Origin of the sequence: Cytobacillus dafuensis (genome assembly GCF_007995155.1) — a bacterium.
Lineage (GTDB): Bacteria > Bacillota > Bacilli > Bacillales > Cytobacillaceae > Cytobacillus > Cytobacillus dafuensis.
The window spans coordinates 1611979-1669649 of sequence record NZ_CP042593.1 but is presented as its reverse complement, the minus strand read 5'-3'; the positions used below and the strand labels follow the sequence as shown (position 1 = coordinate 1669649).

The window sequence follows — 57671 nt, the reverse complement described above, 5'->3', positions numbered from 1 at the left end:
TCCATTGTGAAAACACTTGTATTAACAAAACGCAGTGACATTGAATATAGAATCCCAGCAATCCCCGCCATAACACCAGAAATGACACTCGCAACCACCTTATAATGAAGAATGCTATACCCAAGAGATTCTGTTCTCTGTTCATTTTCACGAATCGCTTGCAGAACTCTTCCTAAAGGAGAGCTTGTAAACCTTCTTAAAATTGCAAACACGACTATCATCGTTACAAGACAAATAAGATAAAAATCAGTACGATCTTTAAAAAGATCAGGAATTCGAAATGTAAAACCATCATTCCCATACGTTACAGTTCGCCACTTCTCAGCTAAAACAAGAAATAGACCTGAGAAAGCAAGTGTTAACATTGCATAAAAATGACTCTTAAGCCGTAATGTTAATAATCCGAGAGCAAAGCTTACGACCGCAGATAATACAATTGTTACCAAGACCGCTAGAAGAAAGTACGGAATAGTTGGATCAAATCGCTTCATAAACACACCGATTGTGTATGCACCTATACCAAAAAACATCGCATGCCCAAATGAAACAATTCCGGTATAGCCAAGCAGAATGTCATAGCTCATGGCAAAAATGGCGAATATAAATACCTGTGTTAATAAAATTAGAAGTGTTCTAGATTCATATATAAATGGCAAGACGAGGAGAAAGACCGCTGTTATCACGTACAAAATGTTCATTCTATTGTTCATTGATATTCTCATCTCCTCACCCCTTCAATCCAAACAAGCCTTGTGGTCTAAAAATCAATACGACTGCCATTAAAAGCATATTCACTGCTAAAGAAAGTGACGGAACATAATATGCCATAAAGGAGCCAGATACACCTACTAAAATGGCTGCTAAAATAGAGCCTGGAAAGCTGCCCATTCCTCCAATTACAACAACGATGAAGGCCAGGATTGCAAATTCTAGGCCCATTTCTGCATAGATAACTCCTGAATAAGGTCCAAGCATAGCGCCGCCAAGTGCTGCCATCCCTGCTCCAATCATAAAGACAAGCATAAATACCTTCTGAATATTAATACCGAGAGCCTGAACCATTTCTTTGTCCATAACCCCCGCTCTTACAATCAACCCTATTTTTGTGTTTTTCAAAATGTATTGAACTATGCCAAACACGAGAATACCAACTGCAATAATAAATACTCTATACTTGATAATAATGACATTGCCAAGCTCCCAGCTTCCTGCTAAATAACTCGGAGGTGAGGCGGATATCTGATTAGGACCCCAGACCACTTTAAGTAGCTCTGACAAAACAAGCATTAATCCGAGAGTGATTAAGATTTGCTGAACATGATTTCCATAGACTGGTTTTATTATCCATCGTTCTGTAAGCAATCCAAGGATAAGCCCTGTCAAAATAGCTCCAGCAATTGCAATCAAAAAGCTTCCTGTTGTCGCATATATCCATGTCCCGCTATATGCTCCCCATGCAAAAAGCCCTCCATGAGCAAAATTTAGAACATCCATTAAACCAAAGATTAGTGTTAACCCTGCTGCAAGAAGAAAGATTAGCATTCCAGTCGCAAGGCCGTTCAATGACAAATTGATTAATACATCCATGACTTCTCCTCCTTTCCTTACGCAATCCCTAAATATTTTCTCCTCATTTCTTCATCTTCTTTTAAAAGGTTCATTGATCCTTCGCTTACTGTTTTTCCATCATCAATAATATAAAACTTGTCTCCAATTGTGCTTGCCATCATGAAATTCTGTTCCACGAGAACGATTGTTGTCTTTTCCTTCATTTGCAATATTGTTTCCATTACCTTTTCAACGACAATTGGAGCCAGCCCCTTACTTGGTTCATCAATTAATAAAAGATCATTTTCATTTATATATGCCCTTGCAATGGACAGCATTTGTTTTTGCCCTCCACTTAAGAGGCCTCCTTGTTTTTTCCAGAATTTTTTTAAATCTGGAAATAGCTCTAGTATCCAATCTAATCTTTCCTTTGTTGCATCATCATTATTTTTCATAGCTACTTTCATATTTTCTTCAACTGTTAAACCTGAAAAAATCCCCTGATCTTCTGGAACATAGCCGATGCCTTTCTGTGCGACCGTGTATGTCGGTAAGCCTTGTATGGCTTCCCCCTTATAAATGACCTCTCCCTTTGATGGAGGATTCAGCCCCATAATCGTGCGAAGAGTTGTTGTCTTTCCAGCTCCATTTCTGCCAAGCAGGACTGTTACATCACCTTCTCGCACTTCAAAAGAAACCCCCTGCAAAATATGATACTGTCCTATATACGTTTCAACTTCACTAAGCTTTAACTGAGTTGACATCGTACAACCCTCCTAAATACGCGGACTGAACAGTCTCATTTTTCATGATTTCATTTGGTGTTCCATCAGCAAGCAATTTGCCATTGAATAAAACCATGACGGAGTCTGATAAATCCATAATCATATCCATTTTGTGTTCAATTAATAAAATCGTTCGATCGTTTCCACGCTTGATTTTTCTAATAACATCCAAAATTGCTGGCACTTCTTCTACTGACATTCCTGCTGTCGGTTCATCAAGAAGGAGAACCTCCGTATTTAGTGCTAAGAGCATAGCAATTTCTAGCTTTCTTTTCTCACCATGTGCTAGATTTCTTGCTACAATCTCCTTCTTATTGTCAAGAAACACGAGTTCTAACCATTCTGCAGCCTTTTCTTCATATATTCGATATTTCTTATAATGGGCAAGCATTTGAAATCGGGTACCTGCTTGGGATTGGACCGCTAGCCTAACGTTTTCCAATACTGTTAAGTTTGGGAAAACATTTGTAATTTGAAAGGAGCGACCTAGCCCAAGACGTGTTCTTTCTGTTGGTGACATTTTTGTAATCTCTTTATTTCTGAAAAAAATTTGCCCTTTTGTCGGTAATAATTGACCACTTAGTAAATTAAAAAAGGTCGTTTTTCCGGCACCATTAGGACCAATAATTGATTTAAAGTGATTTTTTGGTACTGATATATTGACACCATCTACGGCTGTATGACCACCGAAAGTAATGGATAGTCCTTTTGTTTCAATGATAGGTTCCACTATCTTCACCACCTACTACTATTCAAAAATTTATTAATAGAAAGAATGAACTTCGGTAACATGACCGAAGTTCATTCTAAGGAATAATTCCGAAGACCATTAGTTTCTAATCGGCGGTTCAGTCTCTTCTGGGCTTAGTTCACGCATTAATACTGGAACAGGGTAAGGTACGCCATCCTTCTTCTCGAGCTTAATTGCATATAAGGTTTGAAGTGCCTGATGATCTTCAGGACGGAAAGTCATCTTTCCTTTAGGTGTTTCAAAGCTCATCCCTTCCATTGCTTTAATTAATGTATCTGCTTTTGCATCTCCCTCTGTTTTCTTTAATGCCTCAACAATTGCGATTGCTGCACTCATCCCTCCTGGAGTGAATAGATCTGGGACCTCCCCGTTAAAGCGTTTTTTATGCTCTTCCACTAGCCATTTGTTAACATCATTACTTGGTAAATCATGATAATAAACAGTAAACCCTTCCATGCCAATAAGCGGCTCCATTGTTGCTAAAGCAGCAATATCTGGTGCCCCTGTGGAAATTTTTATTCCTTTTTCTTGAACCTTCATATCTGCAATTTGATTCCATGGAGAGTTTGCACCAGCCCAGATGACAAATAAATAGTCAGGCTTAGTATCGATAATTTTTTGAATATTTGATGTAAAGTCCGTTGCAGCCGGATCTGCGTATTCTTCATGAACAATTTCTGCTCCAAGCTTTATTGCAGCTTCCTTAAATGCTTGAACTCCATCCCGTCCGAAGGAATAATCCGGTGCCAGGGTAGCAATCTTAACACCTTTATCTGCAATTGCAGCAGCACCAGCAACAGCATCCTGTGAAGAGTTTCGAGCTGTCCGGAAAATATATTTATTAAATTCTGATCCTGTAATCGAATCTGCTACGGCTGGTTCTACCACCATAATCTTTTCATACTCTTCAGCAAGCGGCAGTACGGCAAGCGTGTCTCCTGAGCTGGAGGAACCTACTAAGAAATCTACCTCATTTTCCTCAAGAAGCTTTGTTGCTTTCTGTACAGCGACTTCAGGCTTCGTTTCTGTATCCTCTATAAATACTTCAATCTTTCGGCCTGCTACTTCCCTCGTACCGTTTGTTGCGTAATCAAGTCCTAGTTCGAATCCTTGTAAGGTTTGCTTTCCATAGGCTTCCAACCCACCAGTCTGTGATGCAAGAACACCGATTTTGATCGGCTCACTGTTTTTTGTTTCAACCGGTTCTTTTGAATTATTCTCCTCATTTCCAGCTTTATCTGAGTTGCATGCACTAGTGAATACCATCACTAAAATCAGAAAGCATATAAAACCCATTTTACGAGACAGTGCTCTCATCCTCTTTCCCCCTAATGTTTAGTTAAATAAAAGCTTCTCAACTCTAAAACAATCATATTGAATGAGGGTTACAAATGAGTTACAAAATAGAAAAGCGCAAGCGACTTGCTCAAAAAGGAACGCAGGCTAATTACGCCACGTCCTGTGGCAACGCCTGCATGACCTGGATCCTGCAGGCCTCAAGCATAAGACGAGCCTCTCTGAAAGGTGTTCTTTACCTTTCTGGGAGGATTGGCTTATGAACTCGAGGTCGACAAAAACGCGACGTCCTGTCGCATTGTCGACACTAGTACGTCCTGTACGTCGGGGCTAGTCGCTCCTTCTAAAAGCTACCGCTTTCAGTCGTGCGATGTATAGCTGTCGAAGCTTTCCTTGTGGAGCTAGACAAAGAAAAGCGGAAGCGACTTGGTCTAGGAAGATTGCAGCCAAAATAAAAAGCAGCCTTAAAGGGCTGCTCAGAATGAGTTCAAAGTATTTCCGGCTTCTATTATCATTTCATACATATGGCGTGTCGGATCAAGTGGAGAAACTCCAAGTTCCTCTTCTAGAGTCTCACAGCATTTCTGATACCACTTTAGAGCAAATGGGCGATTGTTTTTCCTATAATAGCAATACATCATGAGTCTATAGGCTTCCTCCCATGTTCGATCCTTTTCAAGAATTTTTCCGCACCAATGTATGGCTTTATCATATTCTTCATTTCTTACATAAAGCTGTGCAAGCTTTTCTGCTGCTCTTATAAAATAGACTGCTAACCTTTCTTTTTCATTAATACACCAGTCTTCAAATCTACGTTCCGGCAAATAATCCCCCTTGTATAATTTTAGTCCCTTTTCCAAGTAATCCTTTGCCTTTTCCTGTTCATTTTCTTGTAATCCAGAGGTAATCCAATGTTCAAAGCTATGACTGTCTAACTCTAGTACTGCATATGGATTTAATCCATATGCAGTACCTTCTCTAATAATAAAAAATGGAGTACCTCTAGCCTTCCTATTTGGTTCTAGTACATTATTTAATGCATTCAAAGCTACTTTAAAGTCACGAGCAGCACTTTTTTCATCCTGGTCAATCCATAGAAGCTGGTAAATTTCATCCTTTGGAATTAATTTATCGTGATTAGTTATAAATAATTGTAGCAATTCTTTTGCTTTCCCTCGCTGCCAGTCCTTTTCTTCTACTTCCCTCTCTCCTAGCCATACTTGAAATTTACCGAGAGTATGGACTCTTAATGTGTATCCGGGATGAGAATCAAGCTTTGATAGATTCATTTCCTGAAGCAGCTTTGCTACATATCGCGTCATGATGTTCTTCTTCTCTGCCTCAATCAGCATAGGTGCAAATATTTGTAAATCCCTTGGTCCTAAAAACGTCCTTTTATTAAATATATATTCATATTCTCCTGTATGAACTTCTTTTAATAGAAGAGGGAGATATTCAAGAAATGATGAAGAATCATTTTGACAATAATAAGTGTATGTTTTCCAAAATAGACAGAGCATGTATCCATATTGGTCCCCGCACTGATTGAAAATTTTTGTTGATTTATCGATATATGCCAAACCATTTGTGAAGTGTCCGCTATAAACAGATGCTATTCCCATTGATAGCTGAATGAGAGCCGATAACCAAATGTCTTTTACCTTTTCCGTTTCAACTAGAGCTTCTTCCCCAGAAGCGATCGCTCTTTCATATTCTCCTTTATTTCCATATAGAATACATAGTCCCATTAATGGCTCTGCTTTTCCTCTTTCTATTCTTAGCCTATTCATGATTTCAAGAGCTGTATCATAACACTGTTTGGCTAAATTTTTATCATAGTCATTCACAATTTGAATGGCGTGTCCCATTCTAATCCAGCCACAAGCCTCTACATACAGTGACTTGGTGCTAATCCCATTCTGTATTCCTTCCTGTGCATAGGATTTAGCTTGAATACCATTACCACAAAAAGCCTCTATTAGTGATAGCAGAAGCTCAGTTTCCCTATGAGATTGAGGCAATACTGATTTCTCTGCAGTTACCGTTTCCTTTTTATCATGAACCAATATTTTTTTAGCTTTCTCAAATCTTCCGGTTCTTAAATATAATCTAGCCTCTAAATTGCCATTAAATTGTGGATTATTCAAAAGCTGTGCTCTTTTAATCCATTTTTCTGCCTTTAAATATTGTCCCGAGTTTAATAGATTCTCTGCCAGAAGCTGATAAAGCTTACCCGTTTCTCCCTCTGATTCAATTTCATTATTTTCTCTTATTTTAATTGCCTGATAAAGAATTCTTTCCGCTTTATTCGGCTGAGTCGTATCAAGATAAATTCTTGCCTGCCCTTCTAGTGCTCTACTTATTTCTAATAGATTATTTTTATCAGCAGCTATTTTTGCAGCTTTGCCGTAACATTCCTCCGCTTCATTGTACATAGAGCGGTAACGAAGAACCTCTCCCTGCAAAAACCAGAGGGAATAGAACTTGTTCTTATCATTATCAGAAATGGACATTAAGCGGTCATAAAGATTTTCTAGCTTTCCATTTTCTAACATCATTGGTCCCACTTCATTTAGGACAGAAGCGACAGCATCTTTTAAATTGATTTTTTCATAATGGAGCAAAGCCTCTTCCCACCGCTTTCTCCGTTCAAAATATCTCGCAGTAAGTTCATGCAATGCTCGATTGGATTCGGGATATTTTTCTTTTAATTGGCTCTCCAAAAACTCTTTGAATAAAGCATGGTACTTGAATTGTTTATCTCCAATTCGATAGATGAAAAGATTTTTTTCTACAAGTTGCATAAGTATGGCTAAAGAGCCATTCAAGCCTAATACTGAATCACAAATCTCTTCGTTTAATTCATCGAAAATACTTGTTTGTTCTAAAAACTGCTGAAGAAGTGGTGGCTGCTTCGCAAAGACCTCTAATGCTAAATATTGAAATAAATCCTGAAGGGACTGGGACGGATGTGCACATAGACCTGATAGATCTTCATGCTCAGGAAATTGTTGCGCAATCATACCAATGGCAATAACCCATCCCTCAGTTAACAAATAAATTTGTTCTAATTCTTCTTCTCTAACCTTTACATCATAATAATCACTAAGCAGGAGCTCCGCTTCTTCCATTGTCATAATAAGATCATCTTTCGTAATTTCAAGCAGCTGATTACATACCTTCATTTTTGTAAGCCTCTTCCATGCCGGGCGGCTGCGGCTTGAAATGATCAAATGTATATTGGCTGGAATATGCTCAAGGAGAAGCTCCATCCATCTATTAACTGTATAAGATTGTTCAATCTGATGGAAATCATCAAGAATAAGATATAGTTCATCTTCTATCGTAAACAGTTCATTAATAAATAGTGAAGCAAGCATACTTATTTCTTCTTCTCTTATGTATCTGTCCATATCCTTCATGATCAAAGTCAGATCCCTTCCAAACTCAGGGAAAGAAGCTTGAATCGTGTAAATTAAATAAGATAGGAAAGGTAGAATATCATCATCTGCTGCCGTTATCGAATACCAGCAGCATGTCTTTTTTTCGTCCTTTACAAATAGAGCAAGCGCTGTACTTTTTCCATAGCCAGCACTAGAATGAATAATTGTTAACGGATATTGGGAAATCGTTTTCATTTTTTTCGATAGGGCCGCTCTTCTAATAGATTCTTCCTTCACATTTGGAACAAGAAGCTTTGTTTTAATTATAGGCATGGATATATACAAGGTATTCCCTCCCCTCTGGTCATATTTTTCCGATATCAATATTTACATTAATTCTCCAATTAGTTTCCTTTTTCCTTCTAAAGAAAAAAGGACCCGATTTTTATTCGAGTCCTTGCGAAAATGGAAGTCAATTATGTTTATCGTCTAAATTAGAAGGAAATATCCATCTCATTTATCGGCCAATATCTTAAGTTAACCTTTCCGACTACTTGATCTATAGAGATGAAGCCATAGTGACGGCTATCCCAGCTTTTAGGGCGGTTATCCCCAAGGACAAACAGCTTACCTTCTGGAACAGTTTCCTCCCCAGTAGCCTCCATTAAAGTGAAGTCAGCTGTGAGCATGCTCCCAAATGCTTCTTCTTGATAGTTTTTACGATACTTATCAAGATATGGTTCATTTACTTTTTTGCCATTAATATAAAGTTCATCATTGCGATATTCAATTTTATCCCCAGGAAGTCCAATGATTCTTTTCACAAAATCTTCTTCCTCATTATGATGAAAAACAATGACATCAAATCGCTGCAGCTCTCCAATTTGATTTCCCATCTTATTGACAATTAACTTATTGCCAGTTTCGAGGGTTGGCTCCATTGATACACCTTCAACAACATAATTGGAAAAGAAAAATGTACGAATAAAAATAAAGATGATCATCCCAATCGCGAAAGCCTTTATCCACTCAATACCCTCTTTTTTAATGCTCTCTTTCAAGTTTGCTCTCCCTCCTTGTTCAGCTAGTCAGTTCTTACTTTTGAAACTTCCTTTCTCTTTCCATTTTAATATTCATTTTTATTTCTATTCTCTTTCCAACATACCAAAGAATAAAAATAATAATACCAACAATCGCAGAACGAGTCGGCTGTGTAATAAGTGATTTTATATCATATCCGACGAAGCTGATAGTAAAAATCATAACCATTTTACCTGTTAATACAGCGAGCATGTATTGGGCAATGCTAATTTTTGATAGGCCAGCTACAATATTTACAACTGCAGATGGTGTAAATGGAAAACATAATAAAATGAATAAAGGTCCAAATCCATGTTTTTCTACCCAGGCCATTAGCTTCTGAACCTTTTGATGCTTCTTAAGTACCCGCAACATCCGCTTTTGACCAAATTTCCGTACAATAAAAAAAACTAACAATGCACCGAGTATAGCTCCTATCCATGATAATAAAAAACCTAACCATAATCCAAATGCATTTGCATTTGCCATTACAAATAAAAATAGAGGTAGAAATGGCAAGAAAGCTTCAAGAAAGGGAAGCAAAATTCCCGGCAGTGGGCCAAATGATCTATACTTTTCTATTAGTTCCATTATATGATCTAGTGTTAGCCAGTCTTTAAGTACCTCGAAATCCATTCATAATCTCCTTGTTTATCAACAACTGCTTTTTATTCTTCTAATTAATGATTGTGCCTCATTACATATTTTTACCTCTTTCTATTTAATTGTACACCTATTTTGGTAAAAAGAATGCTAATTGGCTAAAAATTCATGAATTGCTTGCTTATTTTTTTCAAGATCAATCGCCAATACAGACCCTGCGCCGTTTACTCGCTGATTTGAATATGAACCATCTATCGGAATTCGTAAAGTATCTATGTTTACGTTATTTTGGGAGATAAAATCTTTTCCAATATAAAGAATATCCGTTGCATCCATATTCGTATTAACGAATGGCGTCATAACACCGACTAATTTTGGTAGTTTCGCTATCGTTTGAATGCTTTTAAATTGACTTGCAACCTCCGTAATTACCTTTTGCTGGCGTTCAACCCTACCGAAATCGCCTACTGCATCATGGCGGAAGCGAACATAGCCGAGAAGATGCTCACCATCAAGCCTTTGCAGTCCTGGTTGTAATGTAACTCCGATATTTTCGGACATTGCCTTTTCAACGTCAATTTCCACTCCCTTTGGAAAAGCTTCATCGATTAGATGGACAAAACCTTCAAAGTCGACGATTGAATAATATTGGAGATCAATACCAAAGTTTTCCTTGATCGTTTGTCTTACTAATTCGGGACCTCCAAATGCAAAAGCCGCATTAATTTTATTTTTCCCATGTCCAGGTATATCCACATACGTATCCCTCATTATAGAAACTAATTTGTATGAGTCTTTATCTGGATGATATTGCGCTATCATTATAGTATCTGAACGTGAAGTTCTCTCTCCCCGTTTATCGATTCCCAGAAGAAGAATGTTTGTTTCTCCGTTCTTGCCTTTATTCCCATGAAACTCAAATTCTTGATTAGCAACTCCTGTCTTATCTTTCGATTGTAATACTCCCTGCTTATATTGAAAATAAGAATAGCCTATTGTAGCGAAAAATAGCAGAAAAAGAATAAGAACGAATATTTTCCACTTCTTCTTTCTAGGCTTTTTATCTTTATATCTTTCTGATCTCATTTTAATTATCCTTCCTTCTATCAATAATAGAAATTTAACCTTCAAATATATATGACTATTTATCTTCTAAAAAAGTTTCTATTCTTCTGCTGGTATTTATTTACTAAAAGGAAATTTTAAGTTCATTTCGCTACGAATGTGATTACTTCGTACATCAAGGCTTGTTCAACGAATACGACGACAATTTCATTTTTACATAGAAAAAGCCCGTAGGTTCACGTTCAGAAAGTGATCCAATAGATAGATCAAAAATCTGACCGCATACCCCACAGGCATTTTCAATAATAGACATTAACAAGGCTTTACTTTAAGTAATCATTAAACCAGCCGGTAATAAAATTTAGACGGCAAATTCTTAGATTTGGTTTCCCGCTTCTTGATAATTCATGATTAGCATCTGGGAAACGAATGAGTTTTGTTTCCTTTTTACGATGCTTTAATGCAATAAATAATTGTTCTGCTTGCTCAATCGGACAGCGAAAATCCTTTTCACTGTGAAGAATGAGAAGCGGTGTTTCCATCTGATCTACATAAGCAAGAGGGGAATGCTTCCAAAGCGTTTCGATATCATGCAGACCACTCTTAATTTGCCAATCCGTAAAATAATAGCCGATATCACTTACTCCGTAAAAACTGATCCAGTTTGAAATAGAACGCTGTGTTACAGCTGCTTTGAAGCGATTTGTATGACCGACGATCCAGTTTGTCATGAATCCGCCGTAGCTTCCCCCCGTTACACCTAAACGATCCTTATCTATAAAATCATAGTTTGCCAATGCATAATCAGCAGCAGCCATAATATCCTCGTAATCTTTGCCGCCATAGTCACCTCGAACAGCATCGACAAATGCCTGACCGTATCCATGGCTTCCACGTGGATTTATAAATAGAACTGCATATCCGAGAGCCGCTAGGCATTGAAATTCATGAAAATATGAATTTGCATACATGGCATGTGGTCCACCGTGAATTTCAAGAACTAATGGATATTTCTTTCCCTCTTCGAAATGAACTGGCTTCATGATCCAGCCATGCATATCCCATTCATCAGATGTTTTAAATCGGATAGGCTCTGAATCAGCAAGAACAATCTCAGCTAAGAATTCTCCATTCACATTTGTCAGCTGCTCTAATTCACCTGTAGAGACATTTAACAGGAATAAATCCCCTGGGTATGATGGCTTGCTGATAGCGACTACAGCACGATCTACTTTTCCTCCAGTTGAAAGTCCATATACATGCTGACGATCCAATAACGCCGGATACATCACACCAGCTAAAGAACCATAGTATACAACTGTATTGCCATGATCAGTTGCAAGAAAATAAAAACTGTGATTATCTTCTCCCCATAGTATGCCAGGTGTCACTGCACCTTGCTGAAAATCCCCGATCGCATAGTCTCCAATTAATAAATCTGAATCACGAGTTAAACATTGGATTTTTTCTGTGTCCATATCATATATCCAAATCTTTGAAAGAGTTGCATTTTCGAATTCTCTTTCATGACCAACAATACCTATATATTTTCCATTTGGTGACCATGTTACATTTCCGAAGTAGCCCGTTCCCTCAGTTAGCTTTTTTAATTCTTTCGTATCTGTATGAATCACGAAAACATCACTGATAAAGCTCGCATCTTTATCCTCACTTAAATCAGCTGTAATAGCGATATATTTTCCATCTGGTGACCAGCTTTGCAGCTGATAATCATGTTCCCCTGAAGTCAGTAGCTCTACTTCTCCTTTTTGAACATCTACAATCGCAACTTGATTGTATTTCCCGTCCCAGAAACCATGAGCATCAGATTTATATTTCATTTTATCCACTTCAAGCGGGACTGGCTTTTTATCCTCTTTCTTGTCCTTCTCATCGGTTAAGGAAAATGATTCACCATTTTTTATTGCCATGTTAAATGCAATTTTTGTTCCATCTGGAGACCACACCGGATTTGATGCACCATTTGGACATGTCGTTAATTGGCGTGCCTCTCCGCCTGCTACGTCTATCACATAGATTTGACCTTTTCCGCTTCTGTCCGAGACAAATGCTAATCTTTTACCATCAACAGACCAACGAGGAGAAGAATTCCTGTTTTCCCCAAAGGTCCATTGAACAGGATTATTTTTTTCGTCTACATTTATGTAATATAAATTAGAGCAATATTTATTTTCCTTCTCTAGCATGGTTGTTACAACATAGACGCAATCCTTGCCATTAGCAGCTAGCTGCGGGTCAGCGACTGATTTCAGCTGATAAAGATCCTCTGCTCTTATCGTTCTTTTTTCTTTCATTTTGTTTCCCCTTCCTATTTTTGTTTTTAAATATTTCGACACTAGAAACAATTTTCCTGCTCTTTTTTAATTTTTAACTATGTTAAGCTCCCCTGTTAATTTCCGTTGCAGGCACTTAGCGATCGCGGGCGGTCCGGAAGCCTCCTCGTCGAAGTGCGCTCCTGCGGGGTCTCCCTTTGACTCGCTTCTCCCGCAGGACAATGAATAAGCTTCCTAGAATGATCACCGCACGAAGGAAATGCGTTAGCATTTTCGAGGATCTCGCGCCTGCAGCGAGAATCAACAACAAAATAGCATTATCAACACTGAGCTTTAACACAGCCTAATCTTTTGATAAAACGTATAAGGCATGTATTTTCAATTATGGGAAATGCTGAATTCATAACAAATTCGACAAAGGATGTCTCTTGCATTAAAAACACTTTAGCTATAAAATAAAAACAGAACAAGTGTTCTATTTTGGAGTATGAATAACTTTTTCTATTTAGAGAAATGTCTAGCTCCGCCGTACAAGGATGTACTAGTTGTGACAATGCGATAGGACGAGGCGCTTATGATTTGTAAATTCATTTCACTTTATAGGGGGAATGGCGATTATGACGAGAATCCCTGAAAAGGATCGAAATATTATAGAACAGGCTATCTATCTGCCAATGGTACTAACTATTTTAAATCGTGATCTTATCGTTATTAACAAGAGCCCTTTTAAGCTCAAACAGCCTTATTTAAATTTAATTGAGGAAACACTGAAAATTGTTCAAAAAGAACTGGCTGATGTAAAACGCTATATGAACAGTAATAAATTTAAAGTTGAGGAGCTAAAACGGGATGAAGCTTTTACCATGTTTATGTTCTTTTATAAAGGCTACGAAGAGCATCATAACTACTTCAATCCCCGCATCCGCAACAAAGTGCAAGAGTTATTGGAATTTTATCTATATAAGCGGCACTCAAAAGCTGAACTTTAGTAAAACTTGGCGTTCGCCAAAGTCCTTTTTGGCGAATGCCTTAGTAGTACTTATGCGATCTTATTAGCTAAAAAAACAGAAGCATGACTCTCATGCTTCTGGACTGCTACCTTTACTCAATTCCTCTCGCAGTATACTTACCTAATCTTTCCGAAGCATTAATATTCCTGCTGCCATTAATGAAATACCAGCCCTTTCTTTCCGATTCACCAATTCTGCTGGAGAGTGTCGTTTTTAACAAAGCAGTCCGTAAAAGCTGATTATTAAATGAATTATAGGAGATCGGAATAGTCAAAGATTGTTTATTTTTAAATACAACGTTCGTATTAGCTGAATCTGCAGGACGATGAAAATGAACATGCTCTTGTGAAATCCATATACATTGAGGATTGCTCGCTGAAGTAGTTGGAAAAAAATAAATGAAGTTTGTGGAGTCTATTGTAATAGGTGCTTTGTGGGTAATTCCAGTTAATTGTTTCGTGGCTTCTTTTCTGCCTTCATAGCTGCTTCCAAAGAAAATACAGCTTTTCTTAATAATCTCAAAGGGTTTAAATGGAGAGACAAGTTCATCCTCAAACTCCAAAATTTGCGAATAAATCTTGCTGCCATATGTGACAGGCATAATAACCATTGTATTCGGATTAATTTCATATTCCTCTATTAATGGCGGGACCATCGGCATATTCATTTTTTATACATCTCCTCAAAATAGTATTTTCTACCTAATCATACCAGATAATTACCATTAAAATTCAATATTTTCAAAATGTTACTAATTTGTTCATAATTTTAACACTAGAAAATATTTTCTTAAAATTTAAAAAAATAAGTTGAATAAAGAAGAAAAATACATATAATAGTAAAAAGCGTTGAGGTGATTTTCATGAATGAAAAATCATACACAGAGCTGATGAAAAAAAACGCAATGAAAAAGAAGAAGTTAAAAGAATCCTATGTTTTAGACCTTTACATTGACATGCTGCTTTCTGAAGTGCTGTTGACTAGCGAGAAAAAGAAGCTACTAAAAGAAATCGATCATGCTATCGATGAAGGAAACAAAAATAAGTTTAATCATTTATCCAAACAATATATTGAACTAACTAAACGATTCGGAACATAGCTACCAGAAAGCCTAAGGGTTTATCCCATAAGGTGTCAGGCATCCACTTAGTACACTATATCTAGAATCCCACTCGTTTTATTGATTCTAGATATGGTTCGTGGTGCCTGACACCTTTGCTTTTGGGACAGTCCTTTTTTTCTGAATAAAGAAAAACGAGCAGGTTCAGACTTCCCTGCTCATTTGGATCGATTCTTAATCTCATATTCTTCAAGGTAGGAAATTCTTTCAAGCATGGTCGGATGACCATATCGAAATATTTTTACAAGCAACGGCGGATTTACCTGGCTTCGTCCTGCACGGGTTAATTCCTGAAATGTTTGTATAGCTGCTTCAGTATCCTTTGTAAGCTCAATGGCATATTTATCAGCTCGGGATTCCTGATAACGGGAAACAAAATTTGAAAATGGACTTGAGATAAATAAAAGCATGGAGATAATCATTAAAAATAACGGCAATGAGCGAATATCATTAACTGCAGGAATTTTAAACACATTTCCCCATCTGCTAATAACTTGCTCCATTATCCTTGCAGCTAAGTAAAGACCTACTAAGGATAAAAGCAAATAGCCTGCTATTCCGAAATAAATATGCTTCTCTACATAATGACCCATTTCATGCGCCATGATAAATAAAATTTCATTTTCATTTAACTGATTTAAGGTTGTGTCCCAGAGTACAATTCTCGAATTCGACCCAATTCCGTTAACGTAAGCATTAAGAGCATTTGTTTTTTCTGACATATTTACTTCAAAAACATGTTCAGCAGGGATATTGGCTTTGTCTGCCAGATCCAAAATTTTAGCTTCCAGTTCTTTATTTTTTAACGGATAAAAATCATTGTATAAAGGATCAATGACAACTGGCTGTAAAAACATCATAAATAGTGTGAAGGGAATAGATATTAGCCACGCATAAAGCCACCATCTTTTTCGACTCTTATTAATGAGCCAATAAAGAACAGGTACAATGATTAACATCGTCCCATAATTAATCCAAAAATCAATGAGTTCATCTTTCATCCACCCGCCAAAGCTTTGAGTAGAAATATTATAGCTTTTAGATAAGGAATAGCTAATATAACTCAATGGCAATGTTGCGATAAAAGAAAAGAACGAAAGCCAAATTAGGTATATGGATATTTGTATAAACTTGAATTTTGAAGACTGCTCTGCCCATTTTTTGAAAGCATTCGAAAAACCAAGCAGCATAATAAATAAATAAAAAAGCCATTCAAATGGTGTAGATAGGAAAAATAATAGATCTCTAATTTTAGAATATCCTTCACTTAGCATAAGCTCTCTGCTATTCAAGAATGTTGCAGGATCTGCCCTTGATCCCTCATATTCAAATGCTAAGCTTGTATCCGCAAAATAAAATAAATACCAATAAAAGAATAATCCATATAGAAAATAGGCAATCACACCATAAAATCCTATTTTTCTTGCCATATCACTCCCCCCTTTTGTACAACCCTTCATATAGTTAGTTTAGTATAAAAATCAATATTTAGAACATTTTCTTATGTCCTATCCAAATCCCATCCTTGTATAGCTTAGACAAAAAGAGCAATAGAAAAACCGATTCTTTTATGAATCGGCTTTTTTCACACATTAAGAAATTATAAATTGCCAGCGCAGAAGATGATTCGACGTAGTTGCCAATTTTAGGAATTAAGTGTAAGTGCAACTACGCCTCTGTCTTCGCCTTTCCAAGGCTCGCCAATCGGCGAGTTTTCTTTAAATATTAGCTACATAATAAATGAATAAACAGATAAAAAGGCAATAGAACCTAGGACAACAATAATGACATTCGCTCCAAAGTAGGCAGCAATGAAAGCAACCGCTGCCCCCAATATACCAAACCAGATGTCTTCATTAATAAAAAAAATACCAGGGAAAATGAGTGCCCCTAAAGTAGCAGATGGGACATTTTTCAAAACTCCTTGTAAAAATGATGGTAATTCTTTCCCTTTAAAAAGTAAAAAAGGTAGCATTCTAGGAATATAAGTGACAAGTCCCATCCCGACTATCATCCAAACGATCTCACTTCTCACTCTTACTCCCCCTCTGCTTATTCTTTACCCCTTTCCATTAGCTCAATCATGACTGCAGAGAGAAGTGTAGCAATAACAATTGCCCAGCCAGTGGAAAAGGCATTCGTTAAGGTAAAAATTGTATTAAAGCACGCGGCTAAAGCGGCCAAAAAAACTACTTTAACACTTTTTTTCATAGTTGGTACTAATAATCCGATAAACATAGCGTAAAGGGCGATTGACATGCTTTGCTGCAAGGATTGCGGAAGGCTAGCGCCAAGTAAAAAACCAATTCCAGAACAAATTACCCAGCTCAGATAGGATATTAGATTAAGCCCAAGCATATAGCCTGTCGTAACTGTGTCATCCCGCATCGCAGCAACAGAAAAGGTTTCATCTGTAATCCCAAAGGAATAGATAGCTTTATTTACAAGTTGATCCTCTTCGCATTTTTCATTTAATGCTGCGGACATTAGAAAATGCCTAATATTCACAATAAAAGTAGTTAGAATAATTTCAAATATTCCAGTCCCAAGCGTTAGCAAGCTGAGTGAGATATACTGTGAAGCACCAGCAAAAACGATTAAGCTCATTAATACCGCTTCACCAAAAGACAGCCCTGTTGTTTTGGCAAGGAGTCCGAAGGTTAAGGCAACAGGTGCGTATCCGATTGCAATGCTTACACCTGATTGAAACCCCTTCCTAAATTCTGATTGTGTTTTATTCATTGCCAGCTCCGCCAATGATCGCACCACCCTTTTTTATAAATGGCTATATTAAACTTCCCTGTTGATTTCCGCTGCAGGCACTTAACGCTCGCGGGCGGTCCGGAAGCCTCCTCGTCGAAGAGCGCTCCTGCGGGGTCTCCCTTTGACTCGCTCTCCCGCAGGACATTGAATAATCTTCCTAGAATAAACACCGCACGAAGGAAATGCGAATGCATTTTCGAGGATCTCGCGCCTGCAGCGAGAATCAACAACAAAATAGCATTTTCAACACTAAGCTTTAACAAAGCCAAATAAATTTAAAATTCCATTCGGAAGTTTACTATAATAGATATTATGTATGTTATAATAGATTATCGATAAATCATATTATACATATGTATGCTATAGCGCACAACTATTTTGGAGGAAAAAATGGATAATATTCAAAAAAATATTGGAGAAAATTTAAGAAACATACGTAAAACAAGAGGATACAGCCTTGATGCTGCATCTGAAATTACAGGTGTAAGCAAAGCGATGCTCGGGCAAATTGAACGAGGAGAATCAAACCCTACCGTCACGACATTATGGAAAATTGCAAGCGGTCTTCAAGTTTCATTTTCTTCTTTAATAAAGGAGGAGCCATCTGATGTTCTCTTTGTAGACTTAAAGTCGATCTCACCTGTTATGGAAAGTAAAGGGGATTACCGGGTCTACCCTATTTTCCCCTTCGATCCTCGAAAAAAGTTCGAAATATATATAGTAGAGATTGAACCAGGCTGCAAGCATACGTCTGATAAGCATACTGAAGGAGTCGAAGAGTTCATAACTGTAATGACAGGATTCCTAGAGGTACACATAGGAAATCAGCAAATCCAGATTCAAACAGGAAATTCCATACGATTTTTAGCAAATAAAATGCATACCTATAAAAATATCGGATCAGATATGGTGAGATGCCAAGTTGTTATGTACTATCCATGAAAAAACTTCAAAGGGGTTGTCCCAAAAGGTGTCTGTCATCACATAATACACTATCTAGAATCTCACTCGCTTATTGATGCAGATAGTGTTCGTGGTTTCTGACGCCTTTGCTTTTGAGACAACCCCTGATTAATCGGCAAATTATTATGTTAACATCTTCGATAGTTAGATTAGTACTGCCTTATCACTGCTCATTTTTTCCCCGCGAATTCTCTGGAATTCTTCTAGCAGCTTATCCACCGATAATTTTTGTTTTTTCTCTTCATTTGCTTCGAAAATAATCTGACCTTTGTCCATCATAATAAGCCTGTTTCCAAGATCAAGTGCTTGCTGCATATTATGCGTGACCATTAAGGTTGTAAGATGATATGCTTCAACGATTTCTTTCGTAAGAGCCGTAATAAGCTCAGCTCGAGAAGGATCAAGCGCAGCAGTATGCTCATCAAGCAGGAGAATTTTCGGTTCCGTAAATGTTGCCATTAACAGCGATAATGCCTGCCTTTCTCCTCCTGACAATAAACCTACCTTTGCTTGCAGACGATTTTCTAAACCGAGATGAAGTGTTTCAAGCTTCTCTTTGAAAAAATCCCTTCTTGCTTTCGTTACCCCTCTTTTTAATCCACGGGAAGTTGTTCTTGAATAAGCAATAGCTAGATTCTCTTCAATTGTCATTGCTGGTGCAGTTCCTGCCATTGGATCCTGAAAAACACGCCCAATCAATCTTGACCTTTTAAATTCCTTCACTGTCGTAACGTCTTTTTCATCGATAATGACTTCACCTAAATCAGGGATTAATTTTCCTGAAATAAGGTTCATAAGTGTCGACTTACCCGCACCATTACTGCCAATTACGGTCATAAAATCACCTGGCTTTAAATGCAGATTCATATGCCGGAGAGCTATTTTCTCATCAGGTGTCCCTTCATTAAAGACTTTATGAATTTGTTTTAATTGCAGCAAGCTGCTCACCACTCTCGTTTGCTTTTTGTTTAGATTGAACTAATCGCCGCTTTTTTCGCTGATTTTCTCGCTGCCTTTCAACAATTTTTGGCACAACTAAAGCGCAAACAACGATAAATGCTGTTATGAGCTTCATGTCTCCTGTTTCAAGAAAATCAACCCTAAGTGCAAGTGTGACAATAAGCCGATACAAAATCGCTCCACCTATAACAGCAAAGGTGGCTCTTACGATTGTTTTCGCTCCAAAAATGGCCTCTCCGATAATGACAGAGGCTAGACCAATGACAATCATGCCGATTCCCATACCAACATCACTAAAACCGTTATATTGAGCAATAAGTGCACCAGATAGTGCGACCAGTGCATTTGAAATACCGAGACCAATAATTTTTAATAAATCAGTATCTGCCGAAAAGCTGCGAATCATTGTTTCATTATTACCTGTCGCACGAATAGCTAATCCAAAATCTGTTTTTAAGAAACTGTCAATAATGACTTTTACGACAAGAGCTAATAATAGCATGAGAATAAGGATTCCCCACGTTTTGGGCGCAAATCCAGAATCCGAAAACAAGGCATGAAGTCCATTATCAAGTCCTAGGCCTTGCCAAAATGCAGTTAATTTTGTTATTACGGTTTCTTCTGATAAAAGAGGAACATTTGACTTCCCCATAATCCTTAAATTAATTGAATACAAGGCTATCATCATTAAAATTCCAGATAATAATGGGTTAATTTTCCCCTTTGTATGAAGCAGCCCCGTGATGCAGCCTGCTGCAAATCCGCAAAATAAAGCAATAAGTGTTGCTAGAAATGGATTCATTCCTCCAACTATAAGGACAGCAGAGACTGCAGCACCTGTCACAAAGCTCCCATCTACAGTAAGATCAGGGAAATCTAGTATTCTAAATGATAAGTAGACTCCTAGTGCCATTAAGGCATAGATCGCACCTGCCTCAATTGAACCAAAGATAGCTGTGGCCATATAACTCTTCCTTTCTGACTGATGTGGAAGTAACATGTAGACTGTATTCGTAATCTTTGCAGAACAAAGATTGCAGCAGTTTACTTATTCTCCTTCATAAAACTCAGCGATTTTCTCCCACTCCTGCTTCACTTCAAGACCTTGTTCTTCAGCTGCTTTTTTATTAATGACTAGCTTTAAGCTGCTTGGAAGCTCAACAGGAATTTCAGATGCTTTTTTATTGCCTTTTAAAATCTCTGCAGCCATTTTGCCAGTTTGGTAACCAAGGTCAAAGTAATTGAAACCGCTCGCTGCAATTGCTCCGCGTTTCATTGAGTCCAGTTCACCAACAAAAAGAGGAATTTTCTTGCTATTTGCAACGGAAATGACCGATTCTAATGCTGAAACAACTGTATTATCTGTTGGAATATATATCGCATCCACACGTCCGACTAAAGATTCTGCAGCTTGTTTTACCTCAGCAGAAGTAGAGATTGTAGCTTCAACAACTTTTGCCCCCTGCTTCTTGGCAAGTTCTCTAACTTGATCTACTTGGACCTCCGAATTTTGTTCCCCTGCATTGAAAATGACACCGATATTTTTTGCTCCTATCTCTTCAGCAATAAAATTGATTGTTTTAGCTGTCCCTTCTGGGTGATTATCTGTAGTTCCAGTAATATTGTCACCTGGTTTATCAAATGCTTCCACTAAACCTGCTCCGACTGGATCGGTTACAGAAGTGAAAAGAATAGGAATCTCCTTTGTAGCATTTAGAGCACTAACAGCACTTGGTGTAGCATTAGCGAAAATAAGATCAACCTTATCACCAACAAAGTTATTAGCAATGGTTAGAGTATTATTCATATCTGCTTGTGCATTTTGAATCATATATTCAGTGTTTTCTCCGTCTTTAAATCCTTCATCCTCTAAAGCTTTAATAAAGCCTTCTGTAGCTGCGTCAAGAGATGGGTGTTCTGCAAATTGCGTTACACCTATCTTATATGTTTTCTTCGCCTCTTTATCTGAAGAATTATCTGTCCCGTTTGTATTCTCGCTTCCACAGCCACTAAGTAAAGCAATTCCTACTAAACTAGCAGCAGTTAACCACTTAATTTTCTTTATCATTTTTTCATCCCCCTTTTTTACATGAACGCTTTTATGCTTTGGCGCTTTTATTCACTAAATTATAAATCTATTAATAGACAAAATTCAAGTCTTTTTTATTATTTTCAAAAAATTTTATTAAATAAAAAAGAGAATACAGCAATTGCTGTATTCTCTATTTCCCTTTAAAATTTGGTTTTCTCTTTTCTGCAAAAGCTGAAAGTGCTTCTATTCGATCTTCTGTCGGAATAATAACTTCGTATGCTTTTCTTTCAATATGCAAACCAGTCTGTAAATCTACACTCATCCCTTGTTTAATAGCAAACTTTGCCTGCTGAAGAGCTAGCGGACCATTTGCAAGCATTTGTCCTGCTAGTTCAAAACAAGCATTTAAGAGATTTTCCCTATCTGTCACTCGATTTAATAGGCCAATGCTTAAAGCTTCCTCAGAGCTTAGACGTTTAGCTGTTAATATTAACTCTAATGCCTTTGCTTGCCCAATTAATCTTGGCAATCTTTGTGTCCCTCCAGCCCCAGGGATAATAGCAAGACTTGTTTCCGTAAGCCCCATCAATGTTCCTGAAACAGCAATCCGAAAATCGCATGATAACGCTAATTCCATACCCCCTCCAAAGGCAAATCCATTTATTGCTGCAATTGTCGGCTGTGGAAGTTGATCAATTAATGTAAAAACCTCACCGATTTTATAAATATTTCTTCTTACTTCAACTTCAGATAATGTTTTTCGTTCTTTCAAATCAGCTCCTACACTAAACGCTTTTTCACCTGAACCAGAAAATATAACAACTCGAACAGCAGGATTCGTCCGCAATTCCTCTGTTACGGCTTGAAGCTCTATAAGTGTATTATAATTAAAAGCATTCATTGCATCTGGGCGATTAATTGTAACGACTGCAATATGCTCCTTCATTTCAAGCATGATAGAACTCAAATGCCTCACTCCTTTTTGTTTACTACCTGTTCCAATTCGATATATTTCATGAAAACCCTTTCAAGAGTGAAAAAAAGCCAGACATTTTTCTGTCTGGCACAGCTAATTACTGATTTTGCAAAACTTGAGCTTTCAAAGCTCTCCTTAATATTTTCCCTGTTGTATTCTTTGGAAGTTCTTCTATAAACTCAATGGTAGATGGATTTTTATATTTCGCTAAATGCTCACTGCAATATTCGAGAAGCTGAGCTTCAGTTAAGTCAGGATTTTTCTTCACTACATAGCATTTAACCGCTTCTCCTTGATTCGGATCTGGTACACCGACAGCAGCTGCCTCAACTACATCTGGATGATCATATAATACCTCTTCTATTTCTCTAGGATATACATTATAGCCTCCAACGATAATTAATTCCTTTTTGCGATCAACTATATAAAAATAGCCTTCGTCATCCATTCTTGCCATATCACCTGTATAAAGCCAGCCATCTCTGATTGTCGCAGCCGTTTCTTCAGGCATTTTATAATATCCCTTCATCACATTAGGGCCTCGGACAATCAATTCTCCTACCTCTCCAACTGGAACCTCCTCACCAAGTTCGTCAACTACTTTATTTTCTACATTTAGGATTGAAGTTCCAATAGATCCAGGCTTTCTCGGTCTATCAAGCGGATTAAAGCATGTGACAGGTGAAGCCTCAGAAAGGCCGTATCCTTCAGAGATCATGACATTGAATTTTTTTTCAAAGCCATTTAGCAACGCTACAGGCATAGAAGCTCCGCCTGAAATACAAAGTCGAAGGGAGCTTAAGTTGCCACCGTATGCTTCTGCATACTGAAGAAGAAAATTATACATCGTTGGAACACCAGCAAAGACTGTTGCCTCATATTCATCAACCATTCGGAAAATTTCCTTAGGGCTGAATTTAGGATCAATGATAATTGTTGCACCATTCATTAGTGGTGCATTTAAAGCAACCGTTAAACAAAATACATGGAACATAGGAAGAGTTGTAATGACGCGATCATTCTCGCTCATATTCAAGTAATCACCAATATCCTTGGCATTACTATAAAGATTTTTATGTGTAAGCATTGCTCCTTTTGGTTTTCCAGTTGTACCAGAAGTGTAAAGAATAACAGCAACATCATCATGATCTAGCTCAGGACCTTTATAGCTTAAGCTTCCCGAAGCTACAACCTGTGAAAACGATTTCAACTTTGGATAAACGGATAGGCGTGTTATATCAACATCAGAGCTCTTTCCTTGGGGTGTCTCGCAAATAATATAATTCTCTACTTTTGGTAATGCAAGGTGTATTTTCTCTGCTAAAGGCAGAAGTAAATCAAGCATTACAACAGATTTCACGTCCCCATTTTTAATGATATATCCGATTTCATCAGGTGTATAAATGGGGTTTATTGGTATAACGGTTGCTCCAAGACGAAGTGCCCCATAAAGGCTGATTACAAAATGCGGAGAGTTTCCTAACAATAATGCAATATGCTCCCCTTTTTTTACCCCTAATTGTTCTAAACCAGCAGCAAATTTAGTTACAGCCCCATCAAGCTCTGCATATGTACTCATTTGGTCCATAAAATAATAAGCTGGTTTGTTTGCCATATTTTTTGCCGTTTCTTGGAGTTGTTGAGTTAAATTCATTGACCCTTCCCCCTTTTATGAATGAATGATCATTCATTTTATTGAAAAAATTAAGAGTTCGCTATGTTTTTCCGCGAAACCTTATTTTTTCTTATGCAGTCTTCTTAGCAGATCCTAAATCGAAATCCAACTTCGCTTTAGTAGACTAATAATAAAATTTTCTAAATATATTATATTGAAAGAAATTTATGAATTCAAGTAGAAAGGATAAAAAAGGTTAATTCTCCTTTTTATTAAAAGTTGAACCTTGAATATAAAATGTCGTTGGTTTCATTTTTATAAAAAAAAGAGAAGAGGACCTCTCTTCTCTGTTAAGACTATTTAATATATTCATTGCTGACTAACACATCAGAAATAATTTCTGTAGGAATGACAAACTCTACAATCCCCATAGATCCTGGAGAAACCTCATATTTATCAAAAGAAATAACTAATTTTCCATCCTTATTAATATAGAAATTCTGATCTTTTTTAATCAATTCAAATACTTCCAAATTATCCTCGATACCAGAATCAGCAACCCAGTATACTTTTTCAAAATTAGATTCCTTCATTTGCTCTCTCATTTGCTCTTGTATATTCTCGCTAATGATCTTCACATAGCTATCATCTTTAAACAACATTGGCAAGCTTAATAAGATATCGTTTTTCTTATCGATTGTATCATACTTCATGACTGTAGAAGACGAACCAACAGTATTCACAACATATCGTCCGATTGACAAAATTTGATCGTTATCCGTTTTAACCTCATAACCGCTGTCAACGCCAACATGTCCGCCACCTTCTTTTTCCAGCTCATCCATCTCAGCCTTGAATTGCTCATATAGTTCCTTTCCTTCAGTTAAATATTTTTCGTTCAGACTTTGAGCTAACTCTCCATTTTCTGAATCCGATATTGCTGGTACTTTTATATCTGCCTGGTATTTATCTTCATCAACCTTAAATTCTGTAAAAGTCAGTACTTTTACGATACTTCCAACAACAGGTACTTCTGCTAAAGAATTAGCCATAGCTGGACTAATGTTAATGCCTCCGATAAAAAGAATAGCAGCTGCAGCCGTTCCAGCCATCCATTTATAACCTCTTTTATTTTTCTTCCCTTTTTTTAATGCCCTTTCAACAACGAAATCTAGTTCATCTGGAATTGGGATATTTTTATATTCTGTTTTAAGTTCTTCTAATTTCTTGTCCATACTAATTAGCCCCCTTGATCATTTCGTCCTTCATTTCAATGCGTAATAATTTCAATGCTTTATACAGTCGTGTTTTAATCGTGTTGACATTTTCATTCAGGACTTCTGCAACTTCTTCAATTTTCAAATCTTCAAAAAATCGTAAAACAATAATGCTTTTATATTCTGGTGCTAATTGATCCAATGCCCTCTCTAAATCAACATTTTCATAATGGTCTTCTTTTCCAGAACTGATAAACTCCATCGTTTCAGCATCTACAATACTGACTCTTTTATGCTTTCTGAGAAAATCTAAGGAAGTATTAACCACTATTCTAAAAAACCAGCTTTTAAGCATATTTAAATCTTGAAGAGAATCATATGATAGAATCGCTTTTTGAATCGCATCTTGTACAATATCTAATGCATCCTCAGAATTTTTCACATAGCTGTAGGCCAGCCGATAACAATTCTCTTTGTTATCTCTTATAAATTCAGTAAATAAATCATTATCATTAAATCTGCGTTTCTTTCCCATATCGCAAAAAGGCTCCTTTATTGCTAGTAATTTGTATACACTTATAAGACGCACGATCTATAGTAAAAAGTTTTTGCTTTTTATTATTAAGCGCGTTAAGCATCCCTGTTGATTTCCGCTGCTGGCGCTTAGCGATCGCGGGCGGTCGGGAAGCCTCCTCGTCGAAGAGCACTCCTGCGGGGTCTCCCCTGGACACGCATTTCCCGCAGGACGCTGAATAATCTCCCCCGAATAAACACCGCACGAAGGAAATGCGAATGCATTTTCGAGGATCTCGCGCCTTCCACTCCAATCAACAACAAAATAGCATTTTCAACACTGAGCTTTAACACAGCCGGTGAATAAGATCTTGTCCATTAAAAAGAGCGTTCCCCGTAAGAAACGCTCTCATGAATGGTTAGTAGATTAAATTTAAAAAATCCTCTTTTGTAATATTTCCGAAATAGTGCTTAAAATTAATATCTTCTAGAGACTTTTCTATTTCAGATTTATCATAGCGCAAGCCTGTGAGTCTATTTTCAATATCACCTACATCGCCAACCCCAAAGAAGTCACCGTAAATTTTACAATTTTCAATTTTTCCTTTTTCAACTTCAAGCCGAATATCAATTTGTCCGACAGGGAAACGGTGGGAATGCTGCAAATTAAATTTTGGTGATTTCCCATAATTCCAATCCCAATTTTGGTACCTCTCTTTCGATAACTGATGGATTTTTCCCCAATCTTCCTCAGTTAGCTTATACTCTTGAACATCTTCTCCACCAAAAATACTTTTTAGAATAAGAGAACGAAACTCTTGGATTGTGATTTTTTCATGTAAGAATTCAGAAATATTCGCTACACGGCTGCGTATGGATTTAATACCTTTTGACTCAATCTTATCTTTTTTCACTCGTAAAGCCGAAACTACACTATCGATTTCAGAATCAAAAAGAAGTGTTCCATGGCTAAACATTCTTCCCTTTGTAGAAAATTGCGCATTTCCTGAAATTTTTCTTCCTTCTGCTGTTAGATCATTTCGTCCGCTTAATTCTGCATTGACTCCTAGCTTTTGCAAAGCGTGAACAACAGGTTCGGTGAATTTACGGAAATTATGAAAGCTATCCCCGTCATCCTTTGTAATAAAGCTAAAATTCAAATTGCCTAGATCATGATACACAGCGCCCCCGCCAGACAATCGTCGAACAACGTGAATGCCATTACCTTCAACATATTCCGTATTAATTTCTTCAATTGTATTTTGGTTTTTTCCAATAATTATGGATGGCTCATTTATGTAAAAAAGCAAATAAGTTTCATCAATATCTAAATTTTTTAATGCATATTCTTCAATGGCTAGGTTGATTCTTGGATCTGTTATCCCTTTGTTATCGATAAATAACATTTCATTCACTCCTTATTAAAAACACTTCATAGACAACTTTATAATCAGGATATAACACATTAATCTAGTTATTCTTTTCTACTAATGTTATAGACCACTGAAAGGAAGCTAAAGAAATAGGTCCGTTGTATACTTGTGATGCCTCTTCCTTAAGCTGTTCTATACTACCAAAATGAGGTAAATGCGTGAGGAGAAGGTGCTTCACATTCGCTTTACTTGCCAATTTTCCAGCATCAAAGCTTGTCATATGTCCCGCGCTTTTCCCATTCAGATTCCCATAAAAGTTACATTCACACACTAATAAATCTGCACCTTCGCTAAAAGGGATAAATTCCTCTTTATAGGATGTATCAGATGTATAAACGATTGATTTGCCTTCAGCTTCAATTCTCATTGCATAGCATGGAACAGGATGGTCTGTCTGTAAAAATTGTACCTCAAATGGACCGATTGTTAAAGTTTGATCAGGCTGATAAGCCATACCCTTTGTAATATTTTTATACGTTAGCTTAGAAAATTCAATTTCATCCTGTGAATGGCCGTAAATTGGCAGGCACTCCATTTCCTTTCCTAGTATTCCTTGAATAAGCCGAGCATGCTGTAATACCCCGATATCCGCAATATGGTCTGGATGATAATGAGAAACGATTACAGCATCTATTTCCTCGGGCTGTACAATTTTTTGCATTTTAGATAGCACTCCGCTTCCAAAATCAATTAATAAGTGGTATCCATTATGCTCAAGTAAATATCCAGAGCTTGCCTCATCTGGCTTTGGATATCCTCCCCAGCACCCAATAACTGTTAGTTTCATTTACCATTCCCCCTAAGAAGCTAGATCTTAACACTAATTCTAATATACCCAAAGGAGCCTATTTTTTCATTTTCTTTATTTTTGTATTGAAACAGATATTGACAAATACAATCTGTTATAATACAATAAAATCAAATAATCTTACTAATTAAACAATTAATAGGAGGCTTCAAAATGATTCAAAACATTTTAGATTTCTTTAGAAATTTACCAGCAAAACAATGTGTTGAGTGTGGGAAGCCAATTGAAGAGCAGCATGAATGCTATGGAAATAAATGTGATCATTGCTTAGGTGTAAAAGATCTTTAATACTAGATTCCTATATTAATAGAAAAACCAGCCGTAATTTTTTCGGCTGGTTTTAATATTATTCAGTGACAGCAGCAAAGCGTTTTTTATGCATTGCTGTGAAATATACAATTGTTCCAGTGATAAATATCAGCATAAAGATACCTAATATCGCTGCATTTTGCCACATAAAGCTATAGTCCCCGCTCGAAATCACTGCTTTAAATCCAGAAACAGAATAAGTCATTGGCAGGATTGCATTAAATGGCTGTAAGAAATCCGGAATTAACTCAAGTGGGAATGTTCCCGCACTTGTTGTTAATTGTAGGATTAAGATAATGATCGCGATAAAACGTCCTGGATCACCAAATACTGTAACAAAGAATTGAATTAAGGTAATAAAGGTCAGACTCGTAATAATCGCAAATAGGATAAATAAAGGTATACTTTGAACCTCTATATTTAGGCCTACAAGAAGAATAAATACCGAAATTAAAGCCTGAATGACTCCAACTCCCATTAAGATAAGGAATTTACTTGTAAACCAATTTATGCCGCTTCGCGGTACTCCTGCTGGTTCACGTAATGGGAAGACGATGGATAATAATAATGCCCCAACAAATAATCCAAGTGATAAGAAATATGGTGCAAAACCGGTTCCATAGTTTGGTACCTCATTAATTTTTTCATTATCAACTTTGACTGGGCCAGCCATCATATTAAATGTTTTATCATTCGCGTGTACGGATGATGCTTGATCAGCACCTTCAGCAAGTTTACTTGATAATTCTTCTGAACCATCATATAAAGCTGTGTTTCCATCGGCAAGTTTTCCGGCACCGTCCTTCAGCTGCCCTGTTCCATCTTTAATTGCATTCGAACCATCTTGTAATTGATCAAGTCCTCCTGCCAGTGCAGTAGTACCACTTGCTAATTTATCTGCGCCAGCCTTCGCTTCAGCGAATTTTTGTCCAAAGGTATCCATTCCTGCTTGGAACTCATTTTGTCCCTTTGTAACTTCCTGGGCTCCACTTTCAAGCTGCTGGCTCCCTTGAGCAAGTTGACTAACACCTTGCTGCAGCTGTTTCTGTCCTTCATTTAACGTACCAACATTATTGGCAAGCTCTGAACTACTATTTGCTATCTGTCCAGCAGCACCAGCAAGCTTGCTTGTTCCAGTTTTTAACTGGTTTAATGTAGCTTCTAATTCCAAGCGCTGTGGGGAATTTTCAGGAAGCTGACTGATTAAAACCTGAAGATTTTCTTGTAATTTAGAAAAACCACCGCTCACTTTTTCTGCTTCTGATTGCCATTGTTGTAAAGATGTTGATAGTGTTTTTGCTCCAGCACCAATCTGTTCTGTTCCAGAAACGATGGCTGGAATCTTTTCATTTACTTTATTTAATCCCTCTTTAGATTGAGAGATTCCCGCAGCCACTTGCTCATTGCCATCTTTTAATTGCTTAGAGGCTGTTTCTAGATTTTCATGGCCTTCTTGCAACTGACCAAGTCCATCAGCAAGCGCTTTGGAACCAGTTACTAATTCTTTAGAGCCATTATTGATTTGTCCTACACCATCACTAAATTCGATTGAACTCTTAGCTAATTTAGAAAGATTTTCATATAATGCTGAAGAACCATCCTTCAATTCAGCTGCTCCCTCATTAATCTGTGAAGCTCCATCACTGGCTTGCCCCATTCCATCAGCAAGTTCACTAACTTGATCGAACATTGTTTCGGCATATGTTTCCGTAATATTCTCAGAAAGAGATGCTTTTATTTGTTCTACAGCTGAACTGCCTATTTGAGAGAATAGGAAGTTATAGCTTTCATTCGGTACATATTTAAGCTTTAACTTTTCAGGATTTTCATCAAGAAGAGTTGTTGCATTTTCGGAAAAATTCTTTGGTATTTCTATAAGCATATAATATTTTTGTTTTTCGAGGTCCTTATAAGCTTCCTCTTTATCTACAAACTTATAATCAAAATCCTTGCTTTCCTTTAAATTATCAACAAGCTCGTCCCCAAGATGCAGCTCTTCTCCACCAACGGATGCGCCTTTATCTTCATTCACAATCGCAACTGGAAGATCTTCTAACTTGTCGTAAGGGTCCAAAAATGCCCAAAGAAACATCCCGCTATATAATACTGGAATAAAAAGAACTGCAATAATTGGAATTAGAAGCTTTTTATTCCGAAAAACAGCGAGCAATTCTTTTTTAAATAGATTGTTTTTCAATCTCGTTGCCTCCTTATATAAAATGACCATTTTGTTCATTCAGTCAATCTTTTGTAAAAAATGAGGACTATCCCTTTGATAATCCTTTAAAAATATAATGTTCAAATATACTTGCAATTTCTTCCTTCTCTAACGGCCTATGCTGTTTCTCCCAGTCAAAAATAAGAGAAATATAAAGCTTTAGCATAATAAAAGCAGTCAGCTCTGGATCACATTCTTGAATCTCATCTTTTTCAATCGCATATAAGATCAGATCCTTTAAATACTTAATGATGGCATCCTCTAATTTTGTCATAACCTCTATAACTGCAGGTGTCCCCATTTCTTTTTCCTCTTGAAAAAGCTTAATGGTTAGCTGATGCTTTTTACGAAATTCTAAAATCTTATAGAGACCTCGATGAACTTTTTCATGAAATGAAGAAGTAGAGTTAGTTGCTTCATCTGCAGCAAGCTTCATTTCATTGATAAGTGAGCTAATTATTTCATCGAAAAGCTCTTCTTTATTTTTGAAAAAGGTATAAATGGTTCCCTTTCCAACATTTGCAATCTTAGCAACTTGATCCATAGTAGTCGCCTTATAACCAAATAATGAAAAAGATTTAGTAGCTGCTTCAATGATCAATTGCCTGCGATCGATTGCCATTCTCTCACCTCAAAAAAATCATTTTGACTAAATGAACATTTTGGTCAATTTGTATGTAAAATACCTTAACATAGAAAAAAAGAAAAATCAATATCTAACAATGATATTTTTTCACTTCTATATAGTATGCATTAACTTTACTTAATAATAAAAAGCTGTCATCTGACAGCTTTTTTAGATATTAAAAATGATAAAACCTTTTCAACAGCTTCTTCACCTTGATCAATGCAATCTGGCAAACCTAAACCCTCAAAAGAACTTCCAGCAATAAATACTCCAGGAAGTTCGGAATCTAAATGGTTTTTGACCTTTTCAATCCGCTCTTTGTGGCTGACGGTATATTGTGGCATTGAATCCTTCCATCTAGAAATGATTACAAATTCAGGATCCATTGTAATATTCATTGTTTTATTAAGATCTTCAAGAACGATTTTTATCATATCATCATCTGATAAATCGACAACCGCTTTATCTCCAGGCCTTCCAACATAACAACGAATAAGTACTTTTCCTTTTGGAGTGGAATGTGGCCATTTTTTATGGGTCCATGTACAGGCGGTAATGGTATAATCACTATTTCTTGATACAACAAATCCCGTACCTTCAATATCCTTTTCAATTGCTTCTTCAGGGAAGGCAAGAGCAACTGTTGCAACAGAAGTGGATGACATCTCTTTAAATGGTTCGAAAAAATTAAATTGGGAGAAAAGCGATTGCGTTATATGATGTGGAACAGAAATAACGATACTATCAGCTTGTAGAATTTCTCCACCATTTAATTCAATCTCATATCCGTTATCCTTTTTATGAATTTTTTCAGCCTTATAGCCTTTTAAAACTGATTTTGGGTCCAAATTCATTTCAATTGCATCCACAAATGATTGAAGACCAGACTTAAATGTCAGGAAAATGCCTTTATCTTTTTTCTCTCTAGCACTTTTTGGCTGACTTGGTGTAGCTTTCTTCATACCGAGTATTAGGCTTCGATATTTTTGCTCTACCTGATAAAACTGAGGAAAGGTTGACATCAGGCTTAGCTGATCAATATCTCCTGCATAAATTCCGGAAAGAAGTGGTTCTATTAAGTTTTCAACCACTTCGTCTCCAAGTCTTCTCCTGAAAAACTTTCCAAGAGACTGGTCCTTTGCGGGATTTGAACGGGGCAATACAAAGTCTGCAGCTGCCCTCATTTTCCCTTTTACAGAAAACAATCCGGTAGTAACAAAAGGTGCCATCTGAGTTGGGATGCCCATAATGGATCCACCAGGCATTGGATGGAGACTCTCTTGTACTAATACATATGATTTACCAGCCGTATTGCTAATAAGTTCATCTTCCATTCCGACTTCCTTAGCGAGACGGGTTGCACTTAGTTTACGGGCAAGAAAAGAGTCTGGACCTCTTTCAATTACAAATCCATCCTTCACCACGGTTTGCATTTTACCCCCAAGACGGTGAGAAGCCTCAATTAGCTTGACCTCAAGAGGCAGCCCCTTTTCTCTTGCTTCCTTTTGCAAGTAGAATGCCGTTGTTAAGCCTGTAATTCCTCCCCCAATGATGACAACCTTTTGCTTTAGCTCCGACACGGTTATTCGCCTTCTTTACTTTAGTTTTCTTTATTTGGACAATTCTTTCAGAACGACAGTTGCCATCGCATCTATAAAATCCGACTGATCATTTGGCATAGGAGGACGATGGTAGCTTGCGCCTATCTCTTCCGTTACGATTTTACACTCATAATCATTGTCGTATAGTACTTCAAGATGTTCAGATACGAATCCAACAGGCGCATAAACAAATGCCTTATAACCATCTTTTTCATGCAGCTCTCTTGTTAAGTCTTGAACATCTGGTCCAAGCCATGGCTCAGGTGTATTTCCAGCACTTTGCCAACCAACTGCATAGTTTTTAACTCCTGCTTGATTTGCGATCATTTGAGCGGTTTCCTCAAGCTGATGTGGGTATGGATCTCCTAATTGCAATATTTTTTCTGGAAGACTATGAGCAGACACAATTAAAACTGCTTTTTCCTTTTCATCAACTGGCATGCTTTCAAAGGCTGCTTTTACTCGATCAGCCCAATACTTTATAAATTTTGGCTCATCGTACCAGCTTTCCACTGAATGGATGACAGGCCCTCCAAGCTTTTCAGCCTCTTCCTTTGCTCTGCCGTTATATGACTTTACACTGAAAGTGGAAAAATGAGGAGCAAGAACGATACTAACAGCCTCTTTTATTCCATCTTCATTCATTTGCTTTACGGCATCTTCAACAAACGGTTCAATATGCTTTAATCCTAGATACATTTGAAATTCAAACTCATCTTGTATGTCATTTAAATAAGCTTCAAGACTTTTAGCCTGATTCATCGTAATTTCTGCCAACGGAGATATTCCACCTATTGCTTCGTATCTTCCTCTTAAATCTTCAAGCATTTCTGGAGAAGGCTTCCTACCTCTGCGGATATGGGTGTAATATCGCTCGATGTCTTCTTCCTTGTATGGTGTTCCATAAGCCATTACTAGTAATCCCATTTTCTTTCTTGTCATGTTGTTCACCTCATATAAAACAGTTTCTAGTTTATTATTGCGTTAAAAATTCATGCTTACCTAATTAGTAAATAGGGATTACTTACTTAATTTAGAAGCGGAATATTCATGAACAAATGCCGTTAATCTTCTTAATGTATCTGGATTAACATCTGGGAATACACCATGCCCAAGGTTAAAAATGTAACCAGAGGATTCCATTCCTTGATCTAAAATAGCCTTAGCCTTTTGCTCTATTATTTCCCATGGGGCTAATAGAATAGCAGGGTCAAGATTTCCTTGAACTGCTTTCGTAATTCCTCTTTCTCTCGCCTCTTTAATAGGAAGCCTCCAGTCTAATCCAACTACGTCCAATGGAAGATCATGCCATTCCATTGCAAGATGGCTGGCACCTACTCCAAACATAATAAGTGGAACATTTTCTTCTCTTAATGAAGAAAATATTTTGTTCATCGTCGGTTTAATAAATACACGATAATCTTCAACATTTAAGGCACCAACCCATGAATCAAAAATTTGAATGGCTTTTGCTCCAGCTTTAGTTTGAGCCTTCACATATGTAATGGTCATTTCGCTTAGCTTGTCCATTAAGGCAAACCAAGCTTTCGGTTCAGCATACATAAATGCTTTTGTTTTATTGTAATTTTTTGAAGGGCCGCCTTCGATCATATAACTGGCTAATGTAAATGGTGCACCAGCAAATCCAATGAGTGGTACATTTAACTGTTCTTGGGTCAAAATTTTAATTGTGTCTAAAACATAAGGAACATCTTCCTCAGGATTAATTTCACCTAATTTTTCAACATCAGCTAATGAACGAATCGGATTAGAAATGACTGGACCAATTCCAGATTTAATATCTACGTCAACCCCAAGCGCTGGAAGCGGTGACATAATGTCCTTATATAAAATAGCGGCATCATTGTTATACTGATCCACCGGCAATTTTGTCACATAAGCACATAGTTCAGGCTGATGTGTAATTTCAAATAATGAATATTTTTCTTTTATTGCTCTATATTCTGGCTGGGAACGCCCTGCCTGACGCATATACCATACTGGTACATAGTCCGTTTTCTCTCCCTTAGCTGCTCTCAAAAATGTATCATTTATTTTTCTTTCCATTAATAATATCCACCTTTCAAGACTGTCTGCTTAACATTGTAATATATTTATAGTGTAAATTGAAATTTAGACAACTATCCATTCTTTCTAACTTTAGCTTTTTCAAAAATGATTGTATAGATAAAGAGTGCAAATGTCGGAAATTTGACGAAAATTGTTTTTCTGGCAAGGATAATTGAATTAAGAGAGAATAAAGTAAAGGATAATAAAGTGAAACTTCCATCAGTGGGGGTTTTTCGACGCACAGGACGTGTTAGTGCCGACGTTGCCACAGGACGTGGCGTTCTTAGTCGGCCTTCACCCCCCACTGATGGTTAGTTGCGGCCCACAGGAAGTGGGTCACACAGACGTTGCCACACGATGTGGCGCTTTTAGTCTGTGTTCATTTTACGGGCCTTTACGGGCAGTTGATCCCCCACTTACTCTTCTTTGCAGACGCGAATCCTTGAAGTGGGGGGCTTACTGCCCGTTAATCTGCGATAAATATACGAAAGGGTGATTAGAATGAATATTTATATGACAAGTGGAACCTTTGACTTTTTAGAAAAAATTAAGGACAAACACCCGGGCGAAACCATTATTTTGATGCAAAATAACGAGAATGCCGTATTATTACATGAAACAGAAAGGAAAACGATTTTCAGCATGCCTCGTTCATTTCAAGTGCTTGAATCTTTAGGTAATCTTGGAGAAGCTAAGTTTGTTGTCATGAATCATTTCCCGATAATAGAAGAAGATAGACCGTTATTTGAACATCGATTTAAAAATAAAGAAAAGCTATTAGAAAGACTTCCAGGCTTAATTGCTAATAGAGTTTTACGCCCTCTAAAATCGGATACATATGTCATATTAACCTTATGGAAAAATGAACAATCATTTAAAGATTGGGAGAGTTCTCTATCTTTCAAAGAATACTTTAATGAAAAAAATTCATCATCAAAACAAGCAGCTCTATTTATTGGAGCACCCTACATCAAAAAATATTTTATTCCCGAAACAAAAACTTTATAGATAGAAAAGGATGAGCTTAAAGAGCCCATCCTTTTCTATTGTCCATCATTTATTTGGGACAATATATACTCTGTTATCATTTTGGATTGCAGTCTTGCTGCAACAAAAGGCGGTAATGCTTTTCTGTTTGCTTCAATAGGAACGCCAAGCCACAAATATTGTCTGTCTATGATAATAAAAGGAAAGGGAAACGTCTCTTGAATGACTTTATCTGATTTTAAACCAGGAGGTTGTTCCGTTCCGACTAATGTTAGGCTTACTCCATTTCCTCGTCGATTTAAGGCTGAAATCCATTCTTTTGTTAAAGTTTCCCCTATTGGAAGCGATAGAATGATGGAACTCTTTGCTGAAAGAATATCTCCCATGACTATTTCGAGCTTTCTTGCATGCATCCACTGCAATCTTGGATGCTGATTCTTAATCCATTTACCTACCTCATTTGGAAGAACCATCTTATTATTCAAACGCTGATGCTTAGCAAGCATGCTCCATGTTTTGTTATTGTAGACTTTGTTTTGCACAAATGAATAATCGCATACATGTATAAACTTGCCCTTTGTTCTTGTAATCGCTACATTCAACAATCTTGCACTTTCTTTTCCAGTTAACAGCATCCCTGCCCTTTCCTGAGGATCACTATCGACCGTATCAAAAATCATGACATCACGCTCACTCCCCTGGAATCGGTGAACTGTCGCGGCAATGATACCTGCCTCCTTAAGATCTTCCCCATATATTTCTTCAAGTAATTGTTCCATTAGAATAGCCTGAGTACGGTATGGAGTTACATACCCAATTGACCTCGTACCACCAATATAAGCTTCATATATAAGCTGAAAGGATAGAAGTAGATGCCATAAATTCATTCGGGATTTTGAAAATCGATCTATCATACAATACTCACCTGCACCTGATGAGTCTAACAATACTGAAGCTTGGTTCTCGAAAGGCGTTCTTTTAGCAATGTCCCTTTTTAATTGCCATACACTTTTATGATCTCCTACTAGCGAGTGGTATATATATTTATTCGTGAAGGAAGAAATATCAGGGTGCATTCTGCGCTGCTCTTTAAGAAGAAATAAATGAGGGTGTAGCTTCCCTTCCTCAACCGATTTTGACACACCAGATTTATGGAATATATCCTCTCGAAGCCATTCATTAACAAGAGGGTGTCTTGCGGAAGCGATCGGAGGGAGTTGCTTAAAATCTCCGCATATGATTGTTCTTTTTGCAAGTGTAGCGGCAAAAGCTGCTTGTGGAATATAAGCCATGCTCGCTTCATCCACAATAACAAGATCAAATTCTTTTTCATATATAGCTGAGTCACTCGCTGCTTTCGCTAACGTCGTACCAATAACCTTAGCTTCTTTTAAAAATTCAAGTTCTTTTTGACGAATTTTATCTAAAATACTTCCAAGCTTCTTTTCTATATGCAGCAATCTTTCTGTATCTTTTTTACTGAATGAACTAGATAAATCTAATTTCAATAATCGACGTTCCTCTGTAAGACTCAACTTATCTTCTGCTAATCCGGTATGATGTTTTTCAATTAATTGCGTTGCTGTCATAAAGGGGCGATTTTTAATAGCCTCTCCTAATTGAGACCCATACCGAAGAAGCTCTCCTCTATTCTTGTATCCCTTTTTCTCTAAAAATAACGATACTTCAGACATTAAAACATCAACTGCCTGATTACTATGAGATAGAACAAGCACCCGTAAGCCCTTCATATATTTATTTGCGGCAACTCTGGCAAGTGTATAAGTCTTCCCCGTACCAGGAGGACCCCATACATATGTAACAGGATTATACTTAGAACGCAGGATGAGCTCATGGACATTCGATTTAATTTTATCCTCAGGGTGCTTAGCCTTTATGGACGGATCTAATAACACTTTTATCCTGCTTCTTTTCCGTTTGCTTCCTTTCATTTCTTCCAATCGTTGAAAAAGCTCATCGAGGAGTTCCCATGGATCATAAACTAATAAGACTTCTGATAAAGAAACGCCTAAATTCTCTTCTATCTCGATAATGACGCTTTTTCCTTCTGATGAAAGAATGCGTCCTTCCGACTTCTTGCTCCCCCATTCAATTCTCACCGAAGAACCAACCGGTATCTTTATATGAGAGACACTGTCGAAAAAATAAGTAAATGCATGATTATTGGAAAGCAGTCTTCCATTGAATAAACGGTATTTTGTACTTCCATCCTTTTTTAAATGCATAATTTCAGCTTTTAATGCCTTTTGCCAATTTTTTATATACTCGTATGTTGTTATCATCGTAAACTTCCTTTTCCTTAAAAGAAAAATGTTTAGAAAGAAAATATAGCATCTTTTTTAATAAAAATCGAATCGACCTATTAAGTCTTGTTAATGAATTGATTATTTCAAAAACAACATTAATTATTTATGGAAAAGTATGATCACAAATTCAAATCTTTTTCATATTCTGTAATACATTTTGGGTCTAGTTAAATGCCTAGAATTGAAATAGAAATTGGTGACAAGGAGGAGAATGAATGGGAGTGGAATTAACGGCACTTCACTGGATTTATGTACTTTTCATTGTATTTATTATTGGCTTCATGGTTATGAGAAGAGATACCACTCTTGTATGTATACTTGGTATTTTCTTAATCGCCATAACCGCAACAGGATCTTTGAGTTCGTCTGTCAGCAGCATTTTTAATAGCTTTATTTTCGCCATATCAGAACTGCTTCCTACAATTCTCATTATTTCAATCATTGTTGCCATGAGCAGAATACTAACTATAACTGAAATAAATGATGTTATGATTTCTCCCTTTGCGAAGTTAATCAAAACACCTGCTCTTGCCTACTGGACGATCGGAATAGTAATGATGGTGATTTCCTGGTTTTTCTGGCCCTCTCCTGCCGTCGCTTTAATGGGAGCTGTTTTACTTCCTGTTGCCATTCGTGTTGGACTCCCTGCTCTTGGGGTAGCAGTCGCAATGAATCTATTTGGTCATGGCATTGCCTTATCTGGTGACTTTGTTATTCAAGCCGCTCCAAAATTAACTGCGGATGCTGCTGGATTGCCGGTTGGAGATGTAATAAATGCTAGTATCCCACTCGTAATTGTCATGGGAGCTGTCACAACAATCACTGCATTTTATCTATTAAAACGAGATATAAAACTAGGAAAATTAAATGCTAGTACAGGACTTGCACCATATGCTAACGAAAATACTTCTGAGAAAAAAGATAATCATCAATACCTCTCCCTCGGTCAAAAGCGTTTCTTCGCCCTCTTAATTCCTTTATTATTTGCTGTCGATGTCGCTGCGATGTATATATTGGATTTGCAAGGTGGAGATGCTACTGCTTTAGTTGGCGGGACATCCATTTTTATCCTATTAATCATTGCACTTCTGGCTCACAAAAACAACGGGCTGGAAAAAACAACGAGCTATCTCATTGATGGCTTCCAATTTGGATTTAAGGTTTTTGGCCCAGTTATCCCAATCGCTGCCTTCTTCTATTTAGGTGATTCAGGTTTCTCAACTATCATTGGCGACTTTTTACCTGAAAGCTCTCACGGAATCGTAAATGACCTAGGGGTTGGATTGGCTGCACTAGTTCCTTTGAGTAAAGAAATCAGCGCCATCACACTGACTGTTGTTGGATCTATTACTGGTTTGGATGGTTCAGGCTTCTCAGGAATTTCGCTTGCAGGGTCTATTGCAAAGCTATTTGCCGCGGCAATTGGATCAGGTGCCGCTACATTAACCGCATTAGGGCAAATTGCAGGCATCTGGGTAGGCGGTGGAACGCTTGTCCCATGGGCGCTCATCCCAGCAGCAGCGATATGTAATGTAGATCCTTTCGAACTTGCCCGCAGAAATATTCTGCCCGTTACGATCGGATTAGTTGTTACAACATTAGTAGCGATGTTTTTAATTTAGAATAAAGTGAAACTTCCATCAGTGGGGGGCTCTTTCATCCCCCACTTAGGTTTCTTTGATCCTCTCGCAACCTTGTAGTGAGGGTCTTACTGCCCGTTAATCTGCGATAAATGAAGCTGCTCGATAGTATTATTCCAATTTCTAGCAGCTTCTCCGTCTACAATAACTTCCATTCACCTCCTCTTTAATTTCCCCTTTACGATTTCATATAAAGTAATCCAGATAAATGTCCATATAAAGCCTAAGGCCAGGCCTGCAGCTACATCCGAAGGATAATGAACTTGCAAAACGATCCGGCTAATTCCCATGAAAAGAATCATCATTCCAGCCATAATCACCACAAACCACTTTGTTACATTTGATCTCACATTGTTCATTATAAAATAAGCAATCAGCATATAGAGGATCATCCCCATCATGGCATGTCCACTCGGAAAGCTAAAGCTTTTTACATTTACTAAGTGTTCCACTTCGGGACGTGGGCGCCCAACGATCTCCTTTAGCCACATATTTAACAAATTACCAAGCGAGATTGCTAAAGCAAGCAAAGCCATACCGGCATAGTCCCTCTTTATTACCCAAAGTAATCCAATAACAAAAAGAGAAATAATTCCGGTTCCAATCGTTGAGCCCAAAACATTGAACAACTTAAAGAACGGGTAAGACGATTCAGTAAAAAAATGAGTTAGATAGGAACTAATAGTGCTATCAAATAGAAGAGGCTCCCCTTCTCTTACAACAAGAAAAAAATACAAAAAAACGACTATTGCTATCAATAAAAATATATAAGCTATTTTAGATTTTCTCATTTCCATTTCTGTAAACTCCTCATTTCTTTTACAGGAACTTTCCCAATTCGTGTCCTTATTCTAGATTAACATTTACTCAAAATAAAATGTTATAATAGTCTAAAAATACAAAATAATCGGAGTGAGAAAATATGCTAAGTAATTTGTTTTCAAAATTGGATAATTATTATGATGAAATGGTTTCGATAAGACGATTCCTTCATCAGCACCCAGAGCTCTCATTTAAGGAAGTAAATACAGCTAATTACATAAAAACATATTATGAAAAAATGGGAATTGAAGTAAGAGGCAATGTTGGAGGCAATGGGGTAGTTGCTAAAATTTATGGGAGCAAGCCTGGAAAAACAGTTGCACTAAGAGCCGATTTTGATGCATTACCGATCCAAGATGAAAAAGACGTTCCATATAAATCATTGGTGCCTGGTGTCATGCATGCTTGCGGCCACGATGGACATACGGCTACTTTACTTGTTCTCGCAAAATCACTGCATGAAATGAGAGATGAGCTTGAAGGAACATATGTCATGATCCACCAGCATGCTGAGGAGTACGCACCAGGTGGAGCTATTTCAATGATTGAGGATGGATGCCTTAACGGTGTTGATGTTATTTTTGGCACACATTTATGGGCATCAGAGTCGACAGGTACCATTCAATATCGCGTTGGCCCTATTATGGCAGCTGCCGATCGTTTCGATATTACTATACAAGGAAGAGGCGGCCATGGAGCACAGCCGCACAAAACGAAGGATGCCATTGTTACAGCTTCTCAAGCAGTAGTTAATTTACAGCAAATCGTCAGCAGAAAAGTCAATCCTATCGATTCTGCCGTCGTCTCAGTTGGTTCATTTGTCGCGGATAATGCCTTTAATGTTATTGCTGATAAAGCAAAAATAGGCGGAACTGTGCGTACTTTCAGCGAAGACATTCGTGCCAATATCGAAAAAGAGATTGAACGAATTATAAAAGGAACGTGCTACACAGCAGACTGCACCTATCAATACTTATATGAAAGAGGTTACCCTGCTGTTGTAAATCATCGAAATGAAACTGAGTACTTAATAGAGTGTGCAAAAAATATTGGTGATGTTACCGCTGTCGAGGAGACAGAGCCTCACATGGGTGGAGAGGATTTTGCCTACTATCTTCAGCATGTTAAGGGTACATTTTTCTTTACTGGAGCCAAGCCGGAAAATATGATAGAAAATTATCCGCATCATCATCCTAAATTTGATATCGATGAAAAAGCGATGTTGGTTGCAGCGAAAACGCTTGGTTCTGCTGCCCTCCAATTTCATGCTTATGCAAAAATGAGAAAGAAAGAGAAGCTGTTAAGTAACAATAAATAATTAGGGAGACGGTGTATTGAGCGAAATAGATAAACGAAACAGATTAAGTGAAGAACCATTTGCTTATCAAATAACGAAAAAAGGAACGGTAGTAATCTATTACGGAGGTAAACAAATAAAAATTGTAAAGGATAGGGAGGCTGAGCGTCTTATAGCAAGAATTAAAGAAGTTGAAGATAATATTACAGAAGTACAGTTATTGTTAGCTAAAATTACGGGTAACTTTAAACGTGGTAACGAGAAGTTTGGTAAAAACAAAAGAAAATAAACGAAGAAAAACATAACAGCCCCAAAGCTTAATCTAGCTTAGGGGCTGTGTTTAATATCCTCATCCGATAGGCATTTTTTGCAGTTTTTCCAAGCTGCTCCATTAGATTATTATTTGCATATGCGCCAACCGCCGCTCCAATTCCCGGTAAAAGCTGGAGCATCTTAACGAAATCAATATAGTCACGATATTCTTGTTGAAATTCTCTCCAGTCCATTTCTAAAATTCTGGATTTTCTTTCCTCCCAATTCTCTACTATCAGGAGTGTTTCTCTTCTTTTATCATCACTTGAAAAGGCAAGCTTAAATACATGGAGAATAAATAATCGTTCTTCGTATTCATTTGTATCAAAGCCATATATTGTCGCGGCCTCGAAAAGAAATTTCATTTTGATCGATAAGAGTAAAGGAAAATCAGCTAATCCAAGGAATAACCCTCCTGCGCCTGTTCCAGCCCCTTCAATTACAGCTGTTTTCTTGTGGGATGACAATTTTTCATAAAACTTAGTGTCTTTTTCTTCTAATGTTCTTCCAACTTCTTGTTTCTTCTTTGTTATGATATTTGAACCAACAAGTGTTGCTTTTACCATGTTTTTTATGCTATCGGTGATAATTTGATGAGCCTTTTCCGGTATAAGACTATTTACTTTTGTCTGTGCTTTTTTTGAAAGACGGTTTAAAATACCAGATTTCTTTATCAATGAAAACTTCCACTCTTCTAATTCACATAAGGCTCTTAATTCATATTCATTCATACGCTAACCATCCTTTATTATTCATAATATTTATCGCAGATTAACGGGCAGTAAGACCCCAACTACAAGGTTGCGAGAGAATCAAAGAAACCTAAGTGGGGGATCAACTGCCCGTAAAGGCCCGATTGGTTCAACTAACCATCAGTGGGGGCTGAAAGAACCGCCCACACTGATGGAAGTTTCACTTTATTACGTTTAATCAGATGATTAGATTCATTTCATACGTATTCTATTTCAAAAGCTTTTTTTGAATATATACATTTGAAAAGAAGTACGAAAGTCCAAATCCAGCTGCAAGGGAGAGGATCGCCATCTTCCATTCACCCTTAATAAAAATGGTGATCGTCAATAATACAGTCTGACAATATAAAACGTTTGTAAGAAGTCGCTTAAATGACTGTATCTTTAGTTGCTCATTTACAGGGTATAGCTTAATCCATAGCTTGTTTGAATGGTGATTCCACAAAGGCACTAGCTGAAAGCCAGTTAGGTAGACAATCAGCAGCACAACTAAGACTTGACCCAATCCAAAGGAAAAGAAATATATAATTCCTGCTCCAATAAGTGTTAAACGAATAAATAAACCAAAATAATCACCTGCCCGCAGGAAGGTTCTAGCATAAAGATGGCTGAATGTTACATTCTGTGCAAATGGCAGCTTACTGAATACCCAATCGAGCCATTTCCGTCTTTTCACACGTTGTCTTAACTTCGGGACATCAGTAAATAAATTGGCGAGCCTGTAAAAGGAAGTCCTTCTTCTTTCATCCGCTTCAATTAAAAACTCCCATTTCAGCCCTTTTTCTTTTGTACTCTTATCATAATAGAACAGCATAATTAGTAATAACGCTGCTTCAGGAAGAAGGAATATTAATCCCGCACCTGAGAAAAGAAAGTATAGAAAAACCGCATTGACTGCATACCTTATAATTGAATCGAATACATGCACTTTTGTTTCGACATAATATTGAACCTTCCAGCGAATGAAGAGATTTAATACCTTCATTAGTAGAATGGCAATCAAAAACGGGACATATTTTTTAAAATCGCCATCATTTACTCTTGCATACAAAGGCATAAAAACACCAAGCCCAATAAAAAGCAAATATGCATGTATGATAAAGCTTGCAATTATAGAGCGCGTAAAATAGCCTTTTAGCCTGCTTTCAAGAGGGAGAAGGAAAATCTTATCCGCTTCAGTGAGAAAGGTATTGATCGGACTATAGGTTAATATAAATGCAATAGCCATCGCCATAATAATTGCAACTGGGAATTGTTCTTGAATGGTTTTTAACCACTCCTGATAATAAAAAGCAGCTGTTCCAAGCAAAAAAACCATTACAATAACAATATGTCCATTAAAAATATAGCGTGAGTAACGCGCGATCTCTTTCAGCCACGTGTTAAAACGCTCTTTCCAAAGCTTCTTCTCATCAAACATAATCTTCTTCCTTTGTCAGCTGGATATAAATATCATCAAGTGTTGCATCCGGCATTGTAAATTGTTCCCTTAGATCAGATAAAGTCCCCTTTGCCCTTACCTTTCCTTCATGTAAAATGACAAATCGATCACAATACCTTTCAGCGGTTGCTAAAATATGAGTGGACATCAAAATCCCTGCCCCACTCTCCTTCATTTTTTTCATCATATCAAGTAAAGACTGGATTCCAAGAGGATCAAGTCCTACAAATGGCTCGTCAACAATATAAAGGGAAGGCTGGACTAAAAAAGCACACATAATCATTACTTTTTGCTTCATTCCTTTTGAAAAGTGTGCTGGAAACCATTTCAGCCTTTTTTCCATTCGAAACTCTTTTAGTAGCTTTTCAATCCTTTCCTTATATTCATCCTCTTTTAAACCGTATGCCATTGCCGTTATTTTTAAATGCTCTTCAAGAGTCAGCTCATCATATAAAATTGGCGTTTCGGGAACAAATGTAAATTGTCTTCGATATTCTTCTTTATCTTTATGAAATATTTTCTTATTTATTGTTATTTCCCCACTATGAGGTTCCATTAATCCAATAACATGCTTTATCGTTGTACTTTTTCCTGCACCATTTAGGCCGATTAGACCCACAATTTCCTTAGAATTAACCTCGAAAGAAACATCCTTTAGTACAGGATTTCTCGTATATCCGCCCGTAACATTATTTAATTGCAAAAGCGTCATAATCAACGTCCTTCCTTATTTACTAATTCCATTGTAAAAAACGGTCTATCAACTTGTCCAATTTTTGAAAAAGTTGATATTCAACTTGCCATATAGAAGCGAATGAAAAAGGGTAAAAATTCTTTTTAAAAAATGAATACGAATTTCCGCAATGGGTATTCTATTCTATGAAGGGGAAACAAGCCATTTGATAACTTAAAGAATTATCAAAATTGAAATGAGGTGTCTATCGCAGACAATAAACATTTCAATATAAGCTGATAGCTTCCAACGTTCCTAATGATAAGGGGATGGTTACATTGGGCAAAGTACTAATTAACCAAAAAGATCTAATGCATCTGATCGCCTAAAAGGTGGTCTAAACATACACTTTGAAATGAGGTGTTTGTTAAAGACAATTGCCTGCTTTATACGTTGAAAAACATATAAAGAAACAAGGGGATGGTCAGCTTGAACAAAGATCACAATTCTCTATAAGTAAACACAATCATTAAAAAATGAGGTGTTTATCAAAGGGAAAGACCTGAAATAGAAACGTATTTATAGAAGCATTCCCCTTCACGAAGGCGGGATTCCATGCGGATCCTGCCTTTTATCCTTTTATCAATTATGATAGTATAGGGAAAAATATGAATGATTTCTTTGGAGAAGGAGTGTTTGTGGTGAGTGATTGTATTTTTTGCAAAATTGTTAATGGGGAAATTCCATCATCAAAGGTATTTGAAAATGAACATGTATTGGCTTTTCTTGACATAAGTCAAGTGACAAAAGGACATACCTTAGTCATCCCTAAATTACATAACGAAAACATTTTTGATATGAATGCTGAAACGGCACGAAATCTCTTTGAAGTAGTTCCTCAAATTGCCAACGCCATAAAACAAGAATTAAAGCCACTAGGAATGAATATCCTACAAAACAGCGGCAAGCACGCTGGACAAGAGGTTTTTCATTTTCATATGCATTTAATCCCGCGCTATGAAAGTGGTGATGGCTTTGGTGCCGTATGGAAAACACACAACTCTGATTATACACAGCAAGATTTACAGAACATGGCTAAAGAAATAAGCAAACAAGTGAAGTAAAAGGCTGAAGTGCCTTCGAAACAATCAAAAGAACGGATCTTTAAACTTCCCTGTTGATTTCCGCTGCAGGCACTTAGCGATCGCGGGCGGTCCGGGAGCCTCCTCGTCGCTATCGCTCCTGCGGGGTCTCCCTTTGACTCGCTTCTCCCGCAGGACATTGAATAAGCTTCCTAGAATAATCACCGCACGAAGAAAATGCGTTAGCATTTTCGAGGAGCTCGTGCCTTCCGCTCCAATCAACAACAAAATAGCATTTTCAACACTGAACTTTATTACAGCCAATTTCAAAAAAGACTTTTCTAATCTTTATTAGATAGGTCTTTTTTTCATTACAAGCCCTCCTACCCCATTTTTCAGCTGGCAATATTAAACGATCATTAATATATATTTTCAGAAACTTCATAATTGCTTATGTACAAATCTTTATTTTTTGATACCATAATAATATCTTTTATCTCATTACAGCGTTAAGGTGAAATTAGATAGATACTATTTAGGAGGGTTTATGATGCAAAGAGCACTTAATTTTAATGCGGGACCTGCAGCTCTGCCAGTATCAGTGTTACAGGAAGCTGAAAAAAATTGGTTGAATTATCACAACAGTGGAATGGCGGTTATGGAATTAAGTCACAGAAGCAAAGATTATGAAGCTATTCATCAAAAGGCTCAAGATTTATTAAGAAACATCCTTTCAATTCCTAACAACTATGAAATTCTCTTTCTTCAGGGAGGAGCAAGCTTGCAGTTTTCCATGGTTCCAATGAATCTCTTAACTGAAGGAAAAATAGGCAACTATGTGTTGACTGGAGTTTGGTCTGAAAAAGCGTTACAAGAGGCTGAAAAAATCGGATCCACCTATATTGCTGCTACAAGTAAGGTTCAAAAATATCGTTCAATCCCTAATGAAATTTCAATATCAAAAGATGCAGCCTATCTTCATATTACAAGTAACAACACGATATATGGTACACAGTGGAATCAATTCCCTTCCAATGAATTCATCCCATTAATAGCCGATATGTCTAGTGATATATTAAGTAAACCATTGGATATTGAAAACTTTGACCTAATCTATGCAGGTGCACAAAAAAATCTCGGTCCTTCCGGGGTAACAGTTGTCATTATTAATAAGAAGCTTTTATCAAATTCGATCGATCGTTTACCAACCATGCTGAATTACAATACATATGCAAAGCATAATTCGCTTTATAACACTCCTCCAACACTTGCGATTTACTTGTTAAAGCTAGTTCTTGAATGGGTGGAGCAAGAAGGTGGATTAAAAGTCATTGAGAAAAGAAACGAGGAAAAGGCAAAGATACTTTACGATTGTATTGATGAAAGTGAAGGCTTCTATATAGGTCACGCTGAAAAAGAAAGCAGATCAAAAATGAATGTTACCTTCAATCTTAATCATGATGACATTTCACTGAAGTTTCTTCAACAGGCAAAGGAAGCAGGCTTTATCGGACTTAACGGCCATCGATCTGTGGGAGGCTGCAGAGCCTCTATTTATAACGCCATTCCTGTTGATCAAGTTTGTCAGCTAGCCGAATTCATGAAAGCTTTCAAAAACAAAAATTAGCAGAAAATCAATTCTTCATTTTTATTTTATGTATGTTATAATAATTAAAAGTTTCTCGCTGAAGGCACTGAGAGCACTTCAGGGGATATGATAGTAAGATATGAGAAAAGCAGAGGAGAGATGAGAAAATGAATACGAAAAATCTTGTAGCCCTATCCCTATTGGTGGGAATGGGTGCAGTATTGCACGCAGTTGTTCCAGGCTTTTTCCTTGGAATGAAACCAGACATGATGTTAACGATGATGTTTTTGGGAATTGTACTTTTTCCAGATAAAAAGAGCGTCATGCTACTAGGCTTAGTAACGGGGCTAATTTCAGGATTAACTACGACATTTCCAGGTGGTCTAATTCCAAATATCATTGATAAACCAATTACTGCATTTGCATTCTTAGGTTTATTCCTAGCCTTTAAGAAGTTCCAAAAATCAATCGTGAGCGTAGCAGTATTAACAGCGGTAGGGACAATTATTTCTGGAATCGTATTTTTGACTTCAGCCTTTTTGATTGTCGGTCTACCTGGCCCATTCACTGCTCTATTTGCAGCAGTTGTGTTACCTGCGGCAGCCGTCAATACAATCGCAATGGTTGTTCTTTACCCAGTTGCTTTAACAATTGTAAAGAGAACTAAACTTAATAAGCCGACTGAAATCATTACTCAGAATAACAGTTCTGAACATAAGATTATAGATTAATAGTAGATAAAAACCCGCAGATTGCGGGTTTTTTTGTTTATTGGAAACTAGACATGATGATACCAATTAACAGAAAAGCAATACCTGCTGCAGCAAGGGAAACAGCTCTCTTTTTTAAAATATATTTAGGCGGGTAAACTCCTGGTTTTGTAATCGCTAGTATGAAGTAAATGCCACCGGCAATCAGTGCGGCCCCAATCGTAAAAACTCCTGCTGTTAGACCTGCCATATGGGACCCCCTCCCCTCTCTTTCAAAAATGAAATTGTCTCGATATATCCCTATTATTTAACTTTATGCTTTCGTTTCTTTACATATGTAAAAAGACGGAACTCTAAATTTTTGGCATTATGTGAAGATATTATTAATATCTTCACAATCATAAGGAGAAATTATGATGTACATATTGTAAAATAAATATATATGTACAATTGAGGTGAGTTAAATGAATGTAAAATCATGGTTATTAGGATTTTTTATTGGGGGAGCAGCAGCAGGAATTAGCGTCTTATTAACCGCACCTAATTCTGGTAAAGAAACAAGACAATATGTTAGAGAGCAAAAAGAAAGTATTCAAAAGCAAATACTTGATCTAAATAAACAACTAATTGAATTAAAAAACTCAACAATTAAAGCTTCTAAGGAAGGGAAAAATACCATTTCAGCCTTTTCTTCAGAAGTAAAAACCTCCATTCAAAAATGGAGAGATGAAATTTTACCTCATCAACAGGATCTACAAAAGGAATTACATTCCATTGAACTTGCAATATTAGATCTTGAAAAAAGTATAGAAGCTAAGATTATAAAAAAATAAATATTATTAAGAAAACTAAGGCGTTCGCCAGGTCCTTCCGGTGAATGCCTTAGTTTTTTATGCGACTTTTTTAACAGGGACTCTATCGAAACTCTAATCTACTATAATATGCTAATAAACTCAAAATTTCCAATTAGACTAAAAAATTCCTAATTCAAATCAACAAAAAGAAGGAATTTTTCTTTTTTTACAGAAAATAAATATATTAATAAAGCGACATTAATTTTTATTGTCATGATGCAAATCGTTGCTTATTGTCGAAATTACTTCTTTAAACCTGAAAAAAGAACTCATCATTCCAAGATAAGCATATTATTATGAACTCGCCAAATAATTTCTAAAAATTTAGTAAATTTTTTCTTTATTAATTTTTATTTTATTGGCATAATGAAATTAGAGAATTAGAAAAGTAGGTGAATAGAATGTCAGATAAATTGTACACAATGAAGGAAGCGATGCTTTTTAGCCAAAGAATCGCACAATTAAGTAAAGCACTTTGGAAATCAATTGAAAAGGATTGGCAGCAGTGGATTAAGCCTTATGATTTAAATATTAATGAACATCATATATTATGGATTTCCTATCATTTAAAGGGAGCTTCGATATCTGATGTTGCAAAATTTGGAGTGATGCATGTCTCAACCGCTTTTAACTTTTCCAAAAAGCTAGAAGAGCGAGGATTATTGCAGTTTTCTAAAAAGGAAAATGACAAGAGAAATACTTACATTCAACTTACTGCAGAAGGTGAAGAAGTATTATTAAAATTAATGGAGATCTATGATCCTGACAAACACGCTGCCTTTTCAGGTGCAAAGCCTCTAAGAGAGCTATACGGAAAATTCCCAGATATTATTGAAATCATGGCCATTGTAAGAAATATTTACGGGGATGACTTCATGGAAATCTTTGAAAAATCCTTTGCGAACATTGAAAATGATTTTATTGAAGACGAAGGAAAGCTTTATAAAAAAGATATTTCGCTTCAAGAATCTGTCTAGCTCCTAAAGGTATTTTTGGAATTCCTTCATAAGAGGCAAATATAAGCTTTGCTTTATACAAGCTCTTACAACCTCTTTAGGTTCAAGTCTTGGATGCAAATGATGTGTAAAATTATTAAAAAGCGGATGAAAATAGACAAATCCTTCCGCTTTCTGTTCTTCTATTTTTTTGCTCAATTCTTCACAAAGGTAAATGAATGCGTTAACATCTTTTTCAGCTAATGAATTTTTTATTACCAGTTTATAAAATTCCTGATCTTTTTTTTCTATTATTTTCAAAAGCAGCTTGTTCTGATATTCTAATCTGTCTATTTTTTCTAATAAATAATGTATGTCCACTGGTTTATTCCCCCACAAATGCATCAAAATAAATTTAAAAATCAAATTATTATTGGTGAATTTGATTACTAATTCAACCATTATTATTCTATATGATCTTTCGACAAAATCTATGTTTTTTTCCTATTGATTTTTTTATTCTTTCGTCGTAAAGTAACTTAGTAAGTTTGAAGAAAGATTAAAAATTTCTCCTTTTGGAGGTAGGGATATGATGAATTCTTGGAAGACGATTAACTTTTCGAAACAATACGGGTCTCAAAGACTTTTTATCTTGTCTTCCTTAACAATGCTGCTCACATTTATTTTTGCATATGTACCAGCACAATTTTTATTTAAAACTAAAACATTACAAGACAATTATTTTATTTTATTGCTATTCGGTCTATGGTTAATCTACCCTCTTCATAAACTGTTTCATTATTTGCCAATTGCCCATCATTCAAAAAAAATTAAAAAAATGTTAACCATTCGATATGGAATTTTTCCAATCATACAGATACAGGTTTTTGAACCCATTTCAAAATGGCAATTCATCATTGCTTTATTTATGCCATTCATCGTTATTAATTCTCTGATCGTTTGGGCTTGTTTTATATTTCCCCATTACGTACATTATTTTACCATTTTGCTTGCCTTTCATGTGGGAATTTGTTTACCTGATATTATTAGTATAAAAACTTTACTTTTCGCACCAAAAAGCTCCTATATCGAAGAAAATGATGATGGATTAGAAATATTACTTCACAAAAACCATTAATTTTTATGAAAAGGTATCCTGAGTGGATACCTTTTTCACCCTTTTAAAGGTAATCTAGAATATAATAAAATTTAATTGAATCTGAAAGACTATCTTTTTTAATAGAATTTTGTTATTGTAAATAACATACAATCGTAGTAGGCTGTCTGAAACGCTATTTCCAAAATATGCTCAGACCCTATCCTTTTTCTTCACAACTGTTAAAGGAGGGAATCTTCGGTGATCTCCATTTTCTTTATTATTTTTGCCATATTTATTTTATTTAATATTAACAAGATGACATATTCTCTATGTCTTCAAAAGGATATCCCTGAGGAGCGGCAGCCTAAAGTTTACAGAACCATTAATATTTTAGTGACTATCCTTTTAATATCCTCATTTGTTGAAAATCTTTATCGTTAATTAGAAAAACTTGGCGTTCGCCAAGTCCATTTTGGCGAATGCCTTAGTTTTACTTATGCGATCTTATTAGCAGATATTAAATTGAAAAAGCATTTTACATTTGTACGTTAATAAACATAAACTTTCCTTTTAGCTAAAATAAGCGACGAGAAGCAATTTCTCGTCGCTTTTACATTTTCATTTTAAGGATGGATAAACCTTTATGTCACAGTTTTTTAACACCAAGATGCACCAATAATAATTAATAGGATAAACAACACTACCACTAAGGCAAATCCTCCCCCATGTGCAAATCCTGACATAATGTTTCCTCCTTTCTTATAAGCAAACCTTTTTTCTTATAGCCATGCTGCACCAACAATAATTAATAAAATGAACAGCACTACAATTAAAGCAAAGCCTCCACCGAAACAAGCACCCATGAGGCACCCTCCTTTCATGCTGCTAACATATACTATTCATCAATCACTTTATTCGAATAGGCAAATATCACGGCTATTCCCAAATTCTAGACAAAAGACATTTATTCCAATAAAAATGGTTCAAAATATAATATGATTTCTTAAAAAATGGGAAATAGGAAATTACACCCTTTTTTATTGATAAAATAGATATCATTTTTGTTCTCTAATCCATTTGTGGTATAGTAGGTTTTGTGAATCTGATATTGAAAAATATTATTAGGAGTGTTCAACATGAAGAAATGGATTATTACATTAACTCTAACTGCTGGGGTTCTAGCTTTAAGTGCATGTAACGCGAACGATGGAAAAGGATCAGATGTAATTGTCGAGTCAAAAGCTGGTAATATTACAAAGGACGAGCTTTACGATGCAATGAAAGATAAATATGGCGAGGCTGTACTTCGCGATCTTGTCTATGAAAAAGTTCTTTCTGATAAATATAAGGTGACTGACAAAGAGTTAGATGCAAAGGTAGATGAGATTAAGGAACAGCTTGGGCCCAATTTTGAAATGGCTCTAATGCAGTACGGGTTAAAGGATGAAGAGGAATTTAAAGAAATGATGAGAACCGGCTTATTGCAAGAAAAAGCAGCCATTAAAGATATTAAGGTAACCGATAAAGAAGTTAAAGAACACTACGATAACTATAAGCCTCAAATCAAGGCAAGACATATTCTAGTTGATGATGAAAAAACAGCAAATGAAGTGAAGAAAAAACTTGACGAAGGTGCTAAGTTTGAGGATTTAGCAAAGGAATATTCAAAAGATCCTGGTTCTGCAACAAATGGTGGTGACCTTGGCTGGTTCGGACCTGGAAAAATGGTTCCTGAATTTGAAAAAGCAGCATACGCTTTAGATGTTAATGAAATAAGCGCGCCAGTGAAATCTGAGCATGGCTATCATATTATTCAAGTAACAGATAAAAAAGAGAAAAAATCATTTGAAGACATGAAAGATCAAATGGAATATGAAGTAAAGGTTTCAAAGCTTGACCAAGAAAAAGTTCAAAAAGCGCTAGATCGTGAATTAAAAGATGCTAATGTTAAAATTAATGATAAAGATTTAAAAGGCATTATCGAAACTACAGAGAACACTGAGTCTAAGTAATTAGAAATAAAAAGGGCTTGTCCCAAAAGTAAAGGTGCCTGGCACCACGAACAATATCTAGTATCAATAAGCGAGTGAGATTCTAGATAAAGTGTATGAAGTGGATGCCAGACACCTTAGGGGACAACCTTTTTTCAATCAATCATTAACCTATTGATTGCTGACTAGATTTTTTTACTTCCCTTTCCTTTTCAATCCTTTCCATGTAAACCCTGCCTTCAAGCTCGATACTCTCATTTTCAACTTGACGTTCCTCTCTACCCGCCCGAATCGCCATATAAGCACTTAGAAGAATTCCTGCAGCCACAAAGTATACCCAAATAGGAATAAACATTTTATTATCCTCCTTCTACAGAATGTTTGTCCATTCTTTACTAAAATATTTTATGCCTCCGCAATAGAATTATGAATCTGCTTTAGAAAACAACAAAAAATCACCATCCAAAATGGAATGGCGATTTTTCGATAAGGTTATTTATGAAATATAGGTTTATAAAATGATCTATTCTCCAATGCAAATACTCTTTCAGTGAATTCACCGGGTTTCACACGTTCTAGAGCACGGTCAAGCATATTCATCTTCGCATCTAGATTATCAATATAATGAAGAATTTCAGCCTCTTTAATTAGAGGAGGTTTAGGGCTTCCCCATTCAGCTTTCCCGTGGTGGGAAAGGACTAAATGCTCCAGGATAATCACTTCCTCTCCCATAATCGAAAGCTCTTCAGCTGCTTTACCAATTTCATTAACCATGATTGTTATATGTCCAAGTAAATTTCCCTCTACTGTATAAGTAGTCGAGATTGGCCCTGAAAGTTCAATTACTTTTCCCAAATCATGTAAAATGACGCCTGCATATAAAAGATCCGTATCAAGACTTGGATAAAGGCCAGCGATTGCTTTTGCCAGATCAAGCATGGAAACGACATGGAAGGCAAGTCCTGAAACAAATTCATGATGGTTTTTTGTTGCAGCTGGATATTCAATGAATGACTCCTGATGCTTTTTTAATAAATGGCGTGTAATTCTTTGTATATTTGGATTCTTCATTTCAAAAATATATTGAGTAATTTTACTCATCATTTCTTCCGTACTGAGAGGTGCTGTTTCAAGAAAATCTGAAAGCTTAACAGAGTCGCTTGAGGACGCCGGTCTTATTTGTCTAATTCTGAGCTGGTTACGTCCGCGATAATTCAATATATCACCAGAAACTTTAACAATTGTTTCTGGAATAAAATTCTTTTCATCACCATCAGAGACATCCCAGAGCTTTGCTTCAATTTCTCCACTCTGATCTTGAAAAATAAGTGTTAAAAAGGGCTTTCCATTGCTTGCTATTCCTTTAGCCGCATTTTTTATTAGGAGAAACTGTTCAATATGTTCTCCCACTTCATAATAAACTATACCTTTTGACATAATGTGCCGACGCTCCTTTCTATTAAAATAGTATATCACACTGGGCAAGTAATTCCGAAGGTAAAAGGGCGGTGTTCCAGTCTTTCTTTAGCTCTTTTATTCCCAATTAAATAGGTAAACTTTCCTTTTTGTTAACGAAAGCAACTTGATTTTCTTCAAAATATGGAAGCATATGCTTATGGCACGTAAAGAAAATAATTTGGCGGCTTGATAAGCTTTTTAATAGATTAATTACTTTCTCTGTTCTTATGTGGTCAAAATTGACAAAACTATCATCAATAATGATTGGGAAAGGAAACCTTCCATAAACAGTAACCGCAAGTGCCAGCCTAAGTGCTACAAATAATTGTTCAGTAGTCGCTTGACTTAGTTCATTTGCTTCAAATAACAATCCACGATCATTTTCAAGCAGAAAACCAATGCCTTCCTTTTTTGGGTATATTCGAACATATTTATTATCTGTTAAAAACTGAAGGTATTCTTCGGCTCTTTTCAGCATCTGGGGTAATCTGTCGTTTTTAAAGCTTTCAATTGTTCGATCAAGAATATCCTTAGCTAGGGCAAATTTAGCCCATTCTCTTGCCTCACCTTCAAGCTCTGATTTCTTTTGCTTATATAAGTGTAAAAGCTCTGCAAAGGTTCCGCCTTCTTCTAGCAGCTGAACTTCATATTTTTTCTCGGCAAGTCGATTTTGTAATAACGGAATCTTTTCTTTAAGGTCAACACACAGCTTTGATTGACTGCTTATTAATTGGGCCACATCTGCTATTTTCATATATTCTTTAAGCTCTGTATCATTAAAAGGCGATAGCTTTAGTTGTCTACGTATGCTTTCGATTTGTTCATCCAGCTTGGCCCTTTTATCTGCCAGCTTACCTATTTCCCTATATTGCTCTTCTGATTCTGAATTTGCAGACTGAAAAAGCTTTTCTCTCTCTATTTGAAAATGCTCATATTCCAGCTTATATCTTTGAAGCTCCTCTTCAAGATCAGAAAGCTTTGCTTTTCTTCCTTCTAACTTAATTTTTTTCTCTGACTCCACCTTTAAACGATTTCTTAACATGTATGCCATTTCTTGAATATTTGTAGGAATTGTATCTAATACAGCATTACACAAATCCACTATGCCATTTTGTATTTCTGTAATTCTTATTGATATCGAGTTGTGACGTTCAAATGTTACTTTCCGCTCACGATAAAGCTTTTTTAGCTGTTCAATAAACAAAAAGGCATCCGCAATATGGGAAAGGGCTAAATCACGTGGTAAAAACAGATCATCCCCGAGCCCAACTAATACATTTTCATGTTTAACCATTTCTTTTTCCCAAGATTCAAAATCGATAATGACCTTTTCATATTGTTCATTTCTTTGTTCCCACAGGAATTTAAATTGATGTAACCTCTCCAATACCCTTTTATCTTTTTCGAGTCTATCCTCCATTTTTGCCGCATTTATCATACTCGGCTCATTTAACTTTTGTAAAATAAGCTTTTTTCTATTTTTTAATGAGGTTAATTCCTCATGAACGAAATTATTATTTCCTTCTGTCGATTTCTTAAAAAACATACTTATTGAGTAGAAAACCCCTAATACGCCGATAATAATTATGGGCCAGCTTGCTTCCATTACTCCCCATGCAATTAGTGCGAAAAAAAGGAAACAAAATATAGATAATTGATATTTCTCTTGATTTTTTTTTCTGTGTAGTCTTTCTTTTTCACTATTTTGTGTTTTATAAAGAAAATCAAGCCTTGTATCAATCTGTATAAGCTCTTGTTCTAAATCTTGCATTTTTTGAGTAGATCGCAATTCCTCTTCAAGCTTTTTCCTTTCTGATTCAGGAAGCAGCTGACTCTCTAACAATTTCAATTGTTCTTCTGTTTCCTCGAGCCTTTGTTTTTCTTCATGAAATCTTTCATCAAGGTCAAGCTTCCTTGACTTTATCCGCTTAGATTTTTCTTGAGCAGCAATAACCTTCTCCTTCATAAAAACACTTGTATTTATTGATAAGAGCTGCTCCTCATTAAGGTTTAAATGAAGCTTTTCTCGAAGAACGACCTCTTCTTGTTGAATCTCATAAAGTTTATCTTGAAGCTCTTTCTCCTCCTGCTTCAGTTTTTCTAGTAAAGATAATCTTTCGACAGCAGCAAGAATCTCATTCTCCTTATTGAGTAGACGGGCATCAGGAAGGTGTAATTGAATTTCTTCCTCAATCATATTAATCCCTTTTGATATACTGTTAATCTGTCCTTCAAGCGGCTTCATTAACTCTTCAAGGCGATCTAATCTTGAAATGCCATCAATAGGGAAATGAATATCTTTATACTGGATCAATTCTTCTTTTAATGAATGTTCCTCTACAATTAATGGATGAATTTTTCTCCAATTTTCTAATTTCGAAAGCTGATTCTGAAGCAGTAATTGCTCTCTTTGTTTTTCATTAATCTCTTTTTCTAAACTTTCCTTTTCATTTAGAAGAACCCAGTACTGCTCATTTTGCAGTTCAGCTTTTTTTAATTCATTGTGCAGCAGCTTAAGTTCTTTAAGCTTTACATTAATATTTGGCTTTTTGCCGTTTGGTTTAAAACGACTCTCTAGTTCTCTTTGCAAAGTATTTTCCGCACGGAGCAGCTGATCTGTTCCTAATGCACCTGCAGAAAATAAAAATCTTCCTAAATCCTC

At 36.6% G+C, this 57671-nt stretch carries 56 protein-coding genes (2 of these 56 only partly in view); 16 read left to right on the top strand and 40 right to left on the bottom strand.

All coding sequences use genetic code 11. From position 1 onward, the window contains the following. The 10 genes from FSZ17_RS07905 to FSZ17_RS07860 all read right to left on the bottom strand — a co-directional run. On the bottom strand, window positions 1–710 hold the 5' portion of the coding sequence (locus FSZ17_RS07905; RefSeq protein ID WP_228460304.1) for a branched-chain amino acid ABC transporter permease. The gene continues 277 nt to the left of window position 1, outside the view; 710 of the gene's 987 nt are visible here — the first part of the coding sequence; its start codon is at window positions 708–710; its stop codon lies off the left edge, out of view. Between the two features lie 16 nt (window positions 711–726). Further along, window positions 727–1587, bottom strand: a complete 861-nt coding sequence (locus FSZ17_RS07900) for a branched-chain amino acid ABC transporter permease (RefSeq protein WP_057774379.1) — start codon at window positions 1585–1587, stop codon at window positions 727–729. 17 nt (window positions 1588–1604) lie between these two features. Next, window positions 1605–2312, bottom strand: a complete 708-nt coding sequence (locus tag FSZ17_RS07895) for an ABC transporter ATP-binding protein (protein ID WP_057774382.1) — start codon at window positions 2310–2312, stop codon at window positions 1605–1607. Continuing rightward, window positions 2290–3063 carry an ABC transporter ATP-binding protein gene (locus FSZ17_RS07890; RefSeq protein ID WP_057774386.1) on the bottom strand — a complete coding sequence of 258 codons (774 nt, stop codon included), beginning with the start codon at window positions 3061–3063 and terminating at the stop codon, window positions 2290–2292. The genes FSZ17_RS07895 and FSZ17_RS07890 overlap by 23 nt, the downstream gene beginning before the upstream one ends. A gap of 99 nt (window positions 3064–3162) precedes the next feature. Next, window positions 3163–4401, bottom strand: coding sequence for a substrate-binding domain-containing protein (locus FSZ17_RS07885; protein ID WP_057774391.1), 1239 nt, complete (start codon window positions 4399–4401; stop codon window positions 3163–3165). A gap of 455 nt (window positions 4402–4856) precedes the next feature. Further along, window positions 4857–8108, bottom strand: coding sequence for an AfsR/SARP family transcriptional regulator (locus tag FSZ17_RS07880; RefSeq protein ID WP_228460303.1), 3252 nt, complete (start codon window positions 8106–8108; stop codon window positions 4857–4859). 149 nt (window positions 8109–8257) lie between these two features. Continuing rightward, entirely contained in the window at window positions 8258–8824 is a 567-nt protein-coding gene (lepB, locus tag FSZ17_RS07875) for a signal peptidase I (RefSeq protein WP_057774394.1), read from the bottom strand. Between the two features lie 34 nt (window positions 8825–8858). Further along, on the bottom strand, window positions 8859–9479 hold the full coding sequence (locus tag FSZ17_RS07870) for a TVP38/TMEM64 family protein (protein ID WP_057774397.1): 621 nt from the start codon (window positions 9477–9479) through the stop codon (window positions 8859–8861). 117 nt (window positions 9480–9596) lie between these two features. Next, complete coding sequence (locus FSZ17_RS07865; protein WP_082625324.1) at window positions 9597–10532, bottom strand: LCP family protein; 936 nt, start codon at window positions 10530–10532, stop codon at window positions 9597–9599. A gap of 302 nt (window positions 10533–10834) precedes the next feature. Further along, window positions 10835–12826 (bottom strand): S9 family peptidase, encoded by a 1992-nt coding sequence (locus tag FSZ17_RS07860; protein ID WP_057774401.1) that lies wholly within the window; start codon window positions 12824–12826, stop codon window positions 10835–10837. A 596-nt stretch (window positions 12827–13422) separates the two neighbouring features. On the opposite strand from FSZ17_RS07860, the gene FSZ17_RS07855 reads away from it, so the two are divergent. After that, window positions 13423–13794 carry a YhjD family protein gene (locus tag FSZ17_RS07855; RefSeq protein WP_057774404.1) on the top strand — a complete coding sequence of 124 codons (372 nt, stop codon included), beginning with the start codon at window positions 13423–13425 and terminating at the stop codon, window positions 13792–13794. A gap of 112 nt (window positions 13795–13906) precedes the next feature. Here FSZ17_RS07855 and FSZ17_RS07850 read toward each other — a convergent pair whose 3' ends face one another. Then, window positions 13907–14482: a competence protein ComK gene (locus FSZ17_RS07850; RefSeq protein ID WP_057774407.1), complete on the bottom strand. Its 576-nt coding sequence runs from the start codon at window positions 14480–14482 to the stop codon at window positions 13907–13909. 195 nt (window positions 14483–14677) lie between these two features. Between FSZ17_RS07850 and FSZ17_RS07845 the strand changes: the two genes are divergently transcribed. After that, window positions 14678–14914, top strand: a complete 237-nt coding sequence (locus tag FSZ17_RS07845; RefSeq protein ID WP_057774410.1) for an IDEAL domain-containing protein — start codon at window positions 14678–14680, stop codon at window positions 14912–14914. A gap of 179 nt (window positions 14915–15093) precedes the next feature. Here FSZ17_RS07845 and FSZ17_RS07840 read toward each other — a convergent pair whose 3' ends face one another. The 3 genes from FSZ17_RS07840 to FSZ17_RS07830 form a co-directional block, all read right to left on the bottom strand. Further along, complete coding sequence (locus tag FSZ17_RS07840; protein WP_057774413.1) at window positions 15094–16365, bottom strand: M48 family metallopeptidase; 1272 nt, start codon at window positions 16363–16365, stop codon at window positions 15094–15096. A 299-nt stretch (window positions 16366–16664) separates the two neighbouring features. Further along, window positions 16665–16970 (bottom strand): AzlD domain-containing protein, encoded by a 306-nt coding sequence (locus FSZ17_RS07835; protein ID WP_057774416.1) that lies wholly within the window; start codon window positions 16968–16970, stop codon window positions 16665–16667. A gap of 17 nt (window positions 16971–16987) precedes the next feature. Continuing rightward, on the bottom strand, window positions 16988–17692 hold the full coding sequence (locus FSZ17_RS07830) for an AzlC family ABC transporter permease (RefSeq protein WP_082625325.1): 705 nt from the start codon (window positions 17690–17692) through the stop codon (window positions 16988–16990). A 396-nt stretch (window positions 17693–18088) separates the two neighbouring features. On the opposite strand from FSZ17_RS07830, the gene FSZ17_RS07820 reads away from it, so the two are divergent. Further along, complete coding sequence (locus FSZ17_RS07820) at window positions 18089–18640, top strand: helix-turn-helix domain-containing protein (protein WP_057774426.1); 552 nt, start codon at window positions 18089–18091, stop codon at window positions 18638–18640. A 165-nt stretch (window positions 18641–18805) separates the two neighbouring features. Here FSZ17_RS07820 and FSZ17_RS07815 read toward each other — a convergent pair whose 3' ends face one another. From FSZ17_RS07815 to FSZ17_RS07775, 9 genes are all read right to left on the bottom strand, one after another. Continuing rightward, the gene (locus FSZ17_RS07815) at window positions 18806–19600 is read right to left on the bottom strand and encodes an ABC transporter ATP-binding protein (protein WP_057774428.1); all 795 of its coding nucleotides are present in this window, start codon (window positions 19598–19600) and stop codon (window positions 18806–18808) included. Further along, a complete protein-coding gene (locus tag FSZ17_RS07810; protein WP_057774431.1) occupies window positions 19575–20585 on the bottom strand; it encodes an ABC transporter permease in 1011 nt (336 codons plus the stop codon). Before FSZ17_RS07810 ends, FSZ17_RS07815 begins: the two co-directional genes overlap by 26 nt. 84 nt (window positions 20586–20669) lie before the next feature. Continuing rightward, window positions 20670–21689 (bottom strand): ABC transporter substrate-binding protein, encoded by a 1020-nt coding sequence (locus tag FSZ17_RS07805; RefSeq protein ID WP_057774434.1) that lies wholly within the window; start codon window positions 21687–21689, stop codon window positions 20670–20672. A gap of 154 nt (window positions 21690–21843) precedes the next feature. Then, window positions 21844–22608: an enoyl-CoA hydratase-related protein gene (locus FSZ17_RS07800; RefSeq protein ID WP_407643442.1), complete on the bottom strand. Its 765-nt coding sequence runs from the start codon at window positions 22606–22608 to the stop codon at window positions 21844–21846. A 118-nt stretch (window positions 22609–22726) separates the two neighbouring features. Next, window positions 22727–24283 carry a fatty acid--CoA ligase family protein gene (locus FSZ17_RS07795; protein ID WP_057774439.1) on the bottom strand — a complete coding sequence of 519 codons (1557 nt, stop codon included), beginning with the start codon at window positions 24281–24283 and terminating at the stop codon, window positions 22727–22729. A gap of 317 nt (window positions 24284–24600) precedes the next feature. Then, a complete protein-coding gene (locus FSZ17_RS07790) occupies window positions 24601–25479 on the bottom strand; it encodes an anti-sigma-V factor RsiV (protein ID WP_057774442.1) in 879 nt (292 codons plus the stop codon). A 1-nt stretch (window position 25480) separates the two neighbouring features. Next, complete coding sequence (locus tag FSZ17_RS07785) at window positions 25481–25996, bottom strand: RNA polymerase sigma factor SigV (RefSeq protein WP_057774446.1); 516 nt, start codon at window positions 25994–25996, stop codon at window positions 25481–25483. Between the two features lie 397 nt (window positions 25997–26393). Next, on the bottom strand, window positions 26394–27380 hold the full coding sequence (locus FSZ17_RS07780; protein ID WP_057774452.1) for a lipoate--protein ligase: 987 nt from the start codon (window positions 27378–27380) through the stop codon (window positions 26394–26396). A 64-nt stretch (window positions 27381–27444) separates the two neighbouring features. After that, on the bottom strand, window positions 27445–28194 hold the full coding sequence (locus FSZ17_RS07775) for an MBL fold metallo-hydrolase (protein ID WP_057774455.1): 750 nt from the start codon (window positions 28192–28194) through the stop codon (window positions 27445–27447). A 174-nt stretch (window positions 28195–28368) separates the two neighbouring features. On the opposite strand from FSZ17_RS07775, the gene yhfH reads away from it, so the two are divergent. Next, window positions 28369–28503: a protein YhfH gene (yhfH, locus tag FSZ17_RS07770; RefSeq protein ID WP_082625326.1), complete on the top strand. Its 135-nt coding sequence runs from the start codon at window positions 28369–28371 to the stop codon at window positions 28501–28503. A gap of 58 nt (window positions 28504–28561) precedes the next feature. Here the strand turns inward: yhfH and FSZ17_RS07765 are convergent, their stop codons facing one another. The 5 genes from FSZ17_RS07765 to hemE form a co-directional block, all read right to left on the bottom strand. Then, window positions 28562–30721 carry a YhgE/Pip domain-containing protein gene (locus FSZ17_RS07765; RefSeq protein WP_057774458.1) on the bottom strand — a complete coding sequence of 720 codons (2160 nt, stop codon included), beginning with the start codon at window positions 30719–30721 and terminating at the stop codon, window positions 28562–28564. Between the two features lie 67 nt (window positions 30722–30788). Then, the gene (locus FSZ17_RS07760; RefSeq protein ID WP_057774461.1) at window positions 30789–31364 is read right to left on the bottom strand and encodes a TetR/AcrR family transcriptional regulator; all 576 of its coding nucleotides are present in this window, start codon (window positions 31362–31364) and stop codon (window positions 30789–30791) included. Window positions 31365–31522: 158 nt separating this feature from the next. Continuing rightward, window positions 31523–32950, bottom strand: coding sequence for a protoporphyrinogen oxidase (gene hemY / locus FSZ17_RS07755; RefSeq protein ID WP_057774464.1), 1428 nt, complete (start codon window positions 32948–32950; stop codon window positions 31523–31525). Between the two features lie 30 nt (window positions 32951–32980). Beyond that, complete coding sequence (gene hemH, locus FSZ17_RS07750) at window positions 32981–33913, bottom strand: ferrochelatase (protein WP_057774466.1); 933 nt, start codon at window positions 33911–33913, stop codon at window positions 32981–32983. A 78-nt stretch (window positions 33914–33991) separates the two neighbouring features. Beyond that, entirely contained in the window at window positions 33992–35038 is a 1047-nt protein-coding gene (hemE, locus tag FSZ17_RS07745; protein ID WP_057774469.1) for a uroporphyrinogen decarboxylase, read from the bottom strand. A gap of 504 nt (window positions 35039–35542) precedes the next feature. On the opposite strand from hemE, the gene FSZ17_RS07740 reads away from it, so the two are divergent. Continuing rightward, window positions 35543–36049 (top strand): antibiotic biosynthesis monooxygenase family protein, encoded by a 507-nt coding sequence (locus tag FSZ17_RS07740; RefSeq protein ID WP_057774479.1) that lies wholly within the window; start codon window positions 35543–35545, stop codon window positions 36047–36049. A 35-nt stretch (window positions 36050–36084) separates the two neighbouring features. On the opposite strand, the gene FSZ17_RS07735 is transcribed toward FSZ17_RS07740, so the two are convergent. After that, the gene (locus FSZ17_RS07735; RefSeq protein WP_057774482.1) at window positions 36085–38331 is read right to left on the bottom strand and encodes an AAA domain-containing protein; all 2247 of its coding nucleotides are present in this window, start codon (window positions 38329–38331) and stop codon (window positions 36085–36087) included. A gap of 239 nt (window positions 38332–38570) precedes the next feature. On the opposite strand from FSZ17_RS07735, the gene FSZ17_RS07730 reads away from it, so the two are divergent. After that, window positions 38571–39977, top strand: a complete 1407-nt coding sequence (locus tag FSZ17_RS07730) for a hypothetical protein (protein ID WP_057774484.1) — start codon at window positions 38571–38573, stop codon at window positions 39975–39977. A 173-nt stretch (window positions 39978–40150) separates the two neighbouring features. Here the strand turns inward: FSZ17_RS07730 and FSZ17_RS07725 are convergent, their stop codons facing one another. Next, window positions 40151–40792, bottom strand: a complete 642-nt coding sequence (locus tag FSZ17_RS07725; protein WP_057774487.1) for a phosphatase PAP2 family protein — start codon at window positions 40790–40792, stop codon at window positions 40151–40153. 125 nt (window positions 40793–40917) lie between these two features. Here FSZ17_RS07725 and FSZ17_RS07720 point away from each other — a divergent pair, with 125 nt between their 5' ends. Further along, a complete protein-coding gene (locus FSZ17_RS07720; protein ID WP_057774490.1) occupies window positions 40918–42135 on the top strand; it encodes a M20 family metallopeptidase in 1218 nt (405 codons plus the stop codon). Between the two features lie 16 nt (window positions 42136–42151). Next, window positions 42152–42403, top strand: a complete 252-nt coding sequence (locus FSZ17_RS07715) for a hypothetical protein (RefSeq protein ID WP_057774492.1) — start codon at window positions 42152–42154, stop codon at window positions 42401–42403. 28 nt (window positions 42404–42431) lie between these two features. On the opposite strand, the gene FSZ17_RS07710 is transcribed toward FSZ17_RS07715, so the two are convergent. From FSZ17_RS07710 to FSZ17_RS07700, 3 genes are all read right to left on the bottom strand, one after another. After that, window positions 42432–43157, bottom strand: coding sequence for an EcsC family protein (locus FSZ17_RS07710; protein ID WP_057774495.1), 726 nt, complete (start codon window positions 43155–43157; stop codon window positions 42432–42434). Between the two features lie 229 nt (window positions 43158–43386). Then, window positions 43387–44598 carry an ABC transporter permease gene (locus FSZ17_RS07705; protein ID WP_057774497.1) on the bottom strand — a complete coding sequence of 404 codons (1212 nt, stop codon included), beginning with the start codon at window positions 44596–44598 and terminating at the stop codon, window positions 43387–43389. Further along, on the bottom strand, window positions 44591–45331 hold the full coding sequence (locus FSZ17_RS07700) for an ABC transporter ATP-binding protein (protein ID WP_057774500.1): 741 nt from the start codon (window positions 45329–45331) through the stop codon (window positions 44591–44593). The genes FSZ17_RS07705 and FSZ17_RS07700 overlap by 8 nt, the downstream gene beginning before the upstream one ends. Window positions 45332–45993: 662 nt before the next feature. Between FSZ17_RS07700 and FSZ17_RS07695 the strand changes: the two genes are divergently transcribed. From FSZ17_RS07695 to FSZ17_RS07680, 3 genes are all read left to right on the top strand, one after another. Beyond that, window positions 45994–46416, top strand: coding sequence for an HIT family protein (locus FSZ17_RS07695; protein ID WP_057774857.1), 423 nt, complete (start codon window positions 45994–45996; stop codon window positions 46414–46416). Between the two features lie 508 nt (window positions 46417–46924). After that, entirely contained in the window at window positions 46925–48001 is a 1077-nt protein-coding gene (gene serC / locus FSZ17_RS07685; RefSeq protein WP_057774503.1) for a 3-phosphoserine/phosphohydroxythreonine transaminase, read from the top strand. Between the two features lie 128 nt (window positions 48002–48129). After that, window positions 48130–48693: a tryptophan transporter gene (locus tag FSZ17_RS07680; protein WP_057774506.1), complete on the top strand. Its 564-nt coding sequence runs from the start codon at window positions 48130–48132 to the stop codon at window positions 48691–48693. Between the two features lie 37 nt (window positions 48694–48730). Here FSZ17_RS07680 and FSZ17_RS07675 read toward each other — a convergent pair whose 3' ends face one another. After that, on the bottom strand, window positions 48731–48922 hold the full coding sequence (locus tag FSZ17_RS07675) for a membrane protein YhzF (RefSeq protein WP_057774509.1): 192 nt from the start codon (window positions 48920–48922) through the stop codon (window positions 48731–48733). A gap of 214 nt (window positions 48923–49136) precedes the next feature. Here FSZ17_RS07675 and FSZ17_RS07670 point away from each other — a divergent pair, with 214 nt between their 5' ends. Both FSZ17_RS07670 and FSZ17_RS07665 read left to right on the top strand, forming a co-directional pair. Continuing rightward, window positions 49137–49505, top strand: a complete 369-nt coding sequence (locus FSZ17_RS07670; RefSeq protein WP_057774511.1) for a YtxH domain-containing protein — start codon at window positions 49137–49139, stop codon at window positions 49503–49505. 422 nt (window positions 49506–49927) lie between these two features. Then, on the top strand, window positions 49928–50503 hold the full coding sequence (locus tag FSZ17_RS07665; RefSeq protein ID WP_057774514.1) for an HTH-type transcriptional regulator Hpr: 576 nt from the start codon (window positions 49928–49930) through the stop codon (window positions 50501–50503). 3 nt (window positions 50504–50506) lie between these two features. Here FSZ17_RS07665 and FSZ17_RS07660 read toward each other — a convergent pair whose 3' ends face one another. Then, the gene (locus FSZ17_RS07660; RefSeq protein WP_146846420.1) at window positions 50507–50842 is read right to left on the bottom strand and encodes a DUF1878 family protein; all 336 of its coding nucleotides are present in this window, start codon (window positions 50840–50842) and stop codon (window positions 50507–50509) included. A gap of 208 nt (window positions 50843–51050) precedes the next feature. Here FSZ17_RS07660 and FSZ17_RS07655 point away from each other — a divergent pair, with 208 nt between their 5' ends. Both FSZ17_RS07655 and FSZ17_RS23675 read left to right on the top strand, forming a co-directional pair. Continuing rightward, entirely contained in the window at window positions 51051–51599 is a 549-nt protein-coding gene (locus tag FSZ17_RS07655) for a DUF3267 domain-containing protein (protein WP_057774517.1), read from the top strand. Window positions 51600–51818: 219 nt separating this feature from the next. Then, window positions 51819–52001, top strand: coding sequence for a hypothetical protein (locus tag FSZ17_RS23675; RefSeq protein WP_057774520.1), 183 nt, complete (start codon window positions 51819–51821; stop codon window positions 51999–52001). A 215-nt stretch (window positions 52002–52216) separates the two neighbouring features. On the opposite strand, the gene FSZ17_RS07645 is transcribed toward FSZ17_RS23675, so the two are convergent. Both FSZ17_RS07645 and FSZ17_RS07640 read right to left on the bottom strand, forming a co-directional pair. Next, window positions 52217–52303 carry a YjcZ family sporulation protein gene (locus FSZ17_RS07645; protein WP_082625327.1) on the bottom strand — a complete coding sequence of 29 codons (87 nt, stop codon included), beginning with the start codon at window positions 52301–52303 and terminating at the stop codon, window positions 52217–52219. Between the two features lie 36 nt (window positions 52304–52339). Next, entirely contained in the window at window positions 52340–52423 is an 84-nt protein-coding gene (locus FSZ17_RS07640) for a YjcZ family sporulation protein (RefSeq protein ID WP_146846626.1), read from the bottom strand. Window positions 52424–52696: 273 nt separating this feature from the next. Here FSZ17_RS07640 and FSZ17_RS07635 point away from each other — a divergent pair, with 273 nt between their 5' ends. Beyond that, window positions 52697–53572 carry a peptidylprolyl isomerase gene (locus FSZ17_RS07635; RefSeq protein WP_057774523.1) on the top strand — a complete coding sequence of 292 codons (876 nt, stop codon included), beginning with the start codon at window positions 52697–52699 and terminating at the stop codon, window positions 53570–53572. A gap of 145 nt (window positions 53573–53717) precedes the next feature. On the opposite strand, the gene FSZ17_RS07630 is transcribed toward FSZ17_RS07635, so the two are convergent. From FSZ17_RS07630 to FSZ17_RS07620, 3 genes are all read right to left on the bottom strand, one after another. Beyond that, window positions 53718–53906 (bottom strand): sporulation YhaL family protein, encoded by a 189-nt coding sequence (locus FSZ17_RS07630; RefSeq protein ID WP_057774526.1) that lies wholly within the window; start codon window positions 53904–53906, stop codon window positions 53718–53720. A gap of 137 nt (window positions 53907–54043) precedes the next feature. Continuing rightward, window positions 54044–54988: a 3'-5' exoribonuclease YhaM gene (yhaM, locus tag FSZ17_RS07625; RefSeq protein ID WP_057774529.1), complete on the bottom strand. Its 945-nt coding sequence runs from the start codon at window positions 54986–54988 to the stop codon at window positions 54044–54046. A gap of 106 nt (window positions 54989–55094) precedes the next feature. After that, window positions 55095–57671: the 3' portion of an ATP-binding protein gene (locus FSZ17_RS07620; RefSeq protein WP_057774532.1), read on the bottom strand. Its footprint extends 423 nt past the window's final position; 2577 of the gene's 3000 nt are visible here — the last part of the coding sequence; its start codon lies off the right edge, out of view; the stop codon is at window positions 55095–55097.

Coding starts and splice junctions, on each gene's coding strand:
- FSZ17_RS07900 (WP_057774379.1), bottom strand. CDS start 1,587: ATGGATGTATTAATCAATTTGTCATTGAACGGCCTTGCGACTGGAATG.
- FSZ17_RS07895 (WP_057774382.1), bottom strand. CDS start 2,312: ATGTCAACTCAGTTAAAGCTTAGTGAAGTTGAAACGTATATAGGACAG.
- FSZ17_RS07885 (WP_057774391.1), bottom strand. CDS start 4,401: ATGAGAGCACTGTCTCGTAAAATGGGTTTTATATGCTTTCTGATTTTA.
- FSZ17_RS07870 (WP_057774397.1), bottom strand. CDS start 9,479: ATGGATTTCGAGGTACTTAAAGACTGGCTAACACTAGATCATATAATG.
- FSZ17_RS07865 (WP_082625324.1), bottom strand. CDS start 10,532: ATGAGATCAGAAAGATATAAAGATAAAAAGCCTAGAAAGAAGAAGTGG.
- FSZ17_RS07860 (WP_057774401.1), bottom strand. CDS start 12,826: ATGAAAGAAAAAAGAACGATAAGAGCAGAGGATCTTTATCAGCTGAAA.
- FSZ17_RS07855 (WP_057774404.1), top strand. CDS start 13,423: ATGACGAGAATCCCTGAAAAGGATCGAAATATTATAGAACAGGCTATC.
- FSZ17_RS07850 (WP_057774407.1), bottom strand. CDS start 14,482: ATGAATATGCCGATGGTCCCGCCATTAATAGAGGAATATGAAATTAAT.
- FSZ17_RS07845 (WP_057774410.1), top strand. CDS start 14,678: ATGAATGAAAAATCATACACAGAGCTGATGAAAAAAAACGCAATGAAA.
- FSZ17_RS07840 (WP_057774413.1), bottom strand. CDS start 16,365: ATGGCAAGAAAAATAGGATTTTATGGTGTGATTGCCTATTTTCTATAT.
- FSZ17_RS07820 (WP_057774426.1), top strand. CDS start 18,089: ATGGATAATATTCAAAAAAATATTGGAGAAAATTTAAGAAACATACGT.
- FSZ17_RS07810 (WP_057774431.1), bottom strand. CDS start 20,585: ATGGCCACAGCTATCTTTGGTTCAATTGAGGCAGGTGCGATCTATGCC.
- FSZ17_RS07805 (WP_057774434.1), bottom strand. CDS start 21,689: ATGATAAAGAAAATTAAGTGGTTAACTGCTGCTAGTTTAGTAGGAATT.
- FSZ17_RS07800 (WP_407643442.1), bottom strand. CDS start 22,608: ATGCTTGAAATGAAGGAGCATATTGCAGTCGTTACAATTAATCGCCCA.
- FSZ17_RS07795 (WP_057774439.1), bottom strand. CDS start 24,283: ATGAATTTAACTCAACAACTCCAAGAAACGGCAAAAAATATGGCAAAC.
- FSZ17_RS07790 (WP_057774442.1), bottom strand. CDS start 25,479: ATGGACAAGAAATTAGAAGAACTTAAAACAGAATATAAAAATATCCCA.
- FSZ17_RS07785 (WP_057774446.1), bottom strand. CDS start 25,996: ATGGGAAAGAAACGCAGATTTAATGATAATGATTTATTTACTGAATTT.
- FSZ17_RS07780 (WP_057774452.1), bottom strand. CDS start 27,380: ATGTTATTTATCGATAACAAAGGGATAACAGATCCAAGAATCAACCTA.
- FSZ17_RS07775 (WP_057774455.1), bottom strand. CDS start 28,194: ATGAAACTAACAGTTATTGGGTGCTGGGGAGGATATCCAAAGCCAGAT.
- yhfH (WP_082625326.1), top strand. CDS start 28,369: ATGATTCAAAACATTTTAGATTTCTTTAGAAATTTACCAGCAAAACAA.
- FSZ17_RS07760 (WP_057774461.1), bottom strand. CDS start 31,364: ATGGCAATCGATCGCAGGCAATTGATCATTGAAGCAGCTACTAAATCT.
- hemH (WP_057774466.1), bottom strand. CDS start 33,913: ATGACAAGAAAGAAAATGGGATTACTAGTAATGGCTTATGGAACACCA.
- hemE (WP_057774469.1), bottom strand. CDS start 35,038: ATGGAAAGAAAAATAAATGATACATTTTTGAGAGCAGCTAAGGGAGAG.
- FSZ17_RS07740 (WP_057774479.1), top strand. CDS start 35,543: ATGAATATTTATATGACAAGTGGAACCTTTGACTTTTTAGAAAAAATT.
- FSZ17_RS07735 (WP_057774482.1), bottom strand. CDS start 38,331: ATGATAACAACATACGAGTATATAAAAAATTGGCAAAAGGCATTAAAA.
- FSZ17_RS07730 (WP_057774484.1), top strand. CDS start 38,571: ATGGGAGTGGAATTAACGGCACTTCACTGGATTTATGTACTTTTCATT.
- FSZ17_RS07725 (WP_057774487.1), bottom strand. CDS start 40,792: ATGGAAATGAGAAAATCTAAAATAGCTTATATATTTTTATTGATAGCA.
- FSZ17_RS07720 (WP_057774490.1), top strand. CDS start 40,918: ATGCTAAGTAATTTGTTTTCAAAATTGGATAATTATTATGATGAAATG.
- FSZ17_RS07710 (WP_057774495.1), bottom strand. CDS start 43,157: ATGAATGAATATGAATTAAGAGCCTTATGTGAATTAGAAGAGTGGAAG.
- FSZ17_RS07705 (WP_057774497.1), bottom strand. CDS start 44,598: ATGTTTGATGAGAAGAAGCTTTGGAAAGAGCGTTTTAACACGTGGCTG.
- FSZ17_RS07700 (WP_057774500.1), bottom strand. CDS start 45,331: ATGACGCTTTTGCAATTAAATAATGTTACGGGCGGATATACGAGAAAT.
- serC (WP_057774503.1), top strand. CDS start 46,925: ATGCAAAGAGCACTTAATTTTAATGCGGGACCTGCAGCTCTGCCAGTA.
- FSZ17_RS07680 (WP_057774506.1), top strand. CDS start 48,130: ATGAATACGAAAAATCTTGTAGCCCTATCCCTATTGGTGGGAATGGGT.
- FSZ17_RS07675 (WP_057774509.1), bottom strand. CDS start 48,922: ATGGCAGGTCTAACAGCAGGAGTTTTTACGATTGGGGCCGCACTGATT.
- FSZ17_RS07670 (WP_057774511.1), top strand. CDS start 49,137: ATGAATGTAAAATCATGGTTATTAGGATTTTTTATTGGGGGAGCAGCA.
- FSZ17_RS07665 (WP_057774514.1), top strand. CDS start 49,928: ATGTCAGATAAATTGTACACAATGAAGGAAGCGATGCTTTTTAGCCAA.
- FSZ17_RS07655 (WP_057774517.1), top strand. CDS start 51,051: ATGATGAATTCTTGGAAGACGATTAACTTTTCGAAACAATACGGGTCT.
- FSZ17_RS07645 (WP_082625327.1), bottom strand. CDS start 52,303: ATGTCAGGATTTGCACATGGGGGAGGATTTGCCTTAGTGGTAGTGTTG.
- FSZ17_RS07640 (WP_146846626.1), bottom strand. CDS start 52,423: ATGGGTGCTTGTTTCGGTGGAGGCTTTGCTTTAATTGTAGTGCTGTTC.
- FSZ17_RS07635 (WP_057774523.1), top strand. CDS start 52,697: ATGAAGAAATGGATTATTACATTAACTCTAACTGCTGGGGTTCTAGCT.
- FSZ17_RS07630 (WP_057774526.1), bottom strand. CDS start 53,906: ATGTTTATTCCTATTTGGGTATACTTTGTGGCTGCAGGAATTCTTCTA.
- yhaM (WP_057774529.1), bottom strand. CDS start 54,988: ATGTCAAAAGGTATAGTTTATTATGAAGTGGGAGAACATATTGAACAG.